The 55,540-nt window shown below is 67.3% G+C and carries 54 protein-coding genes and 2 tRNA genes (2 of these 56 running past the window's edge); 27 read left to right on the top strand and 29 right to left on the bottom strand.

Annotated features, from left to right (window positions below):
• The 5 genes in view from D9599_RS05950 to D9599_RS05930 are tightly spaced (at most 5 nt apart) and all read right to left on the bottom strand, a layout consistent with a single transcriptional unit that may run on beyond the window.
• Positions 1-315, bottom strand: partial view of an XdhC family protein gene (locus D9599_RS05950; RefSeq protein WP_198380303.1) — the 5' portion only. It extends 369 nt beyond the left edge of the window; 315 of the gene's 684 nt are visible here — the first part of the coding sequence; it begins with the start codon at positions 313-315; the stop codon falls past the left edge of the window.
• Positions 312-632 carry an XdhC family protein gene (locus D9599_RS05945; RefSeq protein ID WP_198380302.1) on the bottom strand — a complete coding sequence of 107 codons (321 nt, stop codon included), beginning with the start codon at positions 630-632 and terminating at the stop codon, positions 312-314. The genes D9599_RS05950 and D9599_RS05945 overlap by 4 nt, the downstream gene beginning before the upstream one ends.
• Entirely contained in the window at positions 629-1,792 is a 1,164-nt protein-coding gene (locus D9599_RS05940) for a VWA domain-containing protein (RefSeq protein WP_198380301.1), read from the bottom strand. Before D9599_RS05940 ends, D9599_RS05945 begins: the two co-directional genes overlap by 4 nt.
• The gene (locus tag D9599_RS05935; RefSeq protein WP_198380300.1) at positions 1,789-2,700 is read right to left on the bottom strand and encodes a MoxR family ATPase; all 912 of its coding nucleotides are present in this window, start codon (positions 2,698-2,700) and stop codon (positions 1,789-1,791) included. Before D9599_RS05935 ends, D9599_RS05940 begins: the two co-directional genes overlap by 4 nt.
• Positions 2,701-2,705: 5 nt before the next feature.
• Entirely contained in the window at positions 2,706-3,476 is a 771-nt protein-coding gene (locus tag D9599_RS05930) for a CoxG family protein (RefSeq protein WP_198380299.1), read from the bottom strand.
• Between the two features lie 256 nt (positions 3,477-3,732).
• Here D9599_RS05930 and prpB point away from each other — a divergent pair, with 256 nt between their 5' ends.
• Together prpB and D9599_RS05920 are read left to right on the top strand one after the other, a co-directional pair.
• Complete coding sequence (prpB, locus tag D9599_RS05925) at positions 3,733-4,674, top strand: methylisocitrate lyase (RefSeq protein WP_198380298.1); 942 nt, start codon at positions 3,733-3,735, stop codon at positions 4,672-4,674.
• A complete protein-coding gene (locus D9599_RS05920) occupies positions 4,674-5,141 on the top strand; it encodes a DUF192 domain-containing protein (protein ID WP_198380297.1) in 468 nt (155 codons plus the stop codon). Before prpB ends, D9599_RS05920 begins: the two co-directional genes overlap by 1 nt.
• Here the strand turns inward: D9599_RS05920 and D9599_RS05915 are convergent.
• Both D9599_RS05915 and D9599_RS05910 read right to left on the bottom strand, forming a co-directional pair.
• A complete protein-coding gene (locus tag D9599_RS05915; RefSeq protein WP_232480185.1) occupies positions 5,138-6,091 on the bottom strand; it encodes an MBL fold metallo-hydrolase in 954 nt (317 codons plus the stop codon). The two genes, D9599_RS05920 and D9599_RS05915, sit on opposite strands and share 4 nt — an antisense overlap.
• Positions 6,088-6,939, bottom strand: coding sequence for an ATP-binding protein (locus D9599_RS05910; RefSeq protein WP_198380296.1), 852 nt, complete (start codon positions 6,937-6,939; stop codon positions 6,088-6,090). The genes D9599_RS05915 and D9599_RS05910 overlap by 4 nt, the downstream gene beginning before the upstream one ends.
• A 115-nt stretch (positions 6,940-7,054) precedes the next feature.
• Between D9599_RS05910 and yajC the strand changes: the two genes are divergently transcribed.
• Entirely contained in the window at positions 7,055-7,402 is a 348-nt protein-coding gene (yajC, locus tag D9599_RS05905; RefSeq protein ID WP_043835785.1) for a preprotein translocase subunit YajC, read from the top strand.
• Between the two features lie 86 nt (positions 7,403-7,488).
• On the opposite strand, the gene D9599_RS05900 is transcribed toward yajC, so the two are convergent.
• The gene (locus D9599_RS05900; protein WP_198380295.1) at positions 7,489-8,124 is read right to left on the bottom strand and encodes a superoxide dismutase; all 636 of its coding nucleotides are present in this window, start codon (positions 8,122-8,124) and stop codon (positions 7,489-7,491) included.
• Positions 8,125-8,265: 141 nt separating this feature from the next.
• On the opposite strand from D9599_RS05900, the gene D9599_RS05895 reads away from it, so the two are divergent.
• Positions 8,266-9,048, top strand: coding sequence for a squalene/phytoene synthase family protein (locus D9599_RS05895; protein ID WP_198380294.1), 783 nt, complete (start codon positions 8,266-8,268; stop codon positions 9,046-9,048).
• A gap of 6 nt (positions 9,049-9,054) precedes the next feature.
• Here D9599_RS05895 and uvrA read toward each other — a convergent pair whose 3' ends face one another.
• On the bottom strand, positions 9,055-11,928 hold the full coding sequence (gene uvrA, locus D9599_RS05890) for an excinuclease ABC subunit UvrA (protein WP_309228561.1): 2,874 nt from the start codon (positions 11,926-11,928) through the stop codon (positions 9,055-9,057).
• Positions 11,929-12,295: 367 nt separating this feature from the next.
• On the opposite strand from uvrA, the gene ssb reads away from it, so the two are divergent.
• The 5 genes from ssb to D9599_RS05865 all read left to right on the top strand — a co-directional run bounded on the left by ssb (position 12,296) and on the right by D9599_RS05865 (position 16,914).
• Entirely contained in the window at positions 12,296-12,853 is a 558-nt protein-coding gene (gene ssb / locus D9599_RS05885) for a single-stranded DNA-binding protein (protein ID WP_198380292.1), read from the top strand.
• Between the two features lie 122 nt (positions 12,854-12,975).
• On the top strand, positions 12,976-15,666 hold the full coding sequence (gene gyrA / locus D9599_RS05880) for a DNA gyrase subunit A (RefSeq protein ID WP_232480220.1): 2,691 nt from the start codon (positions 12,976-12,978) through the stop codon (positions 15,664-15,666).
• The gene (gene coaD / locus D9599_RS05875; protein WP_198380290.1) at positions 15,659-16,162 is read left to right on the top strand and encodes a pantetheine-phosphate adenylyltransferase; all 504 of its coding nucleotides are present in this window, start codon (positions 15,659-15,661) and stop codon (positions 16,160-16,162) included. Before gyrA ends, coaD begins: the two co-directional genes overlap by 8 nt.
• Before the next feature lie 40 nt (positions 16,163-16,202).
• Positions 16,203-16,775 (top strand): peptidylprolyl isomerase, encoded by a 573-nt coding sequence (locus tag D9599_RS05870; RefSeq protein ID WP_198380289.1) that lies wholly within the window; start codon positions 16,203-16,205, stop codon positions 16,773-16,775.
• A 63-nt stretch (positions 16,776-16,838) separates the two neighbouring features.
• Positions 16,839-16,914: transfer RNA gene (locus D9599_RS05865), tRNA-Lys, on the top strand.
• A gap of 249 nt (positions 16,915-17,163) precedes the next feature.
• Here the strand turns inward: D9599_RS05865 and D9599_RS05860 are convergent.
• Positions 17,164-17,337, bottom strand: coding sequence for a hypothetical protein (locus D9599_RS05860; RefSeq protein ID WP_198380288.1), 174 nt, complete (start codon positions 17,335-17,337; stop codon positions 17,164-17,166).
• Between the two features lie 90 nt (positions 17,338-17,427).
• On the opposite strand from D9599_RS05860, the gene D9599_RS32415 reads away from it, so the two are divergent.
• The gene (locus D9599_RS32415; RefSeq protein ID WP_375373036.1) at positions 17,428-18,057 is read left to right on the top strand and encodes a PilZ domain-containing protein; all 630 of its coding nucleotides are present in this window, start codon (positions 17,428-17,430) and stop codon (positions 18,055-18,057) included.
• A gap of 464 nt (positions 18,058-18,521) precedes the next feature.
• On the opposite strand, the gene D9599_RS05850 is transcribed toward D9599_RS32415, so the two are convergent.
• The 6 genes from D9599_RS05850 to D9599_RS05825 all read right to left on the bottom strand — a co-directional run bounded on the left by D9599_RS05850 (position 18,522) and on the right by D9599_RS05825 (position 22,913).
• Positions 18,522-20,075, bottom strand: coding sequence for a DUF3987 domain-containing protein (locus D9599_RS05850; RefSeq protein WP_198380286.1), 1,554 nt, complete (start codon positions 20,073-20,075; stop codon positions 18,522-18,524).
• Positions 20,075-21,064, bottom strand: coding sequence for a hypothetical protein (locus tag D9599_RS05845; protein ID WP_232480184.1), 990 nt, complete (start codon positions 21,062-21,064; stop codon positions 20,075-20,077). Before D9599_RS05845 ends, D9599_RS05850 begins: the two co-directional genes overlap by 1 nt.
• The gene (locus tag D9599_RS05840) at positions 21,061-21,294 is read right to left on the bottom strand and encodes a hypothetical protein (RefSeq protein WP_198380284.1); all 234 of its coding nucleotides are present in this window, start codon (positions 21,292-21,294) and stop codon (positions 21,061-21,063) included. Before D9599_RS05840 ends, D9599_RS05845 begins: the two co-directional genes overlap by 4 nt.
• The gene (locus D9599_RS05835) at positions 21,291-21,512 is read right to left on the bottom strand and encodes a hypothetical protein (protein WP_198380283.1); all 222 of its coding nucleotides are present in this window, start codon (positions 21,510-21,512) and stop codon (positions 21,291-21,293) included. The genes D9599_RS05840 and D9599_RS05835 overlap by 4 nt, the downstream gene beginning before the upstream one ends.
• A 144-nt stretch (positions 21,513-21,656) precedes the next feature.
• Complete coding sequence (locus tag D9599_RS05830) at positions 21,657-21,926, bottom strand: hypothetical protein (RefSeq protein WP_198380282.1); 270 nt, start codon at positions 21,924-21,926, stop codon at positions 21,657-21,659.
• An 81-nt stretch (positions 21,927-22,007) separates the two neighbouring features.
• Positions 22,008-22,913 carry a hypothetical protein gene (locus tag D9599_RS05825; RefSeq protein WP_198380281.1) on the bottom strand — a complete coding sequence of 302 codons (906 nt, stop codon included), beginning with the start codon at positions 22,911-22,913 and terminating at the stop codon, positions 22,008-22,010.
• 467 nt (positions 22,914-23,380) lie between these two features.
• Here D9599_RS05825 and D9599_RS05820 point away from each other — a divergent pair, with 467 nt between their 5' ends.
• On the top strand, positions 23,381-23,638 hold the full coding sequence (locus D9599_RS05820) for a hypothetical protein (RefSeq protein WP_198380280.1): 258 nt from the start codon (positions 23,381-23,383) through the stop codon (positions 23,636-23,638).
• Between the two features lie 21 nt (positions 23,639-23,659).
• On the opposite strand, the gene D9599_RS32410 is transcribed toward D9599_RS05820, so the two are convergent.
• The 3 genes from D9599_RS32410 to D9599_RS05805 all read right to left on the bottom strand — a co-directional run bounded on the left by D9599_RS32410 (position 23,660) and on the right by D9599_RS05805 (position 24,474).
• Positions 23,660-23,797, bottom strand: coding sequence for a hypothetical protein (locus D9599_RS32410; protein ID WP_198380279.1), 138 nt, complete (start codon positions 23,795-23,797; stop codon positions 23,660-23,662).
• The gene (locus D9599_RS05810) at positions 23,755-24,243 is read right to left on the bottom strand and encodes a transposase (protein WP_198380278.1); all 489 of its coding nucleotides are present in this window, start codon (positions 24,241-24,243) and stop codon (positions 23,755-23,757) included. Before D9599_RS05810 ends, D9599_RS32410 begins: the two co-directional genes overlap by 43 nt.
• Before the next feature lie 90 nt (positions 24,244-24,333).
• Positions 24,334-24,474 carry a hypothetical protein gene (locus D9599_RS05805; RefSeq protein WP_198380277.1) on the bottom strand — a complete coding sequence of 47 codons (141 nt, stop codon included), beginning with the start codon at positions 24,472-24,474 and terminating at the stop codon, positions 24,334-24,336.
• Between the two features lie 802 nt (positions 24,475-25,276).
• Between D9599_RS05805 and D9599_RS32125 the strand changes: the two genes are divergently transcribed.
• Both D9599_RS32125 and D9599_RS05795 read left to right on the top strand, forming a co-directional pair.
• A complete protein-coding gene (locus D9599_RS32125) occupies positions 25,277-25,933 on the top strand; it encodes an acyltransferase (RefSeq protein ID WP_309228555.1) in 657 nt (218 codons plus the stop codon).
• 1,005 nt (positions 25,934-26,938) lie between these two features.
• Positions 26,939-27,958, top strand: a complete 1,020-nt coding sequence (locus D9599_RS05795; RefSeq protein ID WP_198380276.1) for a glycosyltransferase family 2 protein — start codon at positions 26,939-26,941, stop codon at positions 27,956-27,958.
• A gap of 308 nt (positions 27,959-28,266) precedes the next feature.
• On the opposite strand, the gene D9599_RS05790 is transcribed toward D9599_RS05795, so the two are convergent.
• A complete protein-coding gene (locus D9599_RS05790; protein ID WP_198380275.1) occupies positions 28,267-29,718 on the bottom strand; it encodes an oligosaccharide flippase family protein in 1,452 nt (483 codons plus the stop codon).
• Positions 29,719-30,945: 1,227 nt separating this feature from the next.
• Entirely contained in the window at positions 30,946-32,250 is a 1,305-nt protein-coding gene (locus D9599_RS05785) for a tyrosine-type recombinase/integrase (RefSeq protein ID WP_309228560.1), read from the bottom strand.
• Between the two features lie 218 nt (positions 32,251-32,468).
• Here D9599_RS05785 and D9599_RS05780 point away from each other — a divergent pair.
• Positions 32,469-32,544 (top strand) — tRNA-Lys (locus D9599_RS05780).
• 11 nt (positions 32,545-32,555) lie between these two features.
• Here D9599_RS05780 and D9599_RS05775 read toward each other — a convergent pair.
• Together D9599_RS05775 and D9599_RS05770 are read right to left on the bottom strand one after the other, a co-directional pair.
• Entirely contained in the window at positions 32,556-34,313 is a 1,758-nt protein-coding gene (locus D9599_RS05775) for a chloride channel protein (protein WP_198380273.1), read from the bottom strand.
• Positions 34,310-35,089: a sulfite exporter TauE/SafE family protein gene (locus D9599_RS05770; protein WP_198380272.1), complete on the bottom strand. Its 780-nt coding sequence runs from the start codon at positions 35,087-35,089 to the stop codon at positions 34,310-34,312. The genes D9599_RS05775 and D9599_RS05770 overlap by 4 nt, the downstream gene beginning before the upstream one ends.
• 99 nt (positions 35,090-35,188) lie before the next feature.
• Here D9599_RS05770 and D9599_RS05765 point away from each other — a divergent pair, with 99 nt between their 5' ends.
• From D9599_RS05765 to msrP, 4 genes are all read left to right on the top strand, one after another.
• The gene (locus D9599_RS05765) at positions 35,189-36,292 is read left to right on the top strand and encodes a glycosyltransferase family 2 protein (protein WP_309228554.1); all 1,104 of its coding nucleotides are present in this window, start codon (positions 35,189-35,191) and stop codon (positions 36,290-36,292) included.
• Positions 36,289-37,716, top strand: coding sequence for a glycosyltransferase family 39 protein (locus tag D9599_RS05760; RefSeq protein WP_232480182.1), 1,428 nt, complete (start codon positions 36,289-36,291; stop codon positions 37,714-37,716). The genes D9599_RS05765 and D9599_RS05760 overlap by 4 nt, the downstream gene beginning before the upstream one ends.
• Before the next feature lie 89 nt (positions 37,717-37,805).
• On the top strand, positions 37,806-38,798 hold the full coding sequence (locus tag D9599_RS05755) for a tripartite tricarboxylate transporter substrate binding protein (RefSeq protein ID WP_198380270.1): 993 nt from the start codon (positions 37,806-37,808) through the stop codon (positions 38,796-38,798).
• An 87-nt stretch (positions 38,799-38,885) separates the two neighbouring features.
• Complete coding sequence (msrP, locus tag D9599_RS05750) at positions 38,886-39,827, top strand: protein-methionine-sulfoxide reductase catalytic subunit MsrP (protein ID WP_198380269.1); 942 nt, start codon at positions 38,886-38,888, stop codon at positions 39,825-39,827.
• Positions 39,828-39,873: 46 nt separating this feature from the next.
• Here msrP and D9599_RS05745 read toward each other — a convergent pair whose 3' ends face one another.
• Positions 39,874-40,125, bottom strand: a complete 252-nt coding sequence (locus tag D9599_RS05745; RefSeq protein ID WP_198380268.1) for a hypothetical protein — start codon at positions 40,123-40,125, stop codon at positions 39,874-39,876.
• Positions 40,126-40,281: 156 nt separating this feature from the next.
• Positions 40,282-40,488, bottom strand: a complete 207-nt coding sequence (locus D9599_RS05740) for a heavy-metal-associated domain-containing protein (RefSeq protein WP_198380267.1) — start codon at positions 40,486-40,488, stop codon at positions 40,282-40,284.
• 167 nt (positions 40,489-40,655) lie between these two features.
• Here D9599_RS05740 and D9599_RS05735 point away from each other — a divergent pair, with 167 nt between their 5' ends.
• Positions 40,656-41,789 carry a YihY/virulence factor BrkB family protein gene (locus tag D9599_RS05735; protein ID WP_232480181.1) on the top strand — a complete coding sequence of 378 codons (1,134 nt, stop codon included), beginning with the start codon at positions 40,656-40,658 and terminating at the stop codon, positions 41,787-41,789.
• Between the two features lie 16 nt (positions 41,790-41,805).
• Here D9599_RS05735 and D9599_RS05730 read toward each other — a convergent pair whose 3' ends face one another.
• Positions 41,806-42,327 carry a DUF421 domain-containing protein gene (locus tag D9599_RS05730; protein WP_198380266.1) on the bottom strand — a complete coding sequence of 174 codons (522 nt, stop codon included), beginning with the start codon at positions 42,325-42,327 and terminating at the stop codon, positions 41,806-41,808.
• A gap of 409 nt (positions 42,328-42,736) precedes the next feature.
• Here D9599_RS05730 and D9599_RS05725 point away from each other — a divergent pair, with 409 nt between their 5' ends.
• From D9599_RS05725 to D9599_RS05710, 4 genes are all read left to right on the top strand, one after another.
• A complete protein-coding gene (locus tag D9599_RS05725; protein ID WP_232480180.1) occupies positions 42,737-44,017 on the top strand; it encodes a PqiA/YebS family transporter subunit in 1,281 nt (426 codons plus the stop codon).
• The gene (locus D9599_RS05720; RefSeq protein ID WP_198380264.1) at positions 44,014-45,723 is read left to right on the top strand and encodes an MlaD family protein; all 1,710 of its coding nucleotides are present in this window, start codon (positions 44,014-44,016) and stop codon (positions 45,721-45,723) included. Before D9599_RS05725 ends, D9599_RS05720 begins: the two co-directional genes overlap by 4 nt.
• Before the next feature lie 8 nt (positions 45,724-45,731).
• Positions 45,732-46,298 carry a PqiC family protein gene (locus D9599_RS05715; protein WP_309228553.1) on the top strand — a complete coding sequence of 189 codons (567 nt, stop codon included), beginning with the start codon at positions 45,732-45,734 and terminating at the stop codon, positions 46,296-46,298.
• 326 nt (positions 46,299-46,624) lie between these two features.
• A complete protein-coding gene (locus D9599_RS05710) occupies positions 46,625-47,440 on the top strand; it encodes a UDP-2,3-diacylglucosamine diphosphatase (protein WP_198380262.1) in 816 nt (271 codons plus the stop codon).
• A 37-nt stretch (positions 47,441-47,477) separates the two neighbouring features.
• Here D9599_RS05710 and D9599_RS05705 read toward each other — a convergent pair whose 3' ends face one another.
• Entirely contained in the window at positions 47,478-48,614 is a 1,137-nt protein-coding gene (locus D9599_RS05705) for a ceramide glucosyltransferase (protein WP_198380261.1), read from the bottom strand.
• 450 nt (positions 48,615-49,064) lie between these two features.
• Between D9599_RS05705 and D9599_RS05700 the strand changes: the two genes are divergently transcribed.
• Together D9599_RS05700 and D9599_RS05695 are read left to right on the top strand one after the other, a co-directional pair.
• Positions 49,065-49,730, top strand: coding sequence for a class I SAM-dependent methyltransferase (locus D9599_RS05700; RefSeq protein ID WP_198380260.1), 666 nt, complete (start codon positions 49,065-49,067; stop codon positions 49,728-49,730).
• A 31-nt stretch (positions 49,731-49,761) separates the two neighbouring features.
• Positions 49,762-50,373 (top strand): hypothetical protein, encoded by a 612-nt coding sequence (locus tag D9599_RS05695; RefSeq protein ID WP_198380259.1) that lies wholly within the window; start codon positions 49,762-49,764, stop codon positions 50,371-50,373.
• Positions 50,374-50,394: 21 nt separating this feature from the next.
• On the opposite strand, the gene D9599_RS05690 is transcribed toward D9599_RS05695, so the two are convergent.
• Complete coding sequence (locus D9599_RS05690; RefSeq protein ID WP_198380258.1) at positions 50,395-52,077, bottom strand: aminotransferase class III-fold pyridoxal phosphate-dependent enzyme; 1,683 nt, start codon at positions 52,075-52,077, stop codon at positions 50,395-50,397.
• On the opposite strand from D9599_RS05690, the gene asd reads away from it, so the two are divergent.
• Positions 52,052-52,990 (top strand): archaetidylserine decarboxylase, encoded by a 939-nt coding sequence (asd, locus tag D9599_RS05685; RefSeq protein ID WP_198380257.1) that lies wholly within the window; start codon positions 52,052-52,054, stop codon positions 52,988-52,990. The genes D9599_RS05690 and asd overlap by 26 nt on opposite strands.
• Positions 52,991-53,030: 40 nt before the next feature.
• Here asd and D9599_RS05680 read toward each other — a convergent pair whose 3' ends face one another.
• Positions 53,031-54,149 (bottom strand): glycosyltransferase family 1 protein, encoded by a 1,119-nt coding sequence (locus tag D9599_RS05680; protein WP_232480179.1) that lies wholly within the window; start codon positions 54,147-54,149, stop codon positions 53,031-53,033.
• A gap of 215 nt (positions 54,150-54,364) precedes the next feature.
• On the opposite strand from D9599_RS05680, the gene D9599_RS05675 reads away from it, so the two are divergent.
• Positions 54,365-55,540, top strand: the 5' portion of a protein-coding gene (locus D9599_RS05675; RefSeq protein ID WP_309228552.1) for a CHAD domain-containing protein. The gene runs 288 nt beyond the window's last position; 1,176 of the gene's 1,464 nt are visible here — the first part of the coding sequence; it begins with the start codon at positions 54,365-54,367; its stop codon lies beyond the right edge, outside the window.

The following is a 55,540-nucleotide window of genomic DNA, read 5'->3' as shown; positions in this document are numbered from 1 at the left end:
GCGGGGGTCCACAACGGTAACGGCCAGGCCGACCGCAGCCGCCATGGGCACCAGCGCCTGGGCGACGTGCACCGCGCCGACCACGATCAAGCGCGGCGGCGGGGTCTGGGGCTGGACGAACCAGGTCGCGCCCTCCACCGTGACGGGCCCGGCGCGGTCGTCGCGCAGCGCGGCCTCCGCAGCTTCGGCAAGGGCTGGCGGCAGCACCTCATCGGGGTGCAGGCGCTGGGCACCGTCCGGAAGGCGCGTCAGCAGCGCGACCGGGCGGCGGGTGCCACGGGCGGCCTGGAGAGTTTCGAGGGTTTCCGGCGTCACGCCAGTGGTTCCACGAAGACCTTCAGCTTGCCGCCGCAGGCCAGCCCCACCTCCCAGGCGCGCTCGTCGGTAATGCCGAAGTCGAGAAGCTGCGGCGCGCCGCTCTCCATGACCTGCTTGGCCACGTCGGCCACCGCGCCCTCGATGCAGCCGCCGGAGACGGAGCCGGCGAGCCGGCCCGTGCCGGTCACCGCCAGGCGGGAGCCGGCAGGGCGTGGCGAGGAGCCCCAGGTCTCGACGACGGTCGCCAACGCCACCCGCTCGCCCTCGGCCCGCCAGGCGCGGGCGGTTTCCAGGATGTCCTCGCTGCCGCTCATGCCGATCCTCCTTGGTTAGGCGCGGGTGCCGAGAGGGTGGCGACCAGGGCCCTAAGGCTGTTGAGGTTATGCACTTGGCGATGCTCGTGCACGTGGGGGAGAAGGGCCCTTATGCCGGCGGCGCGGGGCTGGAACCCGGCATAGCGGAGCAGCGGGTTCAGCCAGATCAGCCGCCGGCAGGAATGGGAGAGCCGCTCCGCCGCCTCGGACAACCCCTCCGCACCACCCCGGTCGAGGCCATCGGTGATGAGCAGTACGACCGCGCCTTGGCCGAGGACGCGCCGCGCCCAGAGGCGGTTGAAGCGGTCCAGCGCCTCCCCGATGCGGGTGCCGCCCGACCAGTCCGGCAGGATGTGGGAGACGGCCTGGAAGGCCACCTCCGGGTCCCGGTTCCGCAGCGCCCGCGTGATGTTGGTCAGCCGCGTCCCGAAGACGAAGCTGTGCACCCGCGCCCGGTGGTTCGCAACCGCGTGGAGAAAATGCAGCAGGATCTGCGCGTAATGCGCCATGCTCCCCGAGACGTCGCAGAGCAGCACGAGCGGCGGTGCCTGGGTTACGCGGCGCCTGCGGGAGATAGAGGCAATCTCGCCACCCAGCCGCATGGACGCGCGGATGGTCGCCCGAAGGTCCGTGCGCGGGCCGGAGGGATCGGGGCGGAAGCGGCGGGTGGGGCGTTCGGCGAGCGGCAGGACTAGGCGGCGAATCTCCCGCTTGGCGTCGGCCAACTCCTCGGCCGTCATGGACTCGAAGTCCAGCCGATTCAGCCGCTCGCGCTCGCTGACGGCCAGGGCCGCGCCCTCGCGCGTCTCGGGTTCGGCGGCGGGTGGTGCCAGGGGAGCGGCGCCGGGCATGGCGTCTGAGACGCGTCGGGCGGCGGGGGGCAGGCTCTCAGGCGGCGGCTCGTCCGGGTCGAAGGCGCCGAGGGGCGCCTCGGGGTTGCGCCAGAAGAGGTCGAAGGCGGCGTCGAAAACCTCGAAATATTCGCGCCGGTGGATCATCGTGGCCCGCAGCGCCGCGCGGAATGCGGCGCGGTCGGCGAGGGGTACGTGGCGAAGTGCCTCGGCAGCGCCGAGCGTCTCCGCGGGGCCGACCGGAACCCCGGCGCGGCGCAGTACCCTGCCGAAGGCGATGAGGTTCGGCGCGAGGGCGCCCTCGCTCAAGAGCCGGCCTCGTGGGCCTCCTCCACGCGGCGGGCCAGCTCGGCGCCGCGCAGGCGGGCGATGTCGTCCTGGTACTTCAGCAGCACACCGAGCGTAGCCTCGGCCGTCGCCGGCTCCAGCTCGCGCTTGTCGAGCGCGGTCAGGGCGCGCGCCCAGTCGATGGTCTCGGCGACGCCCGGCGGCTTGAAGAACTCGTCTCCGCGCAGCCCCTGGGCAAAGGCGACCACCTGGGCGGAAAGCGCGGCCGGCACTTCGGGCGCCCGGCGCGCGAGGATGGCGCGCTCCCGCCCCGCATCCGGGTAATCTACCCAGTGGTAGAGGCAGCGGCGGCGGATGGCGTCGTGCACCTCCCGCGTGCGGTTGGAGGTGATGACCACCACGGGCGGCGTTTCGGCGCGGATGGTGCCCAGTTCCGGCACCGTCAGCTGGAAATCAGCGAGGATCTCCAGCAGGAAGGCCTCGAAGGGCTCGTCCGCGCGGTCCAGCTCGTCGATCAGCAGCAGGGCGGGGCTGCCCTCGATCGCTTGCAGCAACGGCCGGGCCTCGAGGAACCGGCGGTCGTAAAGACTGCGCTCCAGCCCCTGCCGCTCCGACACGCCCGCGCTCTCGGCCAGGCGGATCGCCATCAGCTGGCGGGCATGGTTCCACTCATAGGCGGCGGAGGAGAGGTCCATGCCGTCATGGCACTGCAGCCGCACCAGACGGCGTGGCAGCTGCGCCGCCAGCACCTTGGCGATCTCGGTCTTGCCGGTGCCGGGCTCCCCCTCGAGCAGGAGGGGACGGCCCATGGTGAGGGCGAGGTGGACGGTGGTCGCCAGCGCCCTGTCCGCGACGTAGCCGCCGGCCTCCAGCAGGGCCTGGGTGGCGGCGACGCTGGCGGGAAGGGGCGGCGCGCTGCTCTCGGCCAAGCCGCTCAGCCGAGCACGAAGAGCAGCATCAGGATGCCGAGGAAGATGGCACCCCCGATCCAGAGGGTGATGGGCAGGCCCATCGGCTCGCGCGGGATGGCGTCCAGCGTCTCCCAGATGCTGCGCTTGGCATTGGCCGGGCGCAGGGCGGCGGTCGCGGTGCGGCCGACCGCGATCGGGGCGCCGTCCGGGCGCGGAATTGTCGGGACGGTATCGGTGCTGGCCATGTTCCCCGTTGCGGTCGTCTGGGCGGTGGAAGCCGAGGGCGTGGCCAGGTGGCTCACGCCGGCCTGGGTGCCGGGAATTACCTCGTCGAGGGGTTCAACGGCGGGGGCGGGCGCAAGCTGCGCCGCGAAGCGGTCGAAGAACTGGTCGGCCATCTGGCGGGCCGTGCTGTCCACCAGCCGGGCGCCTAGCTGGGCCATCTTGCCGCCGACCTGAGCCTTCACGGTGTAGTTCAAGGTGGTGGTGGAGGGGCCTTCCTCGACCAGCGACACGTCCGCACCGCCGCGGGCGAAGCCCATGGCGCCGCCGGAGCCCTCGCCGGTGATGGTGTAGCCCTCGGGCGGGCGGATGTTCGTCAGCGTCACCTTGCCGCCGAACTTGGCGGACATGGGGCCGATGCGGACCGCCACCTTGGCCGCGAAGCTGTCGTCCCCGGTGCGCTCCACCGACTCACAGCCGGGAATGGAGGCCTGGAGGACGGAGGGGTCGTTCAGCGCCTCCCAGACGCGCTGCCGCGGCGCCTCGATCAGGCGGCTCCCCGTCATGTCCATCAGGCGTGCTCCGTGTCTGCCATGCGTTGTCGACGTGCTCCGTCGCCGCGCAAGCTAGGGGCAGAGCGGGCGCGGGGAAAGGCCCCGGGGAGGAGGCGGTCATCCATTTGCGCCGGGCGGGGCGGCCCTACGGCCGCCCGTCTGGCCGCGCCGAAGGGCCGATGATACCCTCCGTCGTGACAAAGGTGCCGCCAGGCGGCCCCCGCGCAGCGACGGGCGAGGGGGCGGGCCGGCGGCCCCATTCCGGGAGGCGCGCATGCCCTACGTGATTGGTGAAGACCTGCCGGAGGCGCCGGCCGGCGCCCGCTTCCGCGCCCTGCTGGAGCGCCCTGGCATCCTCCGTCTACCCGGCGCGCATACGGGCATGGCAGCTCTGCTGGCCAAAGCCGCGGGGTTCGAGGCGCTCTATATGTCTGGCGCCGCCATGTCCGCCAACATGGGCCTGCCCGACCTGGGGATGATCACGGTGGATGATGTCTGCTGGTACATCCGGCAGGTGGCCCGGGCCTCGGCCCTGCCGGTGCTGGTGGACGGCGATACCGGCTACGGCGAGGCGCTGAACGTGATGCACATGGTCCGGGCCTTCGAGGAGGCGGGCGCGGCGGCCGTCCACCTTGAGGACCAGCTGCTGCCGAAGAAGTGCGGGCACCTGAACGACAAGAAGCTCGCTGATCCCCACGACATGGCTGCAAAGGTGGCCGCCGCCCGCAAGGCGCGGCGCCACCTCCACGTCATTGCCCGCACGGATGCCGCCGCGAGCGAGGGGATGGACGGGGCAGTCGCGCGGGCGAAGCTCTATATCGAGGCAGGGGCGGACGCGATCTTCCCGGAAGCGCTGGTGACCGCCGAGATGTTCCGCGAGTTCGCGCGCCGCATGCCTGGCGTGAAGCTGCTCGCCAACATGACCGAGTTCGGCCGCACCCCCTTCTTCACGGACCGCGAGTTCGAGGAGATGGGTTACGCGATGGTGATCTGGCCGGTGTCGGCGCTGCGGGTCGCCAACAAGGCGATGGAGGAGCTCTACGCCGCGATCAACCGCGACGGCGGCACGCACCGCATGGTGGATCGGATGCAGACCCGCGCCGAGCTCTACGAGACCATCCGCTACCACGAGTACGAGGCATTGGACGCGACGCTGGTGAAGACCGTGATCCCCGAGGCGATGCCCCAGCGCGAGACCGAAGGGGCTGCCCGTTGATGCTGCGCCGCTCACTGCTGGGCCTTCTAGCTCTCCCGCCCGTCGCGGCGCTGGCGCAGGACGGGCCGCAGCCGAAGCTGCCGACCGAGCCGCTGGTCATCGTCACCCGCGACGGCAAGCGCCACGAGTTCCAGGTGGAGATGGCCCTGGACCCGCAGCAGCAGACCGTGGGGCTGATGTTCCGCCCGACTGTCGGCCCGAACGAGGGAATGCTCTTCGATTGGGGGCAGCCCCGCGAGAGCAGCATGTGGATGCGCAATACCATCTCCTCCCTCGACATGGTGTTCATCACCCAAAATGGCACGATCCTGCGCATCGCTGAGCGCACGGTGCCGCGGAGCCTGGCCACTATCAGCTCCAACGGACCGGTGCGGGCAACGCTGGAACTGGCGGCAGGCACGGCCGAGCGGCTCGACATCCGCGTGGGTGACAAGGTCGAGCAGCGCATCTTCGGGACGGCGCGTTAGAGCGGCAGGACGAGGGTTTCCCCGAAGCGTGGGACGACGAAGTCGCCTGCATCCAGCCCGGCCGCCTCGCGCGTAGCGGCCAGCGCCCGAGGCGGCTCGTCGATGCCCTCCTGGGTCAGCTTGAAGGTGCCGAAATGCATGGCCACGGCCGTTCGGACCTGCAGGTCCGTGCGGGCGCGCACCGCCTCCTCCGGGTTCATGTGGACGGCGCGCATGAACCAGCGGGGCTCGTAGGCACCGATGGGGATGAGGCCGATGCCAAAGGGGCCGAATTCGGTGCCGATCTCGGCGAGGTGCCCGCCATAGGCCGTATCCCCCGCGAAGAGGATCGAGCCCGCCGCCGTGCGGATGGCGAAGCCGCCCCAGAGGGACCGGCCGCGGTCGCGGATGCCTCGGGCGGAGAAGTGGCGGGCGGGAACATAGGTGACCGTCGCGGTGCCGACCTGCGCCTCCCCCCACCAGTCCAACTCCTCCGCGCCCGGGATGCGGTTGCGGGCGAGGATAGGGGCATTGTCCAGGCCGGTGATTATGCGCGGCGCGCGAAGCTTGCGGAGCGTCGCGACATCCATGTGGTCGTAGTGGTTATGCGAGACGAGCACGGCGTCCAGCGGCGGCAGGGCATCCAGCGCGAGGCCGGGGGCACGGGCGCGACGGGGCCCGAGGAAGGTGAAGGGGCTGCAGCGCTCGGACCAGACGGGGTCCGTCAGCAGGGTCGGCCCGCCGGCGATGCGGATGAGGAAGGTTGAGTGGCCGATGAAGGTGACCGCGGCGTGGCCGGGCGGCGGCTCGGCAGGGGGTGATTGCGGCGGGTCGCGCACCTCCCGCGGCCAGGGGGTGCCCGCGCCTTCGCGCATCATGCGCCAGACCTGGGCGAGCGGCTGGCCCGAGGCGCTGCCATCGGGGTTGAGGAAGCGCCCCTCGGCGTCGCGCCGGGCCGGCGCGCGGCTCAAGCCTTCACCTTCACGCCCAGTTCACCGGCCATGTCGAGGGCGAACTGCCAGGCGACGCGGCCGGAGCGGGAGCCGCGGGTGATCGTCCACTCCTTGGCGCGGGCGAGCAGCGCCTCCGTCTCGATCGGCAAGCCCAGCGCCTTCGCGTAGCCCTCGACCATCGCGAAATAGGTCGGCTGGTCGCAGTTGTGGAAACCGATCCAGAGGCCGAAGCGGTCGGAGAGGGAGACCTTCTCCTCCACCGACTCGCTCGCGTGGATGGCGCGCTGCTGCTCGTTTTCAATCATGTCGCGCGGCATCAGGTGGCGGCGGTTGGAGGTGGCGTAGAAGACCACGTTCTCCGGCCGCCCGGCGATGCCGCCGTCGAGGACCGACTTCAGTGCCTTGTAGTCGGCATCCTCGCGCTCGAAGGAGAGGTCGTCGCAGAAGACGAGCACGCGGCGCGGCTGCTCGCGCAGGATCTCCAGCAGCTCGGGTAGGGTGGCGATGTCCTCGCGCGCGATCTCGATCAGGGCGAGGCTGCCCTTGATCTCCTCGTTCGCCTGGGCATGGGCGGCCTTGACCAGCGAGGACTTGCCCATGCCGCGGGCGCCCCAGAGCATGGCGTTGTTGGCCGGAAGGCCGCGGGCGAAGCGGAGCGTGTTCTCCAGGAGAAGGCGCTTCTGCTGCTCGACCCCCTGGAGCAGGGCGATGTCCACCGCCGAGACCCGGCGTACGGGCGCGAGGCGCGGACGGGGTGTGGGGTGCCAGATGAAGGCGTCCGCGCCGATGAGCCGGGCCTGGGGCGCGGGCGGGGGCGCCATGCGCTCCAGCGCCTCCGCGATGCGGGTGAGGAGGGCTTCTTCCATCGAGCTTCCTGGGATGTTTCCGGGCGGAGCGCCCCGCCGCGCTTGACGCGGGGGGGCGGGCGGCTAGTTTCCGCCCCTCTTCGCACCCACAACGCCCGGACGGAAGCCCAGCCCCATGTTCATCTCCCCGGCCTTCGCGCAGGACGCGGCCGCTGGCGGCGCCGCCGGCATGCTGATGCAGTTCGCACCGCTGCTGCTCATCTTCGGCGTCTTCTACTTCATCCTCATCCGCCCGCAGCAGAAGAAGATGAAGGAGCACCGCGACATGCTCACCCAGCTCAAGCGCGGGGACCGCGTGGTCACGGGCGGCGGCATGGTCGCCAAAATCACGAATGTGAAGGAGGGCTCGGACGAGATCGAGGCCGAGATTGCCCCCAATGTGCGCGTGACCATCGTGCGGACAACGATTGGCAGTGTGATCCGCCCGCAGGCCGCCAACGACGCGGCGCCCGCCAAGGTCTGATCGGCGGATCACCGGATGCGCGAAGGGCGCCGCGGGGAGGACCCGCGGCGCCCTTCGTCTTTTCGGCCCGTGGTTCGGGCGGGGCCTCAGGCGGTCTGGCCGGAGGTCAGCCCCTTGTCGAGCAGGGAGGCGACGAACTCCCAATTCACGAGCTTGTCGAGCCAGTTGGTGAGGTAGTCCGGCCGGCGGTTGCGGAAGTCGAGGTAGTAGGAGTGCTCCCACACGTCCACGCCGAGGAGCGGCGTGCCCTCGCCGGTGGCGATGGGGTTGGAGCCGTTCGGGGTCTTGGTGATCTTCAGCTTGCCGCTGCTGTCCTGGATCAGCCAGGCCCAGCCCGAGCCGAACTGAGTCACGCCGGCCTGCTTGAAGTCGTCCTTGAACTTCTGGAGGCCGCCGAGGTCGCTCTCGATTTTGGAGGCAAGCGCGCCCGGGATCTTGTCGTCGCCGCCCTGGGGCGACATCACCTGCCAGAACAGGAGGTGGTTCCAGTGCTGGCCGGCCTGGTTCAGCACGGGCATGCCGTCGGCGCCGGCCTTGCCGGCCTCGGCCACGATCTGCTCGAGCGTCTTGCCCTGCAGGCCCTTGCTCTCGATGAGGCCGTTCAGGGCCGTGACATAGGCTTGGTGGTGCTTGCCGTGGTGAAGCTCCAGCGTCTCCTGCTGCATGCCGCGGGCGGCGAGCGCGCCGGGATCGTAGGGCAGGGGGGGAAGGCTGAAGGCCATGGGCATCTCCTTTTGGTGAGTCGGCGCGCACTGTCGCGCTTGTGAGCGCCCCGGCCAAGGGAGGGGGGCGTCACGCCGGCGCGAGACATGGGAGGCCGGGCGGCGCTTGCCAGCGGGGGATGGGGGGTCCAATTCGCGCGGATGGACCCCAACCCCGACCTGCCGGGCCTGGCCGGTTTTGCCCGGCAGCACGATCCCGACCGCTTTCTCTGCGCGCTTTTCGCGCCAGCGGCGGAGCGCGAGACGATCTTCACCCTTATTGCCTTCAACCACGAATTGGCGCGCGCGAGGGAGGCGGCGCGGGAGCCGATGATGGCCATGATCCGCCTCCAATGGTGGCGGGAGGTGGTGGAGGAGGCCGCCGCCGGTGCCCCGCCGCGGCGGCACGAGGTGGCATCCCCCCTTTCCGCCGCCATCCGCGAGGGCCGGCTGGACCCCGAGGCCTTGCTAGAAATGGTAGAGGGCCGCGAGATGGAGGAAGTCGGGGAAGAGGCCGTCCCGCTGGCGGAGCGGATGCGGGCCACGGCGGGGGGAATGGCGGCTGAGATGGGGCGGGTGCTCGGGGTTACCGAGCCCTTCCTGACGGGTCTGCGGCAGGTCGGCACGGCCTACGGGATCGGCGGCACGCTCCGGAGCCTCGCCGCGCTGGCCGCCCAGAAGCGCGACCCCCTGCCGCCCCATGCGGAACCGGCAGAGGCTGCGCGAGCGCTCGCGCGGGACGGGCTCAACCTGCTGGAAGCGGGGCGCAGGGCCCTGGCATCGCTCCCTGCCCGCGCGGTGGCCGCGGCCCTCCCGGGCGTGCTCGCCGGGCGGGACCTGCGGAGTGTTCTCTCGCCCGGTTGGCAGCCGGGAGAGGCGCCCGGCCCGCGCGGACTGGGGGACCGGCTCGCCGTGACCTGGGCGGGGTGGCGCGGCCGGGTCTGAGCCGCCCTAGGCCCGCTTGCGGCGCTTGGACGGTGCTGGGACGGCGCGCCCCGCGAGAAGCGGTGCGAGGAAGCGGCCGGTATGGCTCTCCGGATTGGCCACCACCTCTTCCGGGGTGCCCTCCGCCACGATCCTGCCGCCGCCGTCGCCGCCTTCCGGGCCCATGTCGAGCAGCCAGTCGGCGGTCTTGATCACCTCCAGGTTGTGCTCGATCACCACGACCGTGTTGCCCTGGGCGACAAGGGCGTGGAGTACTTCCAGCAGCTTGCGGACATCCTCGAAGTGCAGGCCGGTGGTCGGCTCGTCGAGGATGTAGAGGGTACGGCCAGTGGCGCGGCGGGAGAGTTCCTTGGCCAGCTTGATGCGCTGCGCCTCGCCGCCCGAGAGGGTGGTGGCCTGCTGGCCGAGATGGATGTAGCCGAGGCCGACTTCGCTCAGCACCTTCAGCTTGTCCCGGATGGCCGGGACGGCGGAGAAGAACTCCAGTCCCTCGTCCACGGTCATGTCCAGCACGTCCGAGATGGACTTGCCGCGGAACTTCACCTCCAGCGTCTCGCGGTTGTAACGCTTGCCCTTGCAGGTGTCGCAGGTGACGTAGACGTCCGGCAGGAAGTGCATCTCGATCTTGAGGAGGCCGTCGCCGCCGCAGGCCTCGCAGCGGCCACCCTTCACGTTGAAGGAGAAACGGCCGGACTTGTAGCCGCGGGCGCGGCTGTCCGGGAGTTCCGCGAACCAGTCTCGGATGGGAGCGAAGAGGCCGGTGTATGTCGCGGGGTTGGAGCGGGGCGTGCGGCCGATCGGCGACTGGTCGATGTCAATGATCTTATCGAGGTGCTCCAGCCCCTCCAGCCGCTCGTGCGGGGCGGGAACGGTGCCGGCGCCCATTAGGCGGCGGGCGGCGGCCTTGTAGAGCGTCTCGATCACTAGCGTGGACTTGCCGCCGCCGGAGACACCGGTGACGCAGGCGAAGGTGCCGATGGGCAGGCTGGCCGTGACGTTCTTGAGGTTGTTACCGCTGGCGCCGACCACGCGGAGCTGGCGCTTGGGGTCCGACGCGCGACGCGTCTCCGGCACGGGGATGGAGCGGCGACCGGACATGTAGGCGCCGGTGATGCTGTCCGGATTGGCCGCGACCTCCGCGGGCGTGCCGTGGGCGATGATGCTCCCGCCGCCCTTACCGGCCGTGGGGCCGATATCCACGAGGTAGTCCGCGGCGCGGATGGCGTCCTCGTCGTGCTCGACCACCAGCACGGTGTTGCCGATGTCGCGAAGGCGGCGGAGGGTGCCGAGCAGGCGCTCGTTATCGCGCTGATGCAGGCCGATAGAGGGCTCGTCCAGCACGTAGAGCACGCCCGTCAGGCCGCTGCCGATCTGAGAGGCGAGGCGGATGCGCTGGCTCTCGCCGCCCGAGAGGGTGGCGCTGCCGCGGGCGAGGGTGAGGTAGTCGAGGCCCACATCCACGAGGAAGCGCAGGCGGTCGTTGATCTCGCGCAGGATGCGGCGGGCGATCTCCTGGCGCTGCGGGGTGAGCTGGTCATAGACGCCGGCGAACCACTCCATGGCCTTGCGGATAGAGAGGTCCGAGGATTCCGCGATGTTGAGGCCGGCCACCTTCACGGCCAGGGCCTCCGGCTTCAGGCGGGCACCCTTGCAGACATGGCAGGGGCGCTGGGATTGATAGCGGCTGAGGTCTTCCCGAATCCAGGGGTTGTCGGTCTCGCGCAGGCGCCGCTCGAGGTTAGGGATGACGCCCTCGAAGGGCTTCTTTACCTCGTAAGCGCGCAGGCCGTCCTTGTAGCGGAGGGTGATGACCTCCTTCGTGCCCTCGAGGATGGCGTCGCGCACGGGACGGGCGAGGTCCGCCCAAGGGGTGTTCGTGGAGACCTTGAAGTGGCGGGCCAGGCTGTCGAGCGTCTGGTCATAATAGGGGGAGGAGGCGCCGCCGGCCCAGGCGGCCACGGCCCCTTCGGCGATGGACTTGGCGTCGTCGGGCACCACCAGGGCAGCGTCGAAGAAGGTCTCGCTGCCCAGGCCGTCGCAGGCGGGGCAGGCGCCCTGGGGGGAGTTGAAGGAGAAGAGGCGGGGCTCGATCTCCTCGATCGTGAAGCCGGATTCCGGGCAGGCGAAGCGGGAGGAGAAGACGGTCCGCTCCCCGTTATCGGCGCCCTCGAGGTAGACGACGCCGTCCGAGAGACCGAGGGCTGTCTCGAAGCTGTCGGCCAGGCGCTGGCCAGCGCCCTCGCGCACGACGACGCGGTCCACCACGGCCTCGATGTCGTGCTTCTTCTTCTTGTCGAGGGCGGGGACCTCCTCGATCCGGTAAAGGGTCCCGTTCACCTTCACCCGCTCGAAGCCGCGGCGCTGGAGCTCGGCCAACTCCTTCTTCCACTCGCCCTTCTTGCCGCGGGCGACGGGGGCGAGGATGAGCAGGCGCGTGCCCTCGGGCATGGCCATGACCCGGTCCACCATCTGGGAGATCGTCTGGGCCTCGATCGGCAGGCCGGTCGTAGGGGAGTAGGGGATACCGACCCGTGCCCAGAGGAGGCGGGTGTAGTCCGCGATCTCCGTCACCGTGCCGACGGTGGAACGAGGGTTATGGGAGGTGGTCTTCTGCTCGATCGAGATGGCCGGGGAGAGGCCCTCGATGCTGTCCACGTCCGGCTTCTGCTGGAGCTCGAGGAACTGGCGGGCGTAGGCCGAAAGGCTCTCGACGTAGCGGCGCTGGCCCTCGGCGTAGATCGTATCGAAAGCCAGGGAGGACTTGCCCGAGCCCGAGACGCCAGTGATGACCGTCAGCGTTCCTTTGGGGAGGTCGAGGTCGATGTTCTTGAGGTTGTGCTGCCGGGCCCCCCGGATGCGGATATGGCCACCGGTGCCGATCTCCAGGCTGCCGCGGTTGGCTAGGCGGTTGGCGCCCGTCAAGTTCGAGGCGGTCTCGGGCAGGCTGTCGGGCAAGGGAACGGGGCCTCTGTTCGCATTGTGTTCTTGGGTGTGTGCCACCATATAATGGTGACGGGAAGGGGTCGCCGGGGGGCGCCCCTGCCCAGGCCTCTCCGGGGGCCGGCTTTGTCACCCCCTAAGGGGTGGCCTCGCCGGCCCCCGGAGGGTAGCTTCGTCGGCCCGCATGCGAATCCCAAGGGGATTTTGCGGCTGCGGAGAATGTTGAAGGATTCGGTGGCGGCGCGGGTCGCCGGGTCCATAGAAGGTTTCGGCCGGGCTCGCCCGGCCTTTCGAGGATGTGGGTAGAATGGCCGGCAGCGTCAACAAGGCGATCATCCTGGGGCGCCTGGGAAAGGACCCGGAGGTCCGCAACTTCCAGAACGGCGGCAAGGTCGTGAACCTCACCGTTGCGACGAGCGAGCGCTACAAGGACCGCGAGGGTAACCAGCAAGAGCGGACGGAGTGGCACAAGGTGGCCATCTTCAACGAGAAGCTGGGTGAGATCGCCGAGCGCTATCTGAAGAAGGGCAGCGAGGTCTATCTTGAGGGCCAGATCGAGACGCGGAAGTACCAGGGTCAGGACGGGCAGGACCGCTACTCGACAGAGATCGTGCTGCGCCAGTTCCGGGGCGAGCTGACGCTGATCGGCGGCCGCGGCCAGGGCGGCGGCGGCGACGAGGCCGGCGGCGGCTACGGCGGGGACCGCGCCGAGCGCGGCGGCTACGGCGGCGGTTCCTCGGGTGGCGGCTATGGCGGGCGCGGCGGCTCCTCGGGCGGGGCTTCCAAGCCGGCGCGCAGCGGCGGCGGCGGTGGTGGCGGCTGGGACGCGCCAAAGGCTGACCTCGACGACGACATCCCGTTTTGAGCGCCCTCGGGCGATCCCTCTCTGATCTTTCTGGATACCGATAAGTGAGCGATACCGAGAGCGGCGGCCCTTCCGACGAGCGGGCCCCGGACGAGACGCGGCCGGTGACGATCGAGGCGGAGATGCGTCGCTCCTACCTCGATTACGCGATGAGCGTGATCGTCTCCCGCGCGCTACCGGACGCGCGGGACGGGCTGAAGCCCGTGCACCGGCGTATCCTGTTCGCGATGAACGAGAACGGCTTCACGGCCGACAAGCCCTACAAGAAGTCGGCCCGCGTGGTCGGCGACGTGATGGGTAAGTACCACCCGCACGGCGACAGCGCGATCTACGACGCCATGGTGCGGATGGCGCAGCCCTTTGCCATGCGCGTGCCGCTGATCGACGGGCAGGGCAACTTCGGCAGCATGGACGGCGATCCCGCAGCGGCGATGCGCTACACCGAGGCGCGGCTGGCGAAGTCCGCGACGGCGCTGCTGGCAGGGATCGACGAGGACACGGTTGATTTTCAGCCGAACTATGACGAGAGCGCGGAGGAGCCGCGCGTGCTGCCCGCGGCGTATCCAAACCTTCTCGTCAACGGCTCGAACGGCATTGCGGTCGGCATGGCGACGAACATCCCGCCGCACAACCCCGGCGAGGTGATCGACGCGACGCTCGCGATGATCGCCGATCCCGAGGTAACGCTCGAGCGATTGATGGAGATCATGCCGGGGCCCGACTTCCCGACGGGCGGGCTCATCCTCGGCCGCGCGGGTATACGGGCGGCTTTCGAGACCGGGCGCGGGTCCATTCCGGTGCGCGCGCGCTGCGAGATCGAGGAGATGCGCGGCGGACGGCAGGCGATCGTCGTCTCCGAGGTGCCGTATCAGGTGAACAAGGCCTCCCTGATCGAGCGCATTGCGGAGCTGGCACGCGCGAAGCAGGTGGAGGGCATCTCCGACCTGCGGGACGAGAGCGACCGTGACGGCATGCGGATCGTCATCGAGGTGAAGAAGGACGCAACGGCGGAGGTGGTGCTGAACCAGCTCTACCGCTTCACGAACCTGCAGACGTCCTTCCCCGTGAACTTCCTGGCGCTGGACGACGGCACGCCGCGGCAGATGGGGCTGCGCGACGCGCTCAGCGCCTTTATCCGATTCCGCGAGGAGGTGATCACCCGCCGCAGCCGCTTCCGCCTGACCAAGGCGCGCGACCGCGGGCACATCCTGATTGGCTTGGCCATTGCGGTGGCCAATATCGACGAGGTGATCCGCGTCATCCGTGCGAGCGCCGATGCGGCGGCCGCGCGCGAGGCGCTGATGGCGACCGACTGGCCGGCGGGCGACGTGGGCGCGCTCCTGGCGCTGGTGGACGATGCCGGCAACGTGGTGACCGGCGACACGGTGCGGCTGACCGAGGCGCAGGCGCGCGGCATTCTGGAGCTGACGCTGCGGCGCCTGACGGGGCTTGAGCGCGAGAAGATCATCCAGGAGTTGGACGAGATCGCGGTCAGCATCCGCGAGCTGCTGGACATACTCTCCTCCCGCCCGCGGCGGCTGGAGCTGATGGCGCAGGAGCTGGCCGAGGTGCGCGCGCAGATCGCGGTGCCGCGCCTGACCTCCATCCTCGACGGAGTGTCCGACCAGGACGACGAGAGCCTGATCGAGCCGGGCCTGATGGTCGTGACGATGACGCGGGATGGCTACGTCAAGCGCACGCCGCTCGAGACCTTCCGGGCGCAGAACCGGGGCGGGCGCGGGCGCAGCGCGGCCGGCACGCGCGAGGACGACGTCGTCATCCGCAGCTTCAATGCGCACACGCACCAGCACGTGCTGTTCTTCACCAGCCGCGGCATTGCCTTCCGCGAGAAGATCTGGCGCCTGCCCGAGGCGGGGCCGACGGCCCGCGGCCGCTCGCTGCGCCAGCTTCTGCAGCTGCAGGACGGCGAAACGGTGACGGCGGTGCTGCCGCTACCGCAGGACGAGAGCCTGTGGGAGAACCTGCATCTCGTCTTCGCGACTGAGGGCGGTAATGTGCGGCGCAACCGGCTTTCCGACTTCCGCAACGTGCGGGCGGCGGGGCTGATCGCGATGAAGCTCGACGAGGGCGACAGCCTGGTGGGCGTGCAGACCTGCCGGGAGGGCGACGACATCCTGCTGGCGACGCGCCTCGGCCGCGCCATCCGCTTCACGGCGGAGGAGGGGGTGCTGCGCGTCTTCGCCGGCCGTGATTCGACGGGTGTGCGGGGCATCAAGCTCGTGGGCAAGGGGGATGCGGTGATCGCACTCTCGGTGCTGCGCAACGTGCCGGCGACGCCGGGCGAGCGGACGGCCTATCTCAAGCTCGCCGCGGCGAAGCGGCGGGCCCAGGGGGAGCAGGTGGGAGACCAGGCCGGGGAGGCGGGCGCCGAGGATCCAACGCCCGCCGTCGAGGAGGGCGAAGAGACCACCGAGGAGGTGGCGCTCAGCGCCGAGCGCGCGGAGGAGCTGGAGCGGGCCGAGGAGATCCTGCTGATCGTGACGGATACCGGCTTCGGCAAGCGCGCCTCGGCCTATGAATACCGTCGCAGCGGGCGCGGCGGGCAGGGCATCTCGAGCATCCCGCTCGGCCGTAACAAGGGCCACGCGGCGGTTGCGACATTCCCGGTGCGACAGGGCGACGATGTGATGCTGGTGACCGACAACGGCCGCCTGATCCGCCTGCCCGCCGACCAGGTGCGGGTAATGGGCCGCGGGGCCGCCGGCGTGACCCTTTTTCGCCTGGACAAGGGGGAGGCCGTGACCTCCTGCTTCCCAGTGGTCGATGACGGGGTGGTTGTCGGCGATGCCTGAGCGGATCGGGGTCTATCCCGGCACCTTCGACCCCGTGACGAACGGGCATATCGACGTGATCCAGCGGGCCGCGCGCCTGCTGGACCGGCTGGTGATCGGGGTGGCCATGAATGCCGGCAAGGGCCCGATCTTCCCAATTGAGGAGCGGGTGGAGCTGGTGCGGGCCGAGACGGACAGCATCGCGGCCGCCACGGGCGCTACAATCGAGGTAGTGCCCTTCGAGGGGTTGTTGGTCACGCTGGCGCGGGAGCACGGCGCCGGCATGATCGTGCGTGGTCTTCGTGCCGTATCGGACTTCGACTACGAGGTGCAGATGGCCGGAATGAACCGGCGCCTGGACCCTGGGGTCGAGACGGTCTTCCTCATGGCCAGCGAGACTAACCAGTTCATCTCCTCGCGCTTCGTGAAAGAGATCGCGCGCCTGGGGGGAGACATTTCGAGCTTCGTGCCCCAATTGACGCATGAGCGCACGCTCGCCCGCGTCCGCCCCACCTGAAGGGCGGCGCAACAGCCAAACCATCCGGGAAGCGAAGGCCATGCAGCGCCGGACCCTGATCGCCACTTCGATCGCCACCGCCACGGGAGCCATGATGAGCGACGCCACCACCAATGAGGCCGAGGCCCAGGCCAATGCCGACAACACCCTCTATCTCGACCTGAAGGACGGGCGGGTGACGATCGAGCTGCGGCCGGACCTCGCGCCGAAGCATGTGGAGCGCATCAAGACGCTCTCCGCGCAGGGTTTCTATGACAACACGCCCTTCCACCGCGTGATCGAGGGCTTCATGGCCCAGGGCGGCGACCCCACGGGCACGGGCACGGGTGGCAGCCAGCTTCCCAATGTTCCCGCGGAGTTCTCGCCTCCGGCCAAGGCGCGCTTCCTGCGCGGCACCTGCGGCATGGCGCGCTCGGGCGACCCGAATAGCGCGAACAGCCAGTTCTTCATCATGTTCGGACCGTATCCGAGCCTCGACGGCCAGTACACGATCTGGGGCCGGGTAACCGCGGGCATGGAGATCGTGGACAAGATCAAGCGCGGCAGCGGGAGCAACGGCCAGGTGCAGAACCCTGATCGCATCGTGAAGATGCGCCCGGCGGGCGTCGCCTGAGCGGCGCATTGCTGACGCTGTCTTGACAGCAGGGGCGCGCGCTTCCCATAGGAGCGGCGGCGCGCGCCTGTAGCTCAGTCGGTAGAGCACGAGACTTTTAATCTTGGGGTCCTGGGTTCGAGCCCCAGCGGGCGCACCAAGAAACTATAGGATATCTGGCTTGATTGGGGTCGCGGCCATAATCTCCGCCCGGACATTGCCCGGACACTCACACCAGAATGGTTCATTGGTGAGCGGGGGAGAAGCCTGCCGTCGGCCACCACATTCTTCAAACGATACGCGTCCATGCGCAGCTCTTATTCGGGAAATTGCGCCGCCACCCACGTCGGTGGGTCCGAGAGGCTTAGTGCGCTTGAGACGCACCACCTCCTAATCCGTCCGAAACCGGCTACTTCTTAGGGGCGAACAGGACTGCGAGGAGTTCCGTGAGCAGCGCGTCGGCCGTGCTGAGGTCATGCAGCCGCGCAAATTCCGCTAGTTCCTGAGCAGCTTTGACGAACGATTCCGGATTCTTGTCACTGCCACTCACTGCCGTGGCGTTCCTAACCGGATCGATCGGCATTGGGTGACCTGTTCATTTGTTAATGTTCTGGACGGTCGACTAAACACATCATTCCTATCTGGGTCGCCGCAGGCGACGTGGCACCAACATATGTTACCGCGCATGCCGATGGAGGACATTCCAAGGGCCTTTGCGTTAGGAACGGACCATTGCGGTAGCCGAGAGGAAGACATGAAGGACGGGCTGGACGCACCGGGCGAAGACCCTCTTCAAGCAGTTGTTTCCGAATCGCTGAGGAGGCTGCTCTCTCGTCGTGAACATGACCAGGATTTGGGGGAGGTCCTTCGGACCCTGCGGTGGCAGATGGCGAAGGTGCTCGCTGAGACCCCTATGACGGGATCTGTTATCGACAAAACGAAGGATCGGGCTCGCTTCGCCTGTGTGTTGGAAGCTGAAATCAGTCGGCAAGAAAAAATAATTCGACCAAAGGAACAAAGTCCTGAGAACCCTCGCGCCTACGAAGAGAGGCGCCGGTGGCCTCGGCGTTGGGTTCATCTGAGCGCGCAGCTTCTTCTCGGAGACTCTTTCGTCGATTGCACCATAGTCGACCTGTCGGAGGGCGGTGCTCAGGTAGCGACCTCTCACCCCGTACCCTTCATGGAGGCTGGTGTCCTGAAGGTAGAGGACGGGTCAAATTATCGCGCACGATGCAGGTGGGTGAACGGCACCCGCGCTGGGTTCGAATTCACATCAGGACCTTTCGTGGCCAGTGGCGGGTAACAAGGGTGGAAACACTGACGCGCGCCGCTGCATGGGGCTTGCTGTCAGGGCTGACCATCAAGTCTGACGCATGGTCACCACAAGGTTTGGCGCAGCGGGGTGACAGGTCCCACATCGCCAGCCCTTCGGATCAACCATCTCCATCAACCATCGCCCACCACCGCAGCAACCGCAGCGTGCGCCAGCAGACGGGATTGCAGCTGGGTCTGCCCAGGCTGGCGCGCGGGTTGTTGCCGCCATCAGCAGCCCGTCTCGGAGAGGATCAACGTCGCTAGGGTGGTAAGCGTGCGGGTCAGAAGGGGTGGCGTAATGCTCTGCCACCGCCACTCGTTCAACATCGTCAGCCGTGCTCTCCGCTGTCGCCACCCCCATGCCAAAAGCGCCATTAGTGCCAATAGCAGCCCAACCTTGGGCGGCTGCCGCAGAGGCGCCACGCAGCCGCGCCGCCCGCTCGCGCCAGTCCGTCACTTCCGCCACCGCTGTAAGCCGGGGTTCACCCGCCAATCGCCACGGCTCCGGCCAGCGTGCTCCCCGGCGCGGGTGGGGTCTGGCCGCACCCAACCGAGTTCCGCAAGTTCTGCGAGCGCCCCGCCGATCCGCTCCGCATTTGGCAGGCCAGGGCCATTCCCCATGCGCCGCAAGCCGCGAGCGTTTAGCGTCTCGGGTCGGGGCACCGGCTGCCGCAGATACCAGCGGGCGAGGGTGCGGGCATCACGCTCGGCCTGCGGCAACGCGGCCTCCCCAAACACCCGCCGCGCCATGGGCACGGCGTAGTCAGCAAGAAAGGCGAGGGCACGGGCAGTATCGTCCTCCGTCACCTCGGTCGGTTCGCTCGCGCCTTCCATCCCGGTCCACGCCAAGTGGGCGAACACGACAGCAAGGCGCACCCCAAAGCCCGGTAGCTTCCCGAGCCATGACAGGAACGCGCCACCCGCCCCTGCCTCCATGCCCCGCACCTCACGACGCCACGCGAGCACGTCAGCGCGTGCCTGTGCCGTGAAGGGTAGGAGCACCGGATGCGGCCCTTTCCAGTCGAGGTCGCGCAGGCGACGGGCGGCCAGCGTGAAGAGGTCGCCGGCAAGCACGTCATTGTCGCTGATCGGCGCGGGGTCGGGCCAAGTGTAGAGGAAGCGCGCCGCAAGCCCGTCGTCATCGCCGGACAGCAACAGGGAGGCCACGCGGTCGGGCTGGATGCCGCCCAGGATACCGACGGTCAGGTGCGGGATCACCGTGCCGCCACGCCGCCCTTCCGCGCGGTCCTTTACCCGGTCCGCGACGTGTTCGGCCCCGTTCCAGGCTTCCAGATAGAAGGCGCGATCCGCACCGCCGCCGCCACCGCTCCCGTAGCGGTCCATGCCAGCAATCCAGCCAGCCAGCTCGTCCCGGATCAGGAGCAGCCCGCGCGGGTTAGCGGCGGCCAAGTCGCGGACCGCCTCGCGGGTTGGGTCGCTTGTCTTGAAGCGCCGCGCCGTGGGTTCTTCGGGGTCGCGCGCGTCCTTCGGTTCCGAGGGCGGTGGCGTGCCTCCCTTCACCGCCGCCCTCACCTCGGCTTCCCACAAGGCGCGGTGCTCCTTGGCAGCCTGCTTCAGTCGGCGGTGGTCGGCGCACCTTCCGTCGAGGTCGGCATTGTCCTCCGCCTCCATCTGCCCGAGCGGGCTTGTGACGGATGACAGGGCCGGGCTCTTGCCCGAGGACGGGTTGCCCACCAGCGCCACGTTCAGGATCGGCGGCTCGCGCCAGCCCGGCCGCGGCTCGCCCCACCGCGCGTTGCCGATCATTGCCCCGGCAGCAGCGATCAGCGCGCAGGCGACGTAATCCGCCGGGGCGCCGCTCACCTCTGCCGCACGTCCGATCCAGTCCGGCCAGGCGCCAGGGAACAGCGCGAGCGGCAGGGGCGGCGCCGGGAGCGTGTCGGCCGTTGCGGGCGTCACGTCGGTTGCAGGCCAAGGGGCCGCTTTCACAGCCGCCGCAGCAGCGGCTTCGGGGTGGAAGTCGTGGCGTCCAGTGCTGCCGTCCATCACGCGCCCTCCCCGATGCTGATGCCGTCCACCACCGTCTTGGTGGCGTTGGCCGAGCCCGACAGTTCCGCCGCGTCGATCAGAGCTTGCGTTGCGAGACCGCGCCCCAGCTCACCGGCTGCAATCATCTCGCCCACCCGGCAGGCGGCCCACAGGATGCGCGGGTGCCGCTCGCCATCCCCGCGCGCGGCCTCGCGCAGCAGGGCGGCAAAGCGAGTGGCTGCGTACTGGCTGTTCATGTTGCCGGGTGCCGCCCGTGGCTTTGGCAGCGGCGATGGGGGCGCCAAGGCGTCCGGCGGCGGCACCGGCACCCGAGCGCGGCCCGGTAAGCGAATGAAGCGATCAGGGAGCGGGTCGGCGGCACCGATGAAGCGGGGCGCCGCTGTATAGATCGGTTGTGCGTCACGTAGGGTGGAGTGATCGATACTCACCCCTGCCAGCCACCGCCGGACATCCGCGCTGCTCAACGGGCGTTCCAGCAGGAACCAGCCCCGCATTCTGATCCCCGCCTTGAAAGTGTGCCCGGCGGTGGCCGCGAAGATGCACCCCGCGACCCTGAAAGCCCCGGGTAGGGTGGCGCGTGCCGTCTCGGCACAGGCCCGGAGGTCGTGCAGGTCCAGACCAGGCGGTGCGTGGAGGCTGTCGTGATCCGTTGCCACCCACGCCCGCAAGGCCGGCGCAATCGTCGGCAAGGCGCCTGTTACTCGGTCCGGGTGCAGCAGCCGGCGCACGCCATGCACGCGGTTACGATCGGCGATTGCGCCACGCAGGACGCAGGTATCCGGCCGCGCAGCAAGGTCGCGGAGCAGAGCTTCCAACCCGTGCAGATCGGCAAAGCAGGCCGGCGCCAGGTTGAAGTGCTTGGCATCGTCGTAACTTCGTTCGGTGCCGTCCGGGTGGCGCGTCTTGCAAAGGCGCAGGCCTTGCGGCGAGTGCGCGAGGGTGAAGGACAAGGGGGCGCCAGCCCCGTTCTTGGGCTGCGGCATCATGCGCGCGCCTCCATGCTGGCCAGCGCGGCGAGCGCCGCCGGAAGGGTGGGATACAGGACCGGGAGGCGTGCCCCCGGGTGCAGCAGGCCAGCCCTCGGCAAGCCATCCGGACCGGCGGCATCGGGCATAAGGATGATGCGCGGCGGGTTGATGCGGCGCGTGCTGGCGTGGCGAGCAGCGGCCCAGGCGAACAGGTCAGGGCCGGGCTGCACAAAACGAGGGCGCCTCACCGTCCCACCTGCGCGCCATCGCGCTGCAGGGCTTCCCCGATCAGAAGAGTGTGGGAGTGCTCGCCCTCGTCGCCATCGCGCTTGGTCATCACCAACACACGCAAATCACCGAGGCGGCCGGTGAGGTAATGTGCGCCCTTGGCGGAGGTCTTTCGGTAGAGCCGGCAAGCGGGCAGCAGCGTGCCGCCCTTGCCGGTAGTGGGGGTGTCAGAACGCATCGCGTCCTCCGTAGGGGGTGGACGCGCGGAAGGGCGTTGGTGCAGCGGCGTTAGTGCGCTATATGTGGATGGTCAGAGCGTTTTCGCGTAGGTCACAGCACACGTCCCGCCCCCGCCGGCCGCCCAGCCGCGCGGGGGTTTTCGTTAGGCAGTGCGGGTCGCGCTGGCGGGCCCACCCTTGATCGCCGGGGCGGCGTCGATGCGCTCGCGCGCGAGGCGGAACACCTCGGCGGTAGGGAAGGTCAGGCGGCCATTCAGCACTTTACCGGTCAGCGGCCAGCGTTCCAAAGTTCTCGGGCTCACGCGGAAGTAGAAATGCGTCACCAGTTCGGCCGCGCGCTGGCGGTCAACATGGACAGGAAGGTTAGAGAGATCCGGCTGCGCCGGGTTCATCGTGGGGTCGGTCATGTTCATCGGGCCTCCTACGGGCGCCAGCGTGGCGCGGCGGATGGCCTGCGACTTACGCGGCGGGAACGCGGGAAGTCGCAATGTCTTTCATTCTCGACTTTCCGCGTTTGAGCCTTCCGCAACCTCCTTCCCCTCGACCTCCCTCACACGCCTAGACGCTGCGCGGATAAGGGCGGCGAGCCCGTCCCGGCCATGTGTCTGTCGCCCGCGCTTCACCCCTAATACTTGGTCGCAGAGGTCGCCCACGACGGCATACGCGCGAGGCGCATCGGTGCCGGGGATGGCTAGGGCCGTTCGGCAAACCTCCCGAGCGCGTCCAAATAGCTCACGAAACCACTCTAATGCACGCCCACCCGGCACTGTGTCCCGGGCCGCGTCGATACTAGGTCGCTTAGTGTCGGAGATCGTCGGGAGGGCGCCGAACATGCTGCGGTAGCAGACGGCTAGATTGCACATCATAAGCAGCAGCACATCGTCCGGCGGTCGGCCGCCAGCCTTGACCTTGCTGCCGTAGGCCGCTTCCGCCCGTTTTGCCAGTTCACGGGTGGCGTTGAGCATCGGCAACAAGCGGTCAATTTCGGCCCACCATATGGCTTTGATGTCGAAGTCCGATCCGTCCGGCAGCATATGCTCGCTCGGATTCGCTGACGCGCGTTGCAGGTGGTGCCGCAACCAGAAGTCGGTCGATTGATGGGCACGGGACCAGCCGCCGTCCAGAACCATCTTCGCATCGAGCGCTACGTTATTTTCCTCGCCCAGCGCATGGATCACCTCGCCGCAAGCGCGAGCTAGCGCGCCCGCCCAATCCCGCTTCTCCGCGTTGGCTGCATCGTTGCCCTGCACCGCGCGCCATAGAATGAATTGCTCGAAGTGCTCGTTGATGGCGTCAGCCATTGTCCCGACTCCGTCGGAGTCAATCAGAATGGCGAGCCCGGCAGCTTCCGCAGTGGCGCGCAGGTCGGCGCTGGTGACAAAAATGTAGCTGCCGGACAAGGAGCCCGAAGGGGAGCCGGGAGGCGGCGTTGTCTTAACGGGGCGGCCAATGCGAGATGCTGTCAATAAGCCCTCCGCAGCATGCTCCGCAGGAGGGGCGGCAGGACGGCCGGGGCGGAGTGTCCCGGCGCGAGGGGTGACCACCCCCGTCCTGCTGTTGTGGATTCTAGCGCGCAGCGGCACGGACGCTAGTGGTGGAGCGCGGGATTAGATCGGCGTGCTGCCGCCACGGCATTTCTCGCAGGCTGCGCTACAGCCATTCCGACTTTGCTCAAGCGGCGCTATCCCAGGCCATGGCCTCCGACTGCTCTGCCGCCCAAGAGCCCCGCGTCGTGAAGCCTGCCGCCGACGAAAGCGCGTCGAGTGGAGGGAGCCTTTCTCACCATACGCTTGTCGTATCCTTCTTCAATCAAAACGTGTCTTCTATGGGGAAAGACGACGCCGCCCACCTTCACTGCGAAGCAGGCATGACCAACCCGACGAGCCATCCTCCCTCGCGTGTCATCGCCCAGGCCGGGGGCTCCGGCGGGCCGGTTTACGAGTGCCGCGGCGCGCGCATCGGCTCGAACGAGAATGGCACCATGTTCAACTTTAGCCTGGTGGGTTTTCCCGGCGGCGGCTGGTCCGGGCTGGGCAGCATCGAGATGATCGTGCGCTTGGTGAACATCCTGCTCGACACGGGGGAGCGTACCCATCCGGCGGGGGCCGCCTTCTGTGAGGGCTGATGGCTTCTGACCTTAAAACACTTAAAAACACCGTCTGATCTGGCTGGGGCAGACAAGGGCACAGGCGAGTGTCGTGAACGCCAGGTGGATGTCCGTGCGGCGCTCATGCCGCATGGTCAGGCGACGGTAACGTGCCAGCCGAGCGAAGGTCCGTTCCACAACCCAGCGGTGGCAACCGAGATGGGTGCTGCTCTCGACGCCACGGCGGGCGATGCGCGGGGTGATGCCGCGGCGTGGCACTCCTGGCGGCAGCGGCGATGGCCGTAGGCGTTGTCGGCGTGGAGCTTGCCCGGCCTGCGTCGGGGACGGCCGCTGCGGCCGGCCCGAATCAGCGGAATTTCGTCCAGGGTCGGAACTCGCATGCGGCTGTCGTCGCGGGTGGCGCTGCTCAACGTCAGGCCGAGCGGCGTGCCGCGGGCATCCGTGACGAGGTGGCGTTTGTGCCCGGCTTGCTGCGTTCCGTTGGGTTCGGTCCGACCGCCTGGCCCGCTTTTTGTTAGAAGGACGTAACTATCGAGCGCGGCCCTACGCCAGTCGATGGCACCTGCGGCTTGAAGCCGCTCCAGCAGCACGAATTGGTACTCGTGCGGGCGATGGCCTTTCAACTGCGCTACAACCTACAAGTGAGCTTTATGTAAGAACGAGCTTGAGCAGATGATTCATCTCGACTGAACGACCGTCCATTTGTGGCGCAACTACCATGTGTCCTGAGCCTCCCGCTCCTCCTCCTTCTCGCGATCCGTCATGGCGCGGCGCCGAGGTATCTCGTGGCTGGCGATGAGACCAAGAATAACAATTAGGATAACAAAGAAGCAGACAGCCGGGATGACGCGCATCTCGGGAGTATCCTTAATAGAGAGCTGCGCTACCATGCCTGAGCAAACATCCCGGGGTCCATCGATGACTCACACGTCCAAACCCGCTTTCACCCGGCTCCGCGCGACCGGCGCAGGATGGGCGGAGCCTCAGAACTAGCTCGAGTTACCCAAGGCAGTTGCAATGCTGAGTGACTTCGCCAACCGGAAGGGCGGGTGTGAGCCAGTGGAATCCCCCGGCAAAGGAAATGGTTGAAGGTTGACGGTGGCAAACAATGCTTGAAGCGACGCACCCTGCCCCGCGTGTCATTGCCACGCTCTGCGACGCTGGCGGTCCGCTCTACGTGTACCGAGGCGCGCGGGTCGCTTCGAACGGAAAGGGCAACGTGTTCAGCTTCACCCTAGTGGGCTTCCCCGGCGGCGGCTTGTCGGGACTAAGCAGCATTGAACTGATCGTGCGTTTGGTCGACGGCTGGTGCGACACGGAGTGGCTACCAGCACTGTACCGGACGCCAGGGCAGGGCGCGCCGGCAGAGTAAGCTGGCATTCTCATGTCGAAGCTTTGAGAAGGCAGGAATGCCGTAAATGCGTGACGGCCAAGTTAATGGCGGGGCTGACGAATCGTGGTTGCAGGACCAACTCCTTAACTCGCTGGCTGGGTGGAAGCAGTCTGCATCATCAACCTGATCGTGTCCCCTTGGCGAACGGCAAACCCTTTTTCTTTATCTCGCACGCAAGAAATTGATCAAATTTCATAATCAGACCGGATCGGTTTAGTCGAGTCGCCTAACATCTGCCCCCTTACTGAAGAGGTACAACAAACATGTTCGCCTGCGTTGAAGCCCTAAGGAACACCCTGCGGACTGCAATTATCCCTGACCAACTCTCGATGCTTCGGCACCTGTCCATCCTTCGGACAACTTGCGCAGCTCTACGCAATCGCGCCCTAAAAATATGGGTTTACCGTCGCGCCTCCGTTGTGTTGCACCAAGGCAGCGTTGTTGGTCCCGGAAAGCTTGTCTTTGGGGCGCAATGGAAGTCTGGAATTTTTCGCCCATCGCAGCTAGTGCTGCGCCAAGGAGCCGTTTGCCAAGTAGAAGGGACTTTTCGCATACACGAGGGAGCTTCCATTTGGATCAATCAAAGCGCAAGGATCACCCTGGGCAGCGGTTATATCAACTCAGGCGTCAATATTTCGATTTCAGGTTCACTAACGATCGGGCACGACGTCGCAATCGCTGAAAATGTTACGATTTGGGATGCGGATGGGCATGAGATCCAGGGACGGGCTGCCGGACCGCAGCCCGTGAATATTGGGAACCATGTTTGGATAGGGCTGAATACAACCATCCTCAAGGGTGTTACAATTGGCGATGGTGCTGTGATAGCTGCAGGGGCCTTAGTAAACCGCGACATTCCTGCTGGAATGCTGGCTGCCGGTGTTCCAGCCCGACCAATTCGACAGGTGATATGGTCCTAAAATAGATTCTACCTACCATCTACGCTCTTGAACTGGGTGGGGTAGATGAGTACAGGTAGCTTATCGGCGTATCGCAGCTGTTGAGAATGCGCTGTCGGTCAGTCACGCTGAGCCGACGGACGTCGCCCATCATGCAGTGCGTGACAATCAACGCGCTACCTGAGAGCAGACCCGATCGCAGGAAAGATCGGAGTGGTGCTGATGGATGTATGCCGTTGGGAGAGTAGCGCGCCCTTGCCCTCATGCCAACTGCGGTACATGATTTCATAAGTGGCATCAGCTTTCCAAGTGCGCTCCTCGACGTGCTGATCCAGGGTGTAAGCGGCCCCGGCTACTACAACTATGCCGTCCGCGTGCACATGAACGCACTGGGCCGCTCAATCCAGCAATTCCGATCGAAGTATCCATCGTCTACCCGGTCTCGATCCGATCTAACACTACTACGACCGAGTGCGGGGGAATGCGTAGTCCGCCGCCACCGCTAGTTTTGGGTAAACCGCCGCGGACTTGCGAGAGTATTTTGGACCTCACCACCTCATGCCACTGGCTCATGCCCTAACAGGACGCAGGTGTTCGCGCGTACAAGTCAGACTTTTCCGAACTGAGCGACTACCGCGTCGCATTTTCTTACAAATTCTCAACTCCGTATTCAGTGGCGGCAGCAAGCTCCTGAGACAAAAGGATTCTCATTTTGGCATGAGACTTGCATAGGCCGCGATAGTCGCGAAGAATGGATCATCCGATGGAAACCTGTGTCTTTTTTTGACTCTGGTCCGCACCGTAGCTCTCACATCCCATGTGTTAGCGGTGCCTGTCCAGGTGAACGTCTTCAACACCTCACTGAAGCTGGCGCAACTTCTGGATCGCAGCCGGATGTGGGCACAGTCGGTATATTCGCCTTACTGGCGATCTTGATCATGTTGCGCCCAATTAGTTCCGGTTCTTCCTCAAAATAAGCCAGGCTGCCGCCTCGTTCCCAGGGACAAACAAGTGGGATGGACTACGATGAGCACGTTCATAGAGTGGCCTGTTGACCTGTCAATTGTGATCAGCACCAGGAATCGGGCAACTTTTCTTCCGAGCGCACTGCAGTCTTTGACTAAGCTTAAAAGCAAATTCCAATTTGAGATACTGATCGTAGATAATGCATCTACTGACAATACGGCAGACGTAATCAGCCGTGCCGACACTTGTGGGGGGCGGCTCCGACAGCTGTTCGTTGGTGACGTCGGCCTTGGTGCAGCGCGCGATGCTGGTTGGCGAGCATGCCGCGGTCAGATCGTTGCCTTCACCGATGACGATTGCTACCCCGATCCGACCTATGTTGATGCAATGGTGGAGGCTTTTAGAAGCCGCCCTGAAGCTGGCTGCATAGGCGGACGGATCCTCCTTCATGATCCCGCCGACTTAAGAGTGACGATTGATGAAGGAGAACGCCCGCGGGAGTTAATGCCTTGCCAGTTCGTGCCTGCAGGCAATCTGCACGGGGCGAACCTAGCGTTCAGAAGAAGCGCGCTTGAGGCGGTCGGAGGCTTCGATCGACAGATTGGGGCGGGCACGCCTTTTCCGTTCGAGGACGTAGACGCTGTGGCAGCCGTCATATGGGCCGGCATGCCTGCTTGGTTCGATCCCGCGCCAGTCGTGCGGCATCACCACCGGCGCCGAGGCGACGCCGCCCTCCACCAACTGTTCGTGGGCTACGACCGGGGCCGAGGTGCATACTACGCGAAGTACATTCTTCGGCGCAGTAGCCGCTTGGAATATCTGCGGGCGTGGTGGAGCATAACGAGGGGCTACTCGGAAGGCTGGGGACTGGTACGCGTCGGACGTGAGATAAAGGCGTTCTTCACCTACTTGCATCATCGCAAGGCCTACTTCTTCATGGTTGCAGCTGCTCCGGTCGTCGCACTTTGCTACGCTGCTACAGCCGGGAGAATCGCGATGTATGACTTGTTGCGGCGATTGGCCAAACGAAGCACGGCTAGGAAAGCTAAGAAGAAAAACGGTGTGCTTCGACCTCAGTGACTTAAAGGCGACGATGCCGTGCTTACAGGAAATAAAAATGTGCCTATAGCCGCATCGCCAAGCCATCTCACTGCGAAACTTGACCGAAAGCGGCCTTCGGCAGATGAAGATCTTGGTGGTAGCTGTGCTGCTGCCTAAGTGAGGCCGATGGAATAGCTTGACCGCCGCAGAGAAGTTGACAGCAAATCGCGCGTGCGTCCCTGGAACTAAATGGTTCGTAGTCCCTCCATCCGCGGCAAATCCGTTCCTTGAGCCAGGGAAATCGGAGCGTATCCAGCGGATGTGCGGCGCTCCGGTACCTCCCTGGATCAGGCCCCTCGTGTCCGTGCACTTAGGAACTGCTGCAGCATTCGACGCACTTCGTGATATAGAGGGTGATCCAGCGCCCAGAGCATCACGAACCAAGCCAAGATACCGGCCGCGATCCCAGCTGTTAACGGCGTTAGTGGCGCTTCAGGAGACCAATCATAGACTATCATTGCGGCGGCCGCCGGTAACACCGCAACGGTGGTGAGCAGTAATCCTTGCCCGTAAATCGGTACATAGTCAGACCAGGCCGTTTCGGTCATTCGCTCGAGGTGAGGCCGGTATATCAGGAAAGAACAGAAGGAGGAGAGGATCGTGAGCGCTGCCACGGCGTTTAGACTGATTAGGCAGCCTGCGGCAAGAAAGCCAACCGACATTACAGCCCGAAATACCTCAATCCGTACCTGTTTTCCGGTCTCATTACAGACGACAAATACATCCCAGGCCATAATGATGGGAATGGCTACTGCGGTAGCGATGGCGAGTAAGCTTAGAGGTAGGGCAGCCTCTAGCCACGAGTTACCAAAAAGAAGCAGAACGAGAGGGCCTGAGACAACGGCTATGCCGATGAGCATGGGCCAGAGTACAGAAAGTAGGACTCGTATCACGTGCAAGTAGGGCTCGCGAAGCGACTTGCCCAGACGACGTTGCTCTGCGAAGTCGACGAACATCACCCGAAGCACGATCGTGTGCAAATTCTCCCATAACACTCCGGTTAAACTTCCAGCACGGGAGTAAAGACCAAGGGCACTCAATCCAAGCATCTTCGCTAAGATAAGGTCGGAAATCCTTCCACTGAAGCTGCCGAGGCCTGACGTGGTGAGGACCTGAACGCCGAAGCGCAGGACCGCGCGGGCGTCAGACAGGCCGATCCTGAGGGCTACAAACTGCCTGCCGAACAGATTGCTCAAGATCGCGGCCGTGATCGCGCTGATGATCTGGCCATAGGCAAGGCTCATGTAGCTGTAGCCGGCATAGGCGAAAGCGAGAGTGGCTAGATTGGCAACGCTATACCGAACGATATTGATGATCGCGACCGTTCTGAAATCGCCCCGCCGCTCGATGCCTGCGGTTGGAAGAAAGTCGAAAATGGTGACGAGCGGCACGATCGCCAGCACCATCAGGATCTGCCGTACACCGGCTTCTCCAAGAGCGGCGCCGCCTAGAAAGCTTAGCCCAACCGTGCCCGCAGCAAGTGCAAACGCCAGAACGGCGTTAATCGTGAAAACGGTTGTGACGAGGTTGCTGCTCCATTCCTCCGCCCGGACAAGGAAGGAACCAAGGCCGAAGGAGCGAATGATGGCGAGAAGCCCGACAGTGGAGATAGCGACGGCGAAAATACCCATCTCGTACGGAGTCAAGATGCGTGCAATGAGCACCGAGACGACGAATTGCAGGACAAAAAGGCTGCCTTGTGAGAAAGCCATCCATGCGATGCCACGCCGGACCGACATCAGTTAGGGGTCTCCATCCTTAGATAAACGGGGGAATATTGTCAGGCAGAGCTGCGGCGATTCTATTGATGGTCGAGCAACCCCACCGCAGCTCTCCAAGACACAAAATGTTTCGCTAAATAGTCCGAAGTTGGGCAAGGAGGGAGGGCGCGCAATGATTGAACTCAAGCGAGCTCTTTCTCTTCTCGCCTGGTGCCGAGGCCAACTCCTCAATCGGCTGCTCCTGCGAAGCGCGTGCACAGCGCAGAGAGCGCCAGCATCTACGGACGGCTAAACGGCGGCACTGGGGTGGATGGCTCAGGTTACGGGTGTCGTGGCTTTGGCAGTGGAATGGTGCGTAGTCAACGTGGAGCAAGCATCATTACGGCGTTCTGTGATGCACGGCGCGGTTACGTTATTGGCTCGATGCCCGCTGTCCCAACGCCTACATCACTAATGTCAGCGGCTGGGTGACTTCCGGTTCGCAGGAAGCCGCCATGGTGGGGGAGCCGTGCGACTTAAATAGTGCGCTCCGCTGCCTTTCGAGGGTGACAGGCGCAGGCTGCCGAAGGAGTTCGTCCCCACCTTTCTACCCACCGCGGTGTTCATCCGTAATGCCCGAACTGGCTTTTTGTTCAAGCTCACACAACACTGCGTCCACATTCAGCAGCGTCACGTGGGCTTAGCGAGGCCGCCGCACGTCCGAGTCCAGAGCTCTGCGGCCGGCTTCCTCGATTGCCTCATCATCGCGGTTCCGCGGCGGTGTCTGACGCGCGTAGAGCAAGGGCGCTAAGTGTAACGGAGGGTGCCAGCACTTCCACCCTTGGCGATCGCCTAGGAGCGCCAGCGCGCCGGCCACAGCGCCGGCCGAGGTCAGAAGCAGGAGGCGGCGCCGCTGCTCCACCTGAGCGTAGCGAACCAAGTGGCCACTGACATGGCGCGCGTCCTCCTGCAGGAGAATCCGACCTTGCGCGCTGGTGCCGCTGGTTACGGCCAAGCCTTCACCATGCGGCGCTGGGCGATGCTCGCTGAGATGCCATCCTGTTCGACGTATGCGTCGATGATCTCGCGAACAGCCTGGGAGAACGCCCTGCGCCTCCGGTCCAACTGAACGCGACTACCGTCCATCCAGCGGGGGTAGCGCAAATCGGTCAGGCCGCAAGATCGACAGGCGCATACGGAACGGTGCTTCCAGCTATCGGCACTATCGGCGCTTTTGGCATGAGCATGGAAGGTGTTGAGGAGGGCTCAGACCGCCCTTCCGTCTAGCCCAGTAACGACCGCCTCTCGATCCCCTCGACCTTCCACCGCTGCCGTCAGCAGCTCGTTCCAGCGCCGCATGGCGGCTTCCTGTTCGGGTAGGCGGCGGGCTTGCTGATAGACTCCGAGAACACCTCCACGGGTGGCGGTCTGCCGGTGGTTCAGCATGGCGTCCGCCACTGCCTCGGCCACACCGTGTTCCGCTAGCACGGTGACGAACGATCGGCGAAAGTCATGCCAGCGCCAGCCAGTGAGGCCGCTTGCCTTGTCCAGGGTGGTCTTCAGATCGCTCCACGTTGAGATTGCGGCGCCTGCCTTTGGGCTTGGAAACACCAACCCATCCTTGGGCCGTCCTGCTGTCTCCCAACGGGTAAGAAATAGGACATGCGCGAGGTAGGGAAGCGGCAGCCGGTGGGTGTCTCCATTCTTGGTCAATTTCCCTGGCATGATCCAGGCGCCTGCATTGAGATCGAGGTGTGACCACTCAGCGTTAGCAGCTTCACCGCGCCGGCAGGGAAGCGCGATCAGACACTGAATCAGGTCGCGGTGGACAGCGAGGAAGCCTGTTTCCGAAACGTCTGCTTCTGCTCGTTCCGCTGCCTGCCAAAGCACGGCAAGGTCGGGCAGAGGGAGATGGTGGCTCCGCGCCTTCGGCGCGCGCGGACGGCGCGCCTTACCAATTGCAAGGCAAGGATTGAGAGTAATCACGCTTTCATCCTGGCACCAGTCGAGGAAGCGAGAGAGGGCGCCGAAGCGATGGCGCGCCGTGGCCGGGCGCTTGGCCTCTGCTGTTAGGAGCCCGCGTATCTCGCGTGATCCAATCGTGGTGATTGGCAACGCGCCCACCTTCATGGTCGCCACCGCTTGCCGCACCTGCTGCATCTCCGCCGCAAGAACAGCCGGCGACAGGAGGCCGGTGCCCCGGAGTTTCGGACGTGAAGGAAGGGCTGCGGCATAGTCCTCCAACAGCCGGTCAACGGTGGCGGCGCGGTCCCGGGCTGCCTTTGCGATATCAGCGCGACGGGAGGCAGAGGGGTCGCCACCTCCGCTCGCCTCGCTCTTCACCTTAGCGGCAGCAGTTCGTGCCTGATCCGGTGAATGGGTCGCCGGAGAGCCCACCACCAGTTCGCGCATCGCAGGGCGCCGGCCGGTGGTCGGATCCAGGCCGCGTGGGCGATACGACACCGCCCACGCCATGCTGGTGGGGTTCACCACCAGCGCCAAGCCGCGGCACTCGGCGTCACGTATAGTCAAGCGAGTCTCCGGGGCGCGACGGCGCCAAGCAGCCTCCACCGTTGCCTTGGTGATCCGCACCGGTCCCTCGGATACCTTCAACACCACCGCACCACCCTTTCACTAGCATGTCCGGGCGGAAGTCTCCGGGTCTAGCCGCCCGGACATTGCCCGGACAATTGCTGCGGATGCAAGCGGGAAGCAGCGCGAGCCTGCGGGCCGAAGATACCGTCGAAGCCACTGTGTTTTCTGTGGTTTGCGAGGATCTGCGGGAGGCGGCGGAGGACTGCGGAAGAAGTGGCCCCGTGACTTTTAATCTTGGGGTCCTGGGTTCGAGCCCCAGCGGGCGCACCAAGAACGGGCACTCAGGCGAGGCCCACTTCCTCCTGGCGTCGCTTGTCGAGTTCCTCGCCGTAGCGGCGGAGGACGAAGGTGGCAGTCAGCAATCCCAGCACTCGCCGACTCTCGACACCGTCGATCACGGCCATGGCTTCCGCCTCTGCAGCGTCGAAAGCAGCCATGGCTTCCTTCGCGTTCATGGCGGGCAGCAGCGCAGCCTCCCGGTGGTGCAGGATCGTGGCCAGGGCTTCCGTCTCGACCGGCGCGGCGTGGGCCTCGGCGACGAGGACGATGCCGGCATAGCGGCCGGCTTCGTCGAGAGCGACGACACGCTCGGCGGAGCCGAGGGGAAAGTCACGGCGGAAGGCGCTGAAGCGGGTGTCCGCCGGGATGGTGCGGAGGTCTCGCCGCATCATGCGGCCGACCGTAAGCTCGCGCAGCCAGCCGATATCATGGGCGGAGCGGATGCCCTCCCCACGCAGGTGGAAGCGCCAGGTCGCAAAGGAGTAGCCGAAGAGGCGCCGCACCGCGAGGCCGGTGACCACGACCGCAATGAGCACGGCGCCCGCCACCTGGAAGTTGCCGGTGGTCTCAAGCGCGAGGAAGGTCATGGCGAGCGGCGCGCCGATGACGGCGGTGCCGAAGGCGCTCATCCCCACCACCGCCAGCAGGAGCGGATCGACCAGGCCGAGGCCCAAGAGGTTGATCCCGGCCGCCATGACCTTGCCGAGCAGCGCGCCGAGCAGGAGGGAGGCGAAGAAGAGCCCTCCACGGAAGCCCGCCCCGAGCGAGACCGCGGAGGCGACGGCCTTGAGCAGGAGGAGCAGAAGCGCCGCCCGTGCTGGGCCTTCCGTACTGAAGGCAAGGTGCAGCGCCCCGTGGCCGGCGGATAGGACGCCGGGCGAAAGGAGGGCGAGGAGCCCGACCACGAGGCCGCCTGCTGCGGGACGCAGCCAGGAGAGGCGGACGGCGCGCTTCAGCACTGCCTCGACGAGACCCACCCCGCGCATCAGCGCGATGGCCGCGAGCGCCGCCATCAGGCCGAGCATAAGGGCCAGCGCGTAGCCGTCCCAACCCGGAGAGGCGACGCCGCCGGGCTGGACGACGTAGGTCTGGCCGTGCACGAGCCGGGCAACGAGCGTCGCACCCACGGCGCTGGTAATCACCGGCGCGAGGCTGGCGATGGTATAGGTGCCGATCACCAGCTCGAATGCGTAGAAGGCGCCGGTGAGCGGGGCGTCGAAGGCGGCGGCGATGGCTCCTGCGGCACCGCAGCCCACCAGCACCCGGAGGTCCCCGCGGCGCAGGCCGAAGAGGATGCCGGTGCGCGAGGCCACCGCACCCGCAACCTGGGTATAGCCGGCCTCGAGCCCGACCGAGGCGCCGAAGCCGTTGGAGACGAGATTCTGGCCGGCGACCACGGCGCCGTCCTGCAGCGCCATGCGGCCGCCATGCAGGGCGTTCGCCTCGATCGGGTCTACGGGCACGCGCGGGTGCCAGCGGGCGAGGCCGAGATTGATCAGGCCAAGGAGCAGCCCGCCGGCCGCCGGCAGCAGAAGGGCGAGGTCGGGATCGACGTCTCGCAGGGCACTCAGCCCGTGCGTGACCTCCGGACCGAAGAGCAGGGTATGCAGGCCCTGGGCGATGCCACTCATTGAGGCGGCGACGGCGCCACTGGCGATGCCCGCGACGGCGCCGAGCACCACGAGGCCCGGCTCCGTGCCCCGGATCCAGGCGCGGAGGCTGCCGAGCCCCTGGGTGAGGTGCTGCCGCCGGATCCTCACGGTCCGCCTCCGAGCAGGCCCGCCAACCCCTTGGCCGCCGTGAGAAGGGCAACGAGGGCAAGGGTGGCGAGCGAGACGTTCCGGTGCGCGCCGCCGGCACGGCGGAAGAGGGCGGCGCCCAGGCGTGATCCCCCGAGCATCAGGGGCATGCCCGCGAGGATCAGCACCAGTTCCCGCCGCCCCATGGCGCCGATCAGGACAAGGCTGCCGGTGGAGAGGGTGGCGGAGAAGAGGAAGAAGACCATCAGCGAGGAGCGCACCTGGGCGGGTCTCAGCGGCAGGGCGAGATAGTAAGCGAGGGCCGGCGGGCCGGGCATGGCTGCCATCCCGTTGAAGAGGCCGGACAGCGCCCCGGCGGCGATGGTGGTGCCGTGCCCGGGTATGGTCCTGAACCCGGGGGTGACGAGGAGCGCGAGCACCGCCGCGCCGCAGGCCGCGGCCAGGACGAGCCGCGCCGCGTCGGCCGGCAGCCAGGCGAGGAGGAGGGTGCCGAAGGGCGAGGCGACTACCGCCCCTGCAGTCAGCCAGCGAACCGAGGGCCAGTGGCAGCTGCGCGCGGCGCCGCGGAAATCCATCAGCCCGCCGAGGAACTGGAGCCCGGCCGCCAGCGCCACTGCCAGCAGCGGCGGCAGGGCGAGGCTCAGCAGGGGCACGGCGATGATGGCGAAGCCGAAGCCGGTGAAGCCGCGGAACAGGGCAGACAGGGCGACGATCGCCACCACGGGCCCGAGCGTGGCGAGGGACGGCATGTCCGGCGGGATGAGGCTTTCGGGCATGCGCGGCTCCGGGCGGAACGGTCCGCTACGCCGATCCGCCCGCGGGGGGAAGGGTACGGCCCTCTTCCGGCCCGCGGTCGCGCGGGCTAAGGCGGTGCCGTGACGGAAGAACCTAACACCACCGAACTGACCGTCGTCGTGCCCTGCTACAATGAGGCGGCCAATGTGGCGCCCATGGTGCAGCGGCTGGAAGCGGCTCTGCGCGGTATCGCGTGGGAAGTCGTCTTCGTCGACGACGACAGCCCGGACGGCACAATCCGCGAGGTGCGGGCCATCGCAGCGCATGATCCGCGGGTGCGGGGTATCCGCCGAATCGGGCGGCGCGGCCTCGCTTCGGCCGTGACGGAGGGCGTTCTCTCCTCCTCCGCGCTGCACGTTGCTGTGATTGACGGCGACCTTCAGCACGACGAGACCATCCTGCCGGCGATGCTTGCGGCCGTTCAGGGCGGCGCCGAGGTGGCGGTGGGCAGTCGCCACACGGAGGGCGGCGAGGCGGGGTCCGGGTTCTCGGCCTCCCGCGCGAAGGTAAGCGATGCCGGCACCCGGATGGCGGCCCTGCTGCTGCCCACGCCCGTCGGCGACCCGATGAGCGGCTTCTTCCTCATGCGGCAGTCGCTCTTCGAGGCGATCGCGCCAAACCTTTCGAGCCGCGGGTTCAAAATTCTGCTCGACTTGTTGCTTTCGGCTGGGCGGCCGCTCCGGGTGGCTGAGGTGCCCTACCGCTTCCGGCCGCGCGTCGCAGGGGAGTCGAAGCTCGACGCCGCGGTGCTGCTCGAGTTCCTAGGTCTGCTGCTGGATAAGGCGCTGGGCGGCTGGCTGCCCTGGCGGTTCATTTCCTTCGCAGCGGTCGGGCTGATTGGCGTCGGAGTGCATCTCGCGGTGCTTGGCCTCGCCGCCCGCGTGCCGGGAATGCAGTTCGAGGCGGCGCAGTGGATGGCCACCCTCGTCGCAATGACCGCGAACTTCCTGCTGAACAACCGGATCACCTATCGTGACTCGCGCCTGAAGGGCGCGCGCCTCTGGCAAGGGCTGCTGCTCTTCTATCTTGTCTGCGGGATCGGGGCGGTCGCCAATGTGGGCATCGCGGGGCTGCTGGTGCGGGAGAATCTGGCGGGCTGGGGCCTGGCTGGGGCCGCGGGCGCGCTGCTGACGGGCGTATGGAATTACGCCGTCTCTTCCACCCTTGTCTGGCGGAGCCGTTGAACCCGTGGGTTCTGGCGCTGCTGCTGCTGACGGCGGCGCGGCTGCTGGCGGCGGCGCTGCTGCCGATCTCGCCTGACGAGGCCTATTACTGGACCTGGGCCCGCGACCTTCAGGCCGGGTATCTCGACCACCCGCCCATGGTGGCGCTCTGGATCGCCGCCGGGACGGCGCTGGCCGGGGATGGCGCGCTGGGGATCCGGCTGTTCGGACCGATCGGCCTGGCGGCGGCCTCGCTTGCCGTGGTGGGGGCCGCGAATGCGCTGATGCCGGCGCGGCGGCCCGGATTGTGGGCCGCGCTGCTGATGAGCGCCATGCCCGTCACGAATGCGGGCGCGGTGCTGATGACGCCGGACACGCCGGTCTTCGTTTTCTGGTGCCTTGCGCTCTGGGCGGCGGCACGGCTGCACGCCTCCGGCGACGGGCGTTGGTGGCTCGCGGTGGGGGCACTGGCGGGCGTCGCGCTGGCGTCGAAATACACGGCAGCGCTGTTCGGCGTCGGGCTGGTGTTCTGGCTGCTGGCAGAGCCCGCCGCACGGCGCTGGTGGCGGGACTGGCGGCTCTATGCGGGCGGGGCGCTGGCTCTGGCGCTGTTCATGCCGGTTGTCGCGTGGAATGCGGCTCATGGATGGGCTTCCTTTGCGAAGCAGGGCGGGCGGACGGGCGCAGGGGATGATCTGGAGCTCCGTTTTCTCGGCGAGCTGATTGCCGGGCAGCTCGGGCTTGCCTCGCCGGTGCTGCTCGTGCTCTGCGCGGTTGGGACCGGTGCGGCGACCACGGCGTGGCTGCGGGGACGGGACGGCGGGGCGGGGCTGCTGGCGGCACTGACCCTGCCGGCGGCTGCACTCTTCCTCTGGCAAGCGACGGGAAGCCGGGTTCAGGGGAACTGGCCCGCGATTCTCTATCCGGCCGCGTGCATTGCGGCAGCCGCCTTTACGACGCCTCGCTGGCAGCGGATCGGCGTGGGCATCGGTTTCGGCATGACGGTGCTGGCACTGGTCCAGGCGGGCTTGGCTCCGCTGCCGCTGCCGCGGGGTACGGACCCGACTCTTGCCCGGTTGGGCGGCTGGCCAGAATTCGCGCGCGAGGTAGAGGCGGCACGGGTAGAGGCCGGGGCCGGCTTCGTCGCGGCGGAGGAGTACGGACTGGCCTCGGAACTCGCGCTGCACCTGCCGCCGGGGGTGCCAGTGGTGGCGATCGGCGACCGCTGGGCACTCTTCACCTTCGAGGCGCCCGCACCGGGAAAGGCCGGACTGATGCTGCGGAGCCTCAGGCGAGGAGAGGGGCCGTCACTCTGGCCCGGCGCCCTGCCGGCGGGGGAGGTGGTCCGCTCGCGACGAGGAGTTGAGGCAGAGCGCTACCGGCTGCTGCGGGTCGAAACGCCGGCGGGCGCCCAGCCGATGGCGGAGCTACCCCGGCCACGCTGAGCGGTTCCTCGCCGGGCGGCATTCCCAACCCCGCGCGGGGGCTGCAAGCTGTCGGGAAGGCCGCGGGACAGGCCGGCCAGGAGGACGCCATGCAACGACGTGCGCTGCTCGCCAGCGGTCTTTCAGCACCCTTCCTCGCTCCGGCGGCACGGGCGCAGGGCGGATGGGTGCCGGACCGGCCGATCTCGCTCGTGGTGCCCTTCCTGGCGGGGGGATCGACCGATATCGCGGGCCGGGTCTTGGCCGACCGGATGGGCCCGCGGCTGGGGGCCAACGCCCGGGTCATCGTGGAGAACCGGGCCGGGGCGGGCGGCGCCATCGGTAGCGAGTGGGTGCGGCAGAGGCCGGCGGATGGCGCGACCCTTCTCCTCGCCACCGCTTCCTCCCACGCGACGAACCCGGCGGCGCTGCCCTCGCAGACGCCCTACGACCCGGTCGCAGACTTCACGCCAATCGCGATGCTCGGGGGCGGGCCACTGGTGGTCGTCGTGCCGCAGGCCTCGCCCTTCCGGACGATGGCCGAACTGGTGGCGGGCATCCGAGCGCGGCCGGGGGCGCTGTCCTGGGCCACCTCCGGCGTCGGCGGGGTGGGGCACCTGACGGGGGAATACCTCAAGATCGCGGTCGGCGGGCTGCAGGCGGAGCACGTGCCTTATCGCGGTGGCTCGGCGGTGATGGAGGCGCTGGCCAAGGGGGAGGTGGCCTATTCCTTCGAGGTGCTGGCCTCCACCGCGCCGCACCTGCGCGACGGGCTCTCGCGTGGGTTGGCCGTGACGTCCAGGGAGCGGCACCCGCTGTTTCCGGAAATCCCGACCGTCGCGGAGACGGTGGCGCCCGGCTTCGAGGTAACCACCTGGAACGTGCTTCTCGGGCCGCGGGGGCTGCCTGGACCGGTGCAGGCAGCGCTGAACGCAGCGGCGAACGCGGTCCTGGCCGACCCCTCCGCACGGGAACGGCTGGTGGCGGCGGGGGTGGATCCCTCGCCCCCGAGCACGCCCGAGCAGACCCGCGCCTTCCTGGCGACCGAACTGGCCAAGTTCCGCGGCATCGTTGAGCGAGGGGGGCTGCGGCTCGCCGGCTGAAACCTTTCGCCACGTTCGGGCGGGACACCCCGGGCTTGACTCGCGCGCGGGACAACCGAGTTCAAGGGGACCTGTACGGAGACGGCCATGCTGATCAAGATCCGCCGCGGCTGGGAACTGCCCGAGAGCGCGGCTACCCCTGAGGCGGTGGTGATGGGGCGGCGGGGCGCGCTCGGCGCGGGCGCCGCGCTCGCCGGGGCCGCGCTGCTCTCACCCGGGCTCGCCGGGACCGCACTGGCGCAGGCGGCGATGCGCAACACGCGCTTCCAGCCCGGCCGCGATGTCACGCCCGAGGGGGACGCGACGAACTACAACAACTTCTACGAGTTTGGGGGCTCGAAGAGCGTCGCCTCGGCTGCGGCGCGCCTGAAGGTGAACCCCTGGAGCGTAAAGTTCGACGGGCTTGTGGCCCAGCCGCGCGAAATCGGGTTGGAGGACCTGCTGAAGCAGGTGCGGCTTGAGGAGAGGGTTCTCAGGCACCGCTGCGTCGAGGCCTGGGCGATGACGGTGCCCTGGACCGGCTTTCCGATGTCCGAGCTCGTGCGGCTCGCGGCGCCGCGCCCGGAGGCGAAGTTCGTGGTCTTCGAGACGGCCACGCAGCGTGACACGATGCCCGGGCTGCGGCAGGCCTGGTATCCCTGGCCGTATACCGACGGTGTGACGATCGAGGAGGCGAGGAACGAGCTCGCCTTCGTCGCGACCGGCATGTATGGCAAGCCGCTGCCGCCGCAGAACGGGGCGCCCATACGGGCGCTGTTCCCCTGGAAGTACGGGTTCAAGGCGCCGAAGTCGATCGTGCGCGTGACCTTCCAGGCGGAGCGGCCGGTCGGTTATTGGGAGAAGCTGCAGGCGAGCGAGTACGGCTTCTGGGCGAATGTGAACCCAGAGGTGGCGCATCCACGCTGGAGCCAGGCGAGTGAGCGGCTGCTAGGCTCGAACGAGCGGGTGCCGACGCGGATCTACAACGGCTACGGCGAGTTCGTGGCGCCGCTCTACGCGAACATGCAGAACGAGCGTATCTGGTACTAGGAAGCCAGAAGGGGCGCCCGGTAGGGGCGCCCCTGGCTTGCGGTGCTCAGCCGTGCTGGCCGTCGCCGCCCGTGATGCCGCTGCGCTGCAGGAAGACCTGGGCGGGAGTGCGGGTCACATCGTCCCCCCCGGCGCTGGCGAGGGGCGTACGGCTCTGGCTCGCAGTCCAGGCCGGATAGGCGCTAGGGCCGAGGCCGTCATAGCCCTCGGCGAAGGCGGTGCCTGCGGCGAGCGGGCTCACCACCACGGCAGCAAGCCCCAGGGCGCGAAGGCTGCGCGGAAGGGTGAAGGAGGACATCGTCCATATCCCTAAAGGATGGCGGCGGCGGGATGTCGTCGTCTCTTGAGCCCCGATATGCTCCCTTGCGCCACCGGCCACCACTTTGGACGGCGGATGTAACCTATTCATCCGTTGAATGCGCCTTCTAGCGCCAACAGCGCGGCTGAATGGCTTTCAGGCGGGAAGGAGCTTCGCCTCCCAACCATCCCTCAGGAGCGCCGCAGAAAGGCGCTCGGTCGCTGTCGCAGGGGCATCGAGCGCGACCTCGCGCCGATCGAGGTCGAAGCGTGGCTCGGCATGCGGGTCGGCCTCCCGCAGGGCCGCGGCCACGCCCTTCGCGCAGCCGCCGCAATTCATGTTGGCGATGTGGAAACGGATCATACCTTCCTCCTATGCCGCCGGAAGATCGGCAGATGGGGCTTCCCACCATCGGAAGGTCAAGAGGTGCGACGCGATCGTCGCGCGGCGGTGCAGCAAGCTTCAAGGTTGCGCGTTCAGGCCTGTGTAACTCGGGTGCCGGCCCTGCGAGGCCGGCGGTTGGAGGCAGGATGGAGACGGGCACCAAGCGGCTCGGCGTGCTCGTGGCCGCCATGGCAGCCTCGCTGGCGCTGATGGCCGGCGGGTTTCGCCGGCGGCAGGAGGAGGCTGCGACAGCCGCGGACCGGCGCGGGCTGGAGGCAGTCTCGCAAAGAGGGCCTCAGGGGAGGGCCGGCTCGCGCGGCAAGAGCGGCAGCGGCGCCGCGAGCACCAGCGGACACGGGCGTGACGCCGGCACTCCCTCCGAGATCCCGGCGCGGGGATGGTGGGACATCCTGAAGCGCACGGCCACCCAGGCCTCGAACGACCGGCTGCTGACGGAGGCGGCGGGGGTGACCTTCTACGCAATCCTTGCGCTGTTCCCGGCGGTTAGCGCTCTCGTCTCGCTCTACGGCCTGTTCGCGGACCCGGCGACGATCAATGACCACCTCTCGGCACTCGCGGGCTTCGTGCCCGAGGGTGGGATGAGCGTCATCACCGATCAGGTGAAGCGCGTGGCGAGCCAGGGCGGCGGCGCCCTGGGCTTCGGGGCGGTTGCCAGCATCCTGCTCTCCCTCTGGAGCGCCAACGGAGCGACGAAGGCGGTCTTCGACGCGCTGAACGTCGTCTACGAGGAGGACGAAAAGCGGGGTTTCATCCGGCGCACGCTGACGACGCTCGCCTTCACCGTGGGCGCCATCCTCTTCGCTCTCCTGGCTATGGCCGCGGTTGTGGTGCTGCCCGTGCTGCTCGACTTCGTAGGGTTGGGCCCAACCGTGGAGATCCTTCTGCGAGTGCTTCGCTGGCCGCTGCTGCTGGTGGCCATTGGTGCGCTTCTCGCCTGCCTCTTTCGCTACGGGCCGAGCCGCGATGCCGCGCAATGGCGTTGGGTGAGCTGGGGCGGGGGCTTCGCGGCCGTCGCCTGGCTGATCGGCTCCGCCGGCTTCTCCTTCTACGTCTCGCATTTCGGCAGCTACAACGAGACCTACGGGACGCTCGGCGCCATCATCGGCTTCATGACCTGGATCTGGATCTCCACCGCCATTGTCCTCGTCGGCGCCGAGCTAGACGCAGAGATGGAGCGGCAGACCGAGCGGGACACCACGGAAGGTCCGGAGCAGCCCATGGGCACCCGCGGCGCGAAGATGGCCGATACCGTCGCCTGACAGACCGAGGGCGGCCTCAGGGGTGCGGTGCGATGCCCGCCAGGAGGTCGCCTTCCGTCGGCGGAAGGGGTGGATTGCGGATGACCGAGAGCTGGCCGCGGTCCTCGAGCACGGCGTAGCGCACGGCGGAAAGATCACCGATGCCCTGCTGCCGGAGCATGCTGGAAAGGTCGTCCTGCGTCAGGCCCGATCGCCTCAGCTCGGCCGACAGGATTTTGCCGCCGGACACGAGCAGGCGCGGCGTTCGGACAAGTGCCCCGTGCACCACCGGAATTAGCCGCAGACGGGTCACCAGGGCATGGCCCGCTAGAACGGAGAGGAGCGTTGCCGCACCCGTCAGGAAGCTCGCATCATGGGCGTTCGGGATGCGCCCGACGATAGCGCCGACGGCCACGGCCGCGACAAAGTCAAAGGGCGAGAGCTGCGCGAGGGTGCGGCGCTCGCCCAACCGGAAGCCGATGACGGCAGTCAGGTAGAGCAGGAGCGCCTTCGCGACGACCCAGCCGAGTTCTCCAGCCTCTCCAAATAGGTACTCCATCCGCGTCTCCTGCCCACTGCTCCTGGGCGCCAGTGCCTTGGGAGGGGGATGTTCCCGTCCGGTGTCGCTTGTGAGATCACGGAGGGGAAGAGCGAATTCATGCTCTCATTCCGGTAAGTCCGACCTCGAAATGGGTCGTGACTGTGAAGCGTTGAGCGCCGAAGCTCAGGAACTGCAGCTTTCGATGGAGCTGGGCAGGGTGGATCAAACCAAGCTGGGGTCAGAACTCTAGCTAGGCGTAATAGCTGGGCGGTTTCGGAAACCGAACCGCTCTTCGCGGCATTCCTCGTCTGTCATGTGACGGAGCGCGCTTGCCGCAGATGCCGGATGTCCTTGCCCGTCACCGAACCTCGCCTTTCTACTGGCTCGTCGCGTCCATTTGGTCCGGGCGTGGCGGCAGCGTGGCCGGATGACGGGCGCGGTGTCGTCGGCCGCTGCGCCCCTGGTGCGGCCGGTGTTGGAATGCGACGGGTGCGGGGAGCGGGTCCGACTACCCCCTATCGGACCGCGCGCCGAAGCCTGCTGCCCACGCTGCGACACGCTTCTGCACCGAGGCCGCTTGGGCTCGCCTGACGCGCCCCTGGCGCTCGCCCTGGGAGGGCTCGCGCTCTACGCGGTGACGATGGCGGCGCCCTTCCTCAGCTTGAACCTTCTCGGACAGGTGCGGGTGAGCGGGGTGGAGAGCGGGGCTGGAGCCTTCGTGCAACAGGGTTACCCGCTGCTCTCAGTCCTGGTGGTCTTCACCCTCGTCTTCGTTCCCTTCGCCCGCCTCCTGCTGCTGCTGACCGTGTTGCTCGGGCTGCGGATGCGGCAGGCGCCGCGCTGGCTGTTCCGGCCCTTCGGCTGGCACGAATGGCTGGGCGGCTGGGCGATGGTGGAGGTGTTCCTCTTCGGCGCCCTGGTCTCCTACACGCGGCTGCGTGACCTCGCGCAGGTAGAGCTCGGGCCGGCAGCATACGGGCTTGCGGCGCTCGCCTTCACGCTGGTCGCGGTGAACGCGCTTTTGCATCCGTCGCAGATATGGGAGGCGCTGGAGCGGCAGGGCGCGACGGCGGCGCCGCTTTCCGGCGCCGGCGAGGCGGCGGAGGGGCCGTTGCTGAGTTGCGAGCGCTGCCGGCGGCTTTCCGCGGCGGCGCCGGGCAGCCCTTGCCCACGCTGTGCGGCGCGGCTGCATCCGCGCAAGCCGAACAGCCTGGCGCGCACCTGGGCACTCGTGGTTGCGGCCCTCATCCTCTACGTGCCCGCCAATGCCTATCCGGTGATGGTTATCGTCAGCTTCGGCCGCGGCGGACCGCACACGATCCTGGGCGGCGTGAAGGAGTTCGTGCAGACCGGCTTCTGGCCGCTCGCGCTGATCGTCTTCCTGGCGAGCGTCGCGGTGCCGATGCTGAAGCTTCTCGGGCTGGTGGTGATGCTTCTGGGGGTGCACCGCCGCTCCGCCGCGGGGCTGCGCGCGCGCACGCGGCTCTACCACGTGGTCGAGGCGATCGGGCGGTGGTCAATGATTGACGTCTTCGTCGTCTCGGTGCTGATCGCCGTGGTGCGGTTCGGTAATCTGGCCTCGATCAACGCGCAGATCGGTGCGACCTGCTTCGCGGCGGTCGTGGTGCTGACCATTCTTGCCGCGCAGGCTTTCGATCCGCGGCTCATGTGGGACGCGGCCGGGCGGCCTGGCGGAGGACGCGCGTGAGCGGGCAGGGGGATGCGCCGGGGCTCCCGGAACCGGCCGAGGCGCGCACGCGGCGGCGCCGGCTTTCCTTCATCTGGCTGGTACCGGTCGTCGCGCTGTTCGTTGCGGGTTACCTCGGCTACCGGACGCTGTCGGATCGCGGTCCGGTGGTGACCGTCACCTTCCGTAACGCGGACGGACTGACCGCCGGGCAGACGCAGGTCCGCTACAAGGCGGTGCCGGTAGGGGCCGTCGAGACGGTGCGGTTAAGCGAAGACCTGCAGCGCGTGCGCGTGGGCATCCGAATGAACGCCGAGATGGAGGGGCGCCTGACGGAGCACGCGCGCTTCTGGGTGGTGCGGCCACGGCTGACGGCCGGCAACGTCTCCGGCCTCGAGACCATCGTCTCGGGCAGCTACATCGAGTTCGACCCTGGCCGCGGCGAGGGGGAAGCGAAGCGCGACTTCGCGGGGCTCGAGGATCCGCCTGGCGTGCGCTCCGACGAGCCGGGGAGGGTCTTCACGCTGGAAGCGCGGCGGATCGGCTCTCTCGATCGGGGCTCGCCGGTGATCTTCCACGATGTGGCGGTGGGCGAGGTGCTCGGCTACGACCCGCCCGGCTTTGAAGGCAGCGTGACGCTGCGGGTCTTCGTCCGCTCGCCTTATGACCGGTTCCTCAGGGAGGGATCGCGCTTCTGGAACGCCTCGGGCGTCGATCTGCGGGTCGGGGCGGAAGGGGTGAAGCTGCAACTGGAAAGCCTTCGCGCCGTGCTCTCGGGGGGTGTGGCTTTCGATACGCCGCCCGAATTCCGTGATCAGCCGCCGGTGAGGGATGGCGCCCGCTTCCAGCTCTTCGAAGACCTGGAGGCGGCTATCGCGGCCACCTCGCGGGAAAGGCTGGAGTTCCTTCTCTATTTTGACGGCTCGCTGCACGGGCTCTCGCCGGGGGCTCCGGTGGAGCTGCGCGGCGTGCGCGTCGGCACCGTCCTGGACCGTGGACTTGCCTTCGATGCCGCGCGCGAGGTCTTCCTCACGCCCGTGCGGATCGCGATCGAGCCGAGCCGGATCTCGTTTCCCGCCGGACGGGAGCAGGGCGGCACGGCGGACGAGGTTCTGGTCTTCGCCCAGCGGATGGTCGCCAAGGGAATGCGGGCACAATTGCAGAGCGCAAGCCTGCTGACGGGACAGATGCTCGTCTCCATCGATTTCCTGGCCGATGCCCCTCCGGCCGAGGTGCAGATGGAAGGGGAGACAATCGTCCTGCCGACTCTCGGCGGCGGCAGCGACATCATGGGGGCGGTGAGCGGGATCGCCGGCAAGATCGAGCGGCTGCCGCTGGAGGAGATCGCGCGCAATCTGAATGATACGCTGGCCTCGGTGAACAGGCTGGTCGGCGGGCCGGAGTTGCGCGGGGCGGTGGGGGCGCTCTCCTCCGCGCTGCAGGGGGTGCAGGAGCTCGTGCGATCCGCCGATGCGGGTCTCACGCCGCTCATGCGGCGGCTGCCGGGGATCGCCGCCAATCTCGACCAGGCGATCGGGAGGGCGAACACGGCGGTGGCCTCGATCCAGCGTGGTTATGGGGGAGACTCCGTCGTGAACCGGGAGCTGGAGCGGCTGCTGGGTCGCGCGAACGAGACCGCGCGCTCCATCCGGCTCCTCGCCGATTACCTCGACCGGCACCCGGAGGCGCTGGTGCGCGGACGGACCGACAGGGCGACCGAGCGTTGAGCGGCGCGGTGCATCGCCGCCTAGTCCTTTTTGGGCTCGGCTTGCTCGCGACAGGCTGCGCCTCGCCGGAGCCGAACCTTTACAGGCTGCTGCCACGGCCGGGTGTGCAGCGCCCAGGTGGGCCGGGGCTGCTGGAACTGCGACAGGTTGGCGTGCCGGGTTATCTCGACCGGCCAGAAATCGTGCGGGCGGGAGAGGGACCGCGGCTGCGCTCTTTGCCGAACGAGCGCTGGGCGGAGCCGCTCGGTGACCTCATCGGCAGCGTCCTTAGCGAGGACCTGACGCTCCGCCTGCCCGGCATGACGGTCGCCACTGAGGGTGGTGCGCTGCGGGCCGAGGGCGAAGTCGTGGTGGAGGTGGATATCCAGCGCTTCGAGGCGGGGGAGGCAGGACGGGTGGAGCTGGTTGCCCAGGTGAGCGTACGCCGGCGAGCGGCGCGTAATCGACGGGACACCCGCATCGTCCGCCTGGGCGCCCTGCCGGCCGGGCCGGATACGGCGGCGATGGTGGCGGCGATGAGCGACGCGCTGGGCGGGCTCGCCGACGCGATTGCTGGAATGGCAGTGGGCCGGTAGGCCAGAGACCATCGCCGGCGTTGGCAGAGGGATGCGCGGCGCGCTTCCTCGCGGAGGCCGCCGGGGCCGGCGCGCGCAGGACCGGTAATGAATAACGTGCGGAAGGGAGCGCACCTAGGCCAGGGTAGCGACCGCGGGCTGGCCCGTTACTGCGGCCTGAACGGAGGGTTCACGCTCGTGGCCCTCGTGGGCGTTGCCGACACGCTCACGCGCCTTGCCTGGAGAGACACCCGGTAATAACCGGCACGGAGAGAAATCAAATAAGCTTCACGTCCTGCAGCAGGGGGCTGGGCTACCCCACGCCCGAACGGGTCGCAGGAATCCTCATGCACCATACCGAGAGTCCCCGGCGATATCGCAGTGTCTTCATCTCCGACCTGCATCTCGGCACGAAGGGCTGCCGGGCAGACTTTGTCGCCGACTTCCTCCGCTCAATCGAGTGCAGCCATCTCTATCTTGTCGGCGATATCGTGGACGGGTGGAGGCTGCGCAAGTCTTGGTACTGGGACGCGCATCATGACGAGGTGATCCGGCTCGTGCTGCGGCATGCGCGGAGGGGAGCGACGGTCACCTACATTCCCGGGAACCACGACGAGAAGTTCCGCGACTGGCTCGGCCTGGAGGTGGCCGGGGTCCGCCTTTCGGCCGAGGCCGTGCACGTCACGCCGGACGGGCGCCGGCTACTGGTAATACACGGCGATGCCTTCGACAGCGTCGTGCGCTATGCAAAGTTCCTCGCTCTGCTAGGGGACTGGGCCTATGACGCGGCGCTCGAACTCAATCGCCTGCTGAATCTGGCGCGGAGGCGGCTGGGCTATCCCTACTGGTCCCTGTCACAATGGCTGAAGCGTCAGGTAAAAGGGGCGGTGAAGGCCATAGACCGCTACGAGGAGGCCCTCGCGAACGAGGCACGCCGGCGCGACATGGATGGGGTGATCTGCGGGCACATCCATCACGCGGAGATGCGCTCGATCGGCGGGGTGCTCTACATGAATGACGGCGACTGGGTAGAGAGCTGCACGGCACTGGTCGAGCACATGGACGGGCGGTTCGAATTGGTGTCCTGGACGGAGGAGCGAAAGCTATCCTTCTTCCGGTCCCGCCGAAGCACGACACCTGCACCTGCACAAGTGCTGCCCTGAGGGTAACTGGGCGGGGCCGGAACCGGCCCCGCCCAACTCAACGGCCTTCGGTGCTCAGCGCAGGCTTCGCATTCAGGGGGAGGGTGTTGCCGCGCCAGACGGTGCTGCCCGTCGTCCATCCCCTGAGCCAAACGCCCAGCATCATCGCGTCCCTTACCGGAAAGGCTGCAACCAGGGTCCACGTAAGCGGCCAGCGCTTAGAACGGCAAAGTGCCGCTTCGGCCCCGTACCACATAAAAGCCAGCACCATTGCGGCGAGCAACGGGCTCACGCCGAGTGCCGAGGAACCCAGGACGCAGAGCAGTAAGGCAAGCGGCAGGCCGGTGACCACCTCGGGGGCGTAGAAGAGAGGGAAGGTGATCCGACGCAGGCGGGCCCAGCGGAGCTGCCGCTGCCATACCTGTGCGGCCCTCCGCCGACCGATCGGCTGTTCGAAAGGGCTGTTGACGAGATGCACGCGGCGGCCGGCCCTGCGCACAAGCTTGGTCGCTGCAGCATCCTCCGCGACCTCGGCACCCAGCGCGCTGATGCCGCCGTGGGCCTCGAGGAAGGAACGTCGCCATAGCATGCTTTTGCCTTGGGCGAAGCCAAAGCCGAGGCCTTCGCCGGCGTACTGCCAGCGCGCCTGATGCGAGTTGAGGATTGCGCACTCGACAGTCGCCCAGAAGCCCTTGGCACGCGTGCCAAGCGGTGTGGAGCAGACAAGTCCGGTGTTGGTCCGCCATTGCGAGAGAAGCTGTTCAAGGTAATCCGGCGGCATGAGAACATTGGAATCGACGAGCACGATCCAGTCATGCTGCGCGTCGTTCCAGCCTTTGACGCAGTTGTTCAGCTTAGGGTTCCCACTCACCGGGTCGGCACCGACCAGCAGGCGCGCGTGCGTTGTGGGGTGACGTTCCATGAAGCGCCGGACCACGGGAATCACGGGATCATCCGGGCGCTCAACGCAGAAGAGAATTTCGTACTCGAGATGCTCTAGGGAAAAGGCGCTGGCTAAAGTCGCCTCGATGAACGGCTCAATGCCGCATAGCGGACAAACGATGCTCACCGGCGTGCGGTTCGACGGCGGTAGTCGGGTGCGGCTGCGGAGCCGCAGGCCCGCTATGGCGAGGCTGGCCAAGTGCACGGTGCCGAGCAGCGTGCATCCAATGAGCGAAGCTAAAGCGATGCTCATGGACCACTGCACGCTGCGCGGCGTGTCCGAGCTTCACGCCGTTGCCTTGCTCGTCCGTGCAAGGTGCTATCGGGAAAGCGGCCTTCGCTTTCTGGGGGTGCAGCTACGCTCAAATCGGCTTTGCCTCTTCTTGGTCATCTGTGGTCGTGAGAAATCGACACATCGCGGTCATCAGCGTGTGACAGCGCTATGAAGCTATGATGACGGGCTCTGCCGCTAGCCCAGATAGACCCGAGAGGAAGCAGCCGTCGCCGGGCCCGCGCTGCGCAAGGACCGGCCTCGCGTGGCCAATTTCTGAACGGTAGTTTGCAGGCGCTATACGCACCCGCCCGTGAGCGAGTCGCATTCGTTTGGAATGTGTCATCGAGGCAGCACCGATATGCCATCGACTTGCAACCGCCTACTGGCCATCTGCACCGCCTGCGGCAATGGAGATCAAGGTGCGTTCAGATGTCTGCCAATAAGTCGGACCACGTCGCGCTGGCCTATGACCGCTGGGCTCCAATCTATGATCTTGTCTTCGGTCCCGTGTTCCGGCGGGGGCGGCGCGCGGCGATCGCGGCGGCGGAGCGGGCAGGTGGGCGCATCCTAGAGGTCGGCGTCGGTACGGGACTGTCGTTGCCCGGCTACAGCAGGCAGAACCTCGTCCACGGCATCGACATTTCCGCCCCGATGCTCTGGAAGGCAAGGGTCCGGGCTGTGGCACAAGGTCTTGGGCATGTGGGCGGCCTCGCCGTCATGGATGCGGAGCAACTGGCCTTCGCTGATGCCAGCTTCGATGTTGTCGTGGCGCAGTACGTTGTGACGGCCGTGCCAAATCCGGAGCGTGCCCTCGACGAATTCCTGCGCGTGCTGCGTCCCGGAGGTCTGATGGTGATCGCCACGCGCATCGGTGCGGAGGGGGGGCTACGAGCGGTGATCGAGCGCCGCCTGATGCCCGTGACGAGCCGGCTGGGCTGGCGCACCGAGTTCCCCTGGGCGCGCTACGCGAATTGGGCTGCGCGTGCGGAAGGGGTGCAGTTGGTCCAGCGGCTACCGCTTCCTCCGCTCGGTCACTTCTCGCTCATTCAGTTCGCGAAACGCCAGGGGCATGCCGTGGCCCTGGCAGACCGTTGATTGTCCTTTTTTCTCCGACAGAGGATCCGTGATGACCGGTTTCGTCGAGCATCTAAGGGAACAGCGTTGGGACGACCATCGCTACTATCACCACAGCCGCATCAACCAGAGCCTTCACTTGGTGAGCGCGATCAGCTTTGTCTTCGCCTATATGCTGGCGTTCAAGGATCCGGCCCTGGCCGCGCTGATCGGCTGGCTCGTGGCGATGACCAGCCGGCAGATCGGCCATCTGTTCTTCGAGCCGAAGGGCTACGACGAGGCGAACCAGGCGACGCACGAGCATAAAGAGGAGATCAAGGTCGGATACAACCTGCATCGCAAGATCCTGCTAATGCTGACCTGGGCATTGTCGCCGCTTCTGCTGCTGCTGGATCCGACGCTTTTGGGCTTTACGGAACCGCATCGGGCCGCGGGCGACTTCGTGCGGAACGTCGGCTACCTGTGGCTCGCGATCGGGGTGGGCGGCCTGCTGTTCCGTATGGTGCAGCTCTTCGTCATTCATGACGTGCAGACTGGCCTTGTATGGGTCACTAAAATTCTCACCGACCCGTTCCACGACATCAAGCTCTACCACAGGGCGCCCCGCCATCTGCTGCGGGGCGAGCGCATCGATCCTTCGATACAGGGCGGGCACGCCCGGTAGCGGTGATGGAGCAGGCGGGCGTCAGAATTCCTCTCGCGCCCGCCGTGCCCAACGATGAGTCAGCATCTCCCGCAGGATCTGGCCCCGCAGCATCCGGTTGGTTGCCGCGGGGCCGGCCCACCAGCCGTCGCGCTCCATGGCGCGCGCAGCCGCCAGGAAGCGGTCGGCAACCTCAGCGAACTGAGCCTCGGTATAGTTGAGGCTGAAGATCAGGCGTCCTGTGCCGACCCAGCTCAACGCCAAGCCCTCCGCGCGAAGGTAGTATTGCAGCATCCAGTTGTAGCGGGATGGCCGTATGTAGAGGACCGTCCAGATCGTTTGCAGATGGGCCACGCGCACCGGCAGTCCCTCGTCCGAGAGGCGACCGTTGAGCTCCGCTGCGCGCCTGCCCCAAGTATCGTCGAGGCCGTCATAGAGGGCCTGGACCTCCGCGCTTTCCAGGCGGCGAAGGAAGGCGCCCATCGTGCCCATGACGTAGGGATGAGCATTGAAGGTGCCGCGGGCAAAGCAGATGTCGGCGGGATTGCTCTCGCGAGAGCGCTTCATGAGCGCGCCCCGGCCGCAGAGAACGCCCACTGGCAAGCCGCCGCCAAGGGTCTTGCCGTAGGTGACGAGATCCGCTCGCACGCCGAAATATTCCTGCGCGCCGCCCGGAGCGAGCCGGAAGCCGAGAAATACCTCGTCAAATATCAGAACGATGCCACGCGCGGTGCAGGCCTCCCGCAGGCGGTGCAGCCACTCGGTATAGGCGGTGCGGTCAAAGTCGGCGCGGCGGCTGCTGTCCGCGAGCGAGGAATCGGCGGGCGCAGCGGCATTGGGGTGCAGCGCCTGCAGCGGGTTGACAAGGACGCAGGCAATGTCTGCCCGAGTGCGGATGACACGCAGCGCGCGCTCGGACATCTCCTCCAGCGTGTAGGTCTCCCGCGCGGGCACGGGGTTGCCGATGCCCGGCTGCACGTCGCCCCACCAGCCGTGATAGGCGCCGGAGAAGCGGACGAGGTGGGAGCGGCGCGTGTGATAGCGAGCCAGCCGCACCGCCTGCATCACCGCCTCGGTGCCCGACATGTGGAAGGAAACCTCGTCGAGGCCGGAGATGCGCCGCAGATGCGCGACGTTCTCGGCAACCACCGGATGGTAGGCGCCGAGCACGGGGCCGAGTTCCCGAACTGCCTCGGATCCTTCCGCAATGCACTCCTTGTAGAAGTCGTAGCCAAGGAGGTTCACGCCATAGGAACCGGTGAGATCGTAGAAGCTGTTGCCGTCCAGGTCCGTCACCGTCACGCCCGCGGAAGAGGCGAGGAAGGACCCACTCGCGAGATGCCGGCGCACGAAGCGGCTGTACTGGAACGGCACCCGGTAGGCGGCTGTGAACTGGAGATCAGAGAGGCCGGCCTTAGCCTCCTCGGTCAGGGCAGCGGTCTGTGGAAAGCGCGCCCGGTAGAGGGCTGCGAGGCGGTGAAAGCCCTCGCGCCGGCGCGCGACCACCTCCTCGGCTGCACCGTCCGATGTGAAGAACCGTGCCTCGTCGAAGTCGTAGAAGCGAACGAGGGAGGCGACGCGGCGGGCCATCCGCGCGTGCCCCGTCAGGGAACGGTGCTTTGCCCGCGAGAGCGCGAGCCTGGCTCGGCCGCGCGTGAGCAGGGCCGCGCAGGCTCCGGCGCCCGCCAGGTAGGGCGCGATGGCGCCAAGTTCAGTGATCAACATCCTGCTGTTCCTTCACGAGGCTGATGCCATGGCGACTCTCCGCTCCACGCTCGCGCGCGTCGCGCAGCAGGAGGACATCAACTTCCTCCTGACGAATCGCATCCCCCGCCGGCTGGCGACCCGCTTCGTCGGCTGGTTCGGCCGCATCGAAAATCCGGTGGTGCGTGAGCTTTCCATCTGCCTCTGGCGGCTCTTCGCCGATCTCGACCTGAGCGATGCGCGGAAGACCTCCTTCCGCAGCCTGCACGATCTTTTCATTCGGGAGCTGAAGCCTGGGGCGCGGCCGGCGGATCCCGACCCGGCGATGCTGGTCAGCCCGTCCGACGCAATCGTCGGCGCCTTCGGCACGGTGAATGCCGGTCAGGTGCTTCAGGTGAAGGGCATGCCCTACGCGCTGCGCGATCTGCTCGGCGACGAGCAGGCGGCGGCGGCGCATGAGGGCGGCACCTATGTAACGCTGCGACTCACCTCGGCGATGTACCACCGCTTCCACGCACCGCACGACCTGCGCGTGATGTCCGTGACCTACATTTCCGGCGATACGTGGAACGTCAACCCGATCGCGCTCCGGCGTATCGAGCGGCTGTTCTGCCGGAACGAGCGCGCGGCCATTCGCACGGTGCTGTGCGGCACCGAGCACCGGATCACCCTGGTTCCGGTCGCGGCGATCCTCGTGGCGAGCATCCGTCTGCGCTTCCTCGGCGCGTCGCTCGACCTGCGGCAGGGGGGAGCGAGGCGCATCCCCTGCGAGGCCGGCCTGTGCAAGGGGGAGGAGATGGGCTGGTTCGAGCACGGGTCCACGATCATCCTCTTCGCGCCCCCGGGATTCCGGTTGCACGAAGCGGTGCGGGAAGGCGCGACTATCCGAGCCGGGCAGCCCCTGATGCGGCTGCCGCTGGAGGAGGCGGACTGACGCCTGCGGCATGCCGCACGGCTGCTCCGGCACGGCCGAATCAGCCCGCGGAGAGGCTTGCCAGCGCGCCGCGGAACTGGGCGGCCGAGGCCTCCCAGGACCAGCTTGCGGCATGGCGGCGGCATGCTGCGCGCGAAGTGCCGAGGGCGGCCACGCAGGCGCTGCGCAGGTTTTCGTCCAGCGCCCCGACCTTCTCGGCCGCGTTGCCGATCACGTCGAGCGGGCCCGCCACGGGATAGGCAGCGACAGGCGTACCCGTGGCCAGGGCTTCCAGCAGGACAAGGCCGAAGGTGTCGGTGCGCGAGGGAAAGACGAAGACATCGGCGCCGGCATAAGCCGCGGCGAGGGAACCGTTCTCCCGATAGCCGGTGAAATGCGCCTCGGGGAACCGCTCCTGCAGAGCGGCACGGTGCGGGCCGTCGCCGACCACGACCTTCGAACCGGGCAGGTCGAGGGAAAGGAAGGCTTCGATGTTCTTCTCCACCGCGACCCGGCCGGCATAAAGGAAGACGGGCCGCGGCAGGCCGGCCCAAGGATCGCGCGGTTCCGCCGGGAAGCGCTCAAGGTCAACCCCGCGCGACCAACGGCGCAACGGGCCGAAGCCGCGTGAACCGAGCTCCTCAAGGAGCGAGGTGGTCGCCGCGAAGGTCGCGCAGGCGGGTGCGTGAAAGCGGCGCAGCAGCGCCCAAGACCAGGCGAGGGGCAGGCGGGCGCGGATGTGCAAGTAGTCGGGGAAGCGGGTGTGAAAGGAGGTAGTAAAGCGCCAGTTCCGGCGGCGGCAAAGGTTACGCGCCGCCCAGCCCAACGGACCTTCGGTCGCGATGTGTATCGCGTCCGGCGCGAAGTCCTCGATCATGCTGGCCAGGGCTCGGCGTCCCACGAGGGCAAGGCGGATTTCGGGATAGGAGGGCAGGGCGAGCGTGCGGAACCTGTCGGGTCCGATCACCTCCGCGGTGTCGCCACCCCGGCGGAGATGATCCACCAGGGTGGAGAGGGTGCGCACGACCCCATTAACCTGCGGCTGCCAGGCATCGGAAATGATGAGGATGCGTGCAGGGGAGGTTAGGTTGGCCGTCTGGCCGGTGGTGTCGCGAAAGTCGGGTTCCACGCCATGACCGTGCCGTGTTGCGGCGCAGTACATACGCAGCACCGCCGGCATCCGGCGTGAATCTTCTATGACTTGCCTCTCAACAAGGGCATGGTTCGGGTTGAGGCAAATGGGATGGACCGAGCGTGCGCCGCGGGACAAAGCGGCAATTCAAGGGTTTCCGTTAAACTTTCGTGATTTCTCGCCATAGACTGGCAACAGCCACGCCGCAGGCAACGTTTGAGCGCACCATGACCGCTGCCGTAGCCCAAGCCACTGAGACCGAAGTGAAATTTCTTCTGCCGGAAGGGAGCCTCGCAGGGCTCCACGACCAGCCGATATTCCGCGGATGCACCGCGAAGCTGCCTTCGCGGGAGGTAACCACCTATTTCGACACGGCGGATCGTGCCCTTGCCCAGGCAGGCGCCAGCCTCCGCATTCGGCGAAACGAGGCCGGATGCGTGCAGACGCTCAAGCTTCGGCGCGGCGGCGGCCCCTTCGGCCGCGGGGAGTGGGAGTGGCGCGTCGAGGGAGACCAGCCAGAGCTCGGACGGCTGAAGGAAGTACCGATTCCCGCGCTGGACGGCGAGATGCGCGCCGTCTTCACGGCGGAGGTCGTCCGCACCCTCAGGTGCCTCCGCTACGAGGGCGCTACCATCGAGATCACGGTGGACGAGGGAAGCTTGCGCGCTGGTGAGCGCACCGAGCCGATCCGGGAGCTTGAGTTGGAGTTGAAGGAAGGGGAGGCGAAGGCCCTCTATCTCCTGGCGGAGCGGCTCCAGGCGGAGCTTGGCCTCGTTCTCGGCATGGAGAGCAAATCCGACCGCGGTTGGCGCCTGGTAACTGGAGAGGCACGCGCCGGAGAGAAAGCAGAGGACATCGGCTTTGCGCCGGACATTCTGGCCGCCGAGGCCTTTCGCCAGATCGTAGCAATGCTCCTCGCTTCGCTCATGGCCCACCAGCCCTCAGCGAGAGCCGGCGTGATGCAGGGGGTGCATGGGATGCGTGTCGCTACCCGAAGGCTGCGCGCACTTCTCGCGCTTTTCCGCCCCTGCCTGGCACCGGAGCCGGAAGCGCGCTTCACGGCGGCGCTGCGGGACCTTGCGGGCATCCTTGGCACGGCGCGCGATTGGGACGTGTTCGTGACCGAGACGCTGCCGGAGACAGCCGCGACCGCGACGGACGGCTTGCGCGTCGCGGCGGAGGCTGAACGGCAGGCGGCGCATCGAAGCCTCGCGGAGGAGCTCGGGCGCCCTGCCATGACGCGCCTCGTGCTCGGCCTGTCGGCCTGGGCAGAGGATTCAGCGGCCCTGTCCGGCGAGGCGGATGGCGGGCGGATGGCGGAGCCGCTGCGGCGCCTCGCTCCCGAGCTGCTGGAGAGGCAGGCCCGGAAGGCGCGGCGCCGCGGCCGCCATATCCGCCGCCGTCCCGAGGCGGAGCTGCACGATCTCCGCAAGGCATTG

The sequence above is a fragment of the Roseomonas sp. KE2513 genome, assembly GCF_016107305.1.
Classification (GTDB): domain Bacteria; phylum Pseudomonadota; class Alphaproteobacteria; order Acetobacterales; family Acetobacteraceae; genus Roseomonas.
This window is presented reverse-complemented; position numbering and strand designations above follow the sequence as displayed.

Excerpts from the sequence above, each read along its gene's own strand:
- D9599_RS05770 (WP_198380272.1), bottom strand. The coding sequence starts at position 35,089 with ATGCCCGAAAGCCTCATCCCGCCGGACATGCCGTCCCTCGCCACGCTC.
- D9599_RS05790 (WP_198380275.1), bottom strand. The coding sequence starts at position 29,718 with ATGTCGGTCCGGCGTGGCATCGCATGGATGGCTTTCTCACAAGGCAGC.
- asd (WP_198380257.1), top strand. The coding sequence starts at position 52,052 with ATGGCGCCAAGTTCAGTGATCAACATCCTGCTGTTCCTTCACGAGGCT.
- D9599_RS05700 (WP_198380260.1), top strand. The coding sequence starts at position 49,065 with ATGTCTGCCAATAAGTCGGACCACGTCGCGCTGGCCTATGACCGCTGG.
- D9599_RS05795 (WP_198380276.1), top strand. The coding sequence starts at position 26,939 with ATGAGCACGTTCATAGAGTGGCCTGTTGACCTGTCAATTGTGATCAGC.
- D9599_RS05680 (WP_232480179.1), bottom strand. The coding sequence starts at position 54,149 with ATGCCGGCGGTGCTGCGTATGTACTGCGCCGCAACACGGCACGGTCAT.
- D9599_RS05735 (WP_232480181.1), top strand. The coding sequence starts at position 40,656 with ATGGAGACGGGCACCAAGCGGCTCGGCGTGCTCGTGGCCGCCATGGCA.
- D9599_RS05820 (WP_198380280.1), top strand. The coding sequence starts at position 23,381 with ATGACCAACCCGACGAGCCATCCTCCCTCGCGTGTCATCGCCCAGGCC.
- D9599_RS05835 (WP_198380283.1), bottom strand. The coding sequence starts at position 21,512 with ATGCGTTCTGACACCCCCACTACCGGCAAGGGCGGCACGCTGCTGCCC.
- coaD (WP_198380290.1), top strand. The coding sequence starts at position 15,659 with ATGCCTGAGCGGATCGGGGTCTATCCCGGCACCTTCGACCCCGTGACG.
- D9599_RS05705 (WP_198380261.1), bottom strand. The coding sequence starts at position 48,614 with ATGAGCATCGCTTTAGCTTCGCTCATTGGATGCACGCTGCTCGGCACC.
- D9599_RS05745 (WP_198380268.1), bottom strand. The coding sequence starts at position 40,125 with ATGTCCTCCTTCACCCTTCCGCGCAGCCTTCGCGCCCTGGGGCTTGCT.
- yajC (WP_043835785.1), top strand. The coding sequence starts at position 7,055 with ATGTTCATCTCCCCGGCCTTCGCGCAGGACGCGGCCGCTGGCGGCGCC.
- D9599_RS32415 (WP_375373036.1), top strand. The coding sequence starts at position 17,428 with ATGTTACCGCGCATGCCGATGGAGGACATTCCAAGGGCCTTTGCGTTA.
- D9599_RS05860 (WP_198380288.1), bottom strand. The coding sequence starts at position 17,337 with ATGCCGATCGATCCGGTTAGGAACGCCACGGCAGTGAGTGGCAGTGAC.
- D9599_RS05910 (WP_198380296.1), bottom strand. The coding sequence starts at position 6,939 with ATGGAAGAAGCCCTCCTCACCCGCATCGCGGAGGCGCTGGAGCGCATG.
- D9599_RS32125 (WP_309228555.1), top strand. The coding sequence starts at position 25,277 with ATGTTCGCCTGCGTTGAAGCCCTAAGGAACACCCTGCGGACTGCAATT.
- D9599_RS05920 (WP_198380297.1), top strand. The coding sequence starts at position 4,674 with ATGCTGCGCCGCTCACTGCTGGGCCTTCTAGCTCTCCCGCCCGTCGCG.
- gyrA (WP_232480220.1), top strand. The coding sequence starts at position 12,976 with ATGCGTCGCTCCTACCTCGATTACGCGATGAGCGTGATCGTCTCCCGC.
- D9599_RS05730 (WP_198380266.1), bottom strand. The coding sequence starts at position 42,327 with ATGGAGTACCTATTTGGAGAGGCTGGAGAACTCGGCTGGGTCGTCGCG.
- D9599_RS05850 (WP_198380286.1), bottom strand. The coding sequence starts at position 20,075 with ATGGACGGCAGCACTGGACGCCACGACTTCCACCCCGAAGCCGCTGCT.
- D9599_RS05930 (WP_198380299.1), bottom strand. The coding sequence starts at position 3,476 with ATGGACATGACGGGGAGCCGCCTGATCGAGGCGCCGCGGCAGCGCGTC.
- D9599_RS05945 (WP_198380302.1), bottom strand. The coding sequence starts at position 632 with ATGAGCGGCAGCGAGGACATCCTGGAAACCGCCCGCGCCTGGCGGGCC.
- D9599_RS05830 (WP_198380282.1), bottom strand. The coding sequence starts at position 21,926 with ATGAACATGACCGACCCCACGATGAACCCGGCGCAGCCGGATCTCTCT.
- D9599_RS05805 (WP_198380277.1), bottom strand. The coding sequence starts at position 24,474 with ATGCGCGTCATCCCGGCTGTCTGCTTCTTTGTTATCCTAATTGTTATT.
- D9599_RS05845 (WP_232480184.1), bottom strand. The coding sequence starts at position 21,064 with ATGATGCCGCAGCCCAAGAACGGGGCTGGCGCCCCCTTGTCCTTCACC.
- D9599_RS05710 (WP_198380262.1), top strand. The coding sequence starts at position 46,625 with ATGCACCATACCGAGAGTCCCCGGCGATATCGCAGTGTCTTCATCTCC.
- D9599_RS05695 (WP_198380259.1), top strand. The coding sequence starts at position 49,762 with ATGACCGGTTTCGTCGAGCATCTAAGGGAACAGCGTTGGGACGACCAT.
- ssb (WP_198380292.1), top strand. The coding sequence starts at position 12,296 with ATGGCCGGCAGCGTCAACAAGGCGATCATCCTGGGGCGCCTGGGAAAG.
- D9599_RS05895 (WP_198380294.1), top strand. The coding sequence starts at position 8,266 with ATGGACCCCAACCCCGACCTGCCGGGCCTGGCCGGTTTTGCCCGGCAG.
- msrP (WP_198380269.1), top strand. The coding sequence starts at position 38,886 with ATGCTGATCAAGATCCGCCGCGGCTGGGAACTGCCCGAGAGCGCGGCT.
- D9599_RS05755 (WP_198380270.1), top strand. The coding sequence starts at position 37,806 with ATGCAACGACGTGCGCTGCTCGCCAGCGGTCTTTCAGCACCCTTCCTC.
- D9599_RS05900 (WP_198380295.1), bottom strand. The coding sequence starts at position 8,124 with ATGGCCTTCAGCCTTCCCCCCCTGCCCTACGATCCCGGCGCGCTCGCC.
- prpB (WP_198380298.1), top strand. The coding sequence starts at position 3,733 with ATGCCCTACGTGATTGGTGAAGACCTGCCGGAGGCGCCGGCCGGCGCC.
- D9599_RS05690 (WP_198380258.1), bottom strand. The coding sequence starts at position 52,077 with ATGTTGATCACTGAACTTGGCGCCATCGCGCCCTACCTGGCGGGCGCC.
- D9599_RS05740 (WP_198380267.1), bottom strand. The coding sequence starts at position 40,488 with ATGATCCGTTTCCACATCGCCAACATGAATTGCGGCGGCTGCGCGAAG.
- D9599_RS05870 (WP_198380289.1), top strand. The coding sequence starts at position 16,203 with ATGCAGCGCCGGACCCTGATCGCCACTTCGATCGCCACCGCCACGGGA.
- D9599_RS05725 (WP_232480180.1), top strand. The coding sequence starts at position 42,737 with ATGACGGGCGCGGTGTCGTCGGCCGCTGCGCCCCTGGTGCGGCCGGTG.